Raw genomic sequence first — 57671 nt, forward strand, 5'->3', positions numbered from 1 at the left:
TCCAGAATACTTAATCGTACAGGACTAGCCAAAGCTTCATATAGCGGAAGCCAGGCATGGTCTGTATCGGCTTTGATTAGCATGTTTCACATCCTGCTATTGAAGTTTGATACGAATAACGTTCCAGGAAGCTTTACCAAGCGCTGTCTCAATCGTGCCATTTTGTTCAAGCTTCGCAGTGCCATTCGTATGTGGCTTCACATTGTCTGGATTAGCAGCTGTGTTAACAGCCTGCAAATCATCATTCTCGAGGACAATATGCTCGATCACCCGGAAAGCGCCAAAGCTGCGAAGATCAATCTCGAAGTTATGGGCATTCTCAAGGTCACGGTTTACCGCAAATACAGTTACCTCTCCATGCTCCTCATTATGGACTGCTACCGCTTCCACGTAAGGAACATCTGTATAATCCTTCGAATCATATTTATCCGACTTCAGTAGAGGCACAAGCACGGTACCGCGGCCAAATACACTTGCATGCATGTATGGATAGTAGATCGTCTGCTTCCATGCTGCTCCGCCGTTCTCAGTCATAATTGGTGCAATAACGTTTACGAGCTGAGCAATACATGCCATTTTCACACGGTCAGCACGCTTCAGAAGGCTAATCAGCATACAGCCAACAACAAGCGCATCTTCATGTGTATAAATATCTTCAAGCTGCGGCGGCGCAATGGACCATGGTTCGATTTTGCGATCGCTCTCATTGGAGTGGAACCAGACATTCCATTCATCGAAGCTCAGGTTAATGTTCTTCTTGCTCCGTTTCTTCGCTTTTACAAAATCAGCCGTAGAGATCACTGTCTGAATGAAAGAGTCCATGCCCAACGACTGGGCGAGGAAGTTCGCAGTATCTTTGTCTCTATTGCCATAATACTGATGAAGGGAGATGTAATCAACATTATCGTAAGTCAAATCCAGCACCGTAGCTTCCCAATCTGGGAAGGTTGGCATGCCAAGTCCCGAGCTTCCGCAGGCTACCAGTTCAATCGTTGGGTCTACCCAGCGCATCACTTTCGCAGTTTCATTGGCAATGCGGCCATATTCCACAGCTGTCTTCGCACCAATCTGCCAAGGACCGTCCATTTCGTTGCCAAGGCACCAGGTTTTCACGTTATGAGGATCTTTATAGCCATGTTTAATACGCAGATCCGACCAATAAGAGCCGGAGTCATGATTGGAATATTCAATTAGATTGCGGGCGTCTTCAACGCCACGTGTTCCGAGGTTGACGGCCATCATCGCATCTGTATTTGCTTTTTTACACCAGTCTACGAATTCATTAAAGCCTACCAGATTCGGCTCAATCGTACGCCATGCCAGTTCCAGGCGTCTTGGGCGATCCGCTATCGGACCAACTCCATCCTCCCAGTTGTAACCGGATACAAAGTTGCCTCCAGGGTAACGAACGATCGGAACATTTAATCCTTTAACAAGCTCAAGTACATCGGAACGGAAACCTTGCTCGTCTGCTGATGGATGCTCTGGTTCATAAATACCACCGTAAACAGCACGGCCCAAATGCTCAATAAAAGAGCCATAAATTCGTTTATCTACTTCACCAACAATAAAATCTTTGTCCACGATCATTTTTGCTTTATTCGCCATAAAAAATCACCTCATAAAGGATTGGATGTAAGAAACAATATCCTTATTAAACACCAGCTCTTGCAATAATTCAATAGCGAATTCATATATAGTTGAATTAATATATTTATTAATTATGGAACGAAAACGTTCCTTTTCATTCCTTAAATACCCATTATTAAGAAGTTCTTTGTTGAGTCCCTCGCGTATTTCGACTAAACTGGAATCAGAAGGTAATTTTTCGAATGCTTCACCATTTATTGCAGGAGATGAAATACGTATGCCCAGCAAAATTCGATCATTGGATGATGCAGCCGGACATGTCATACAGCTATTGGCCCGATTTCTTCCGATCGATACTCTCTTCATCGCGATCCAAGAAGGCTCAGCACATCGGATTGTACAAGCCTATAACCGCAGAGATTCACTCGTACAGACCGGAATGACCTTCCGATCAGATGTCAGCACGATCATTGGACAACGTTCCTATCTTGCCATCCCCATCTCTACAAGCGAGTGTGTCGTTCATGGCGGTATTTACTTGGTTGACAGGGATACCTTGTCCTTAAGTGACGACGAACTTTCGATTTTGAATTCAATGACTGCGCTTCTTAGTTATACCATTGATCTGGAATATGCGACGGTTACCGATAGTCTGACAGGTTTATATAACCGAAGATTTCTAGATGAATTATTCGAGCGTAATAACGATGCTCCACTTGGCGTCATGTTCATCGATCTTAATGATTTTAAGCGGATAAATGATAATTACGGTCATGAATTTGGAGATTTGCTGCTCATCGAAATTGCCAAACGGCTCAAACAGCAAATCCGTCAGAGCGATCGAATTGTCCGCTATGGCGGCGATGAATTTATTATCTGCTTCCAGAACTTAAGCGAGGACAACGGCGTTCGAGCCGTGCAGGAGAAGATTAATGCTTCTTTCCTAGATCCTTTTGTTATTAACGGGCAACATGTCCATATATCTGCCAGCATTGGAGTCAGCTCTAATCAAGGAAGATACGCCAGCCTTAAGCAGCTTATTATGGATGCCGATCAAGCGATGTACCACATGAAAAACACAAGAAAAAACCTTGAAGCCAACAATGCCTCAATTTAGGCGCTGTAACTTCAAGGTTTTTTTGTTTATCCGATAATACCGTTAATAGCCGTCCAGATCCCTGTAACCAATATGAGCCATAACGCAATCGTTTTGAACAGCCGCTCATTGAGCCTTCCAACTGCTTTGATCCCAATCAGGACACCAATAATCAGTGCTGGAACAGCCCATCCGATCGTTTGCATAGACGTCTCATTAAGCAGTCCTTCGTACACGTAAGTCCCCACCGTGATGATATTCAGAATGAGGGCATATGCCGTAATATTGGCCCGGAATGTCATCTTATCAGCACCCTGGTTGGTCAAAAAGAGAGCCACCGGTGGTCCACTCATTGAGATACTTCCATTCAGAAAACCACTTACTGCACCAATAGGCGCATACGCCATACGGCCAAGCGGAAAAGTTTTGCCACTCAGCATGAGCATGGATACGACTGCAACCAGCAGGCCCGCTCCAAGCTTTAACGTACTAGCGGGAACATATAGCAGAGCATAAGTTCCAAACGGTGCCGCAATTAGACTTGCGATCAGAAGCGGCCAAATCTGCTTCATTCGGACATGCTGCCGGCAGCTATAGAGCACAGCAATGTTTGTCATCAGACTTAATACAACGACAACTGGAACAGCCTCCTGCATTGGGATCAGCTTCACGAGCAGCGGCACTGAGATTAGCGCGAAACCGAAGCTCGTGAGCCCTTGTACAAAACCTGCAAGAAGGACAATCATAAATACAAATACAATTTGATCAACATCCATAATACCGGTAAAACTCCTTTGCCTATTTCAGCAAGCGATACACCACTTCTGCTGCTTCTGCACGAGTCATCGATGCAGCCGGTGCAAACCGATCACCACTGCGGCCCTTCAGCAGCCCTTGCTCGTATGCCCATTGTACAGAAGGCAATGCCCATGTTGCAATGAACGTTTTATCAGAGAAAGGAAGCTCTCCACCAACTGCAGTTCCAGTACCGTTATGGGCAATCGCATAGGCTTTTGCCAGAATTACAGCCATCTCTTGACGAGTAATTGGTGCATACGGCGCGAACATCTCCGAAGTGCGGCCTTGTATAAGTCCCTCTTCATGTGCAGCAGACACAGCCTCTGCATACCACGCCGAAGCCGGTACATCGCTGAAGTGAAGCGAATGATCAGCGCTGCTTGTAAGCTTCAATGCACGAACAAGGATAGCGGTAAATTCCGCACGGGTGATTTCTCGTTCCGGTTCAAAGTTAGTATCCGAAATACCATTTACAATCTGCTTGGCAGAAAGAGAAGTGATAGATGCAGCTGCCCAGTGGTTCTCCGGCACATCCCTATAAGACTTGCTTACTTCGAGCAGTCCATAGCTGCTGAAATGGTCGACAGAAGCTTCCCAGACACCATTGACCAATTGTCCTCCAACGTAATGAATGGTGCCGTCTTCAGCAATATAATAAATGCCTGTCAGATCAGCATTGCTGGTTTGTGCTTGCTTCAGCTCAAGTGTTAACGGGGTTGAGAAAGCAGAAAGCTTCTCCACACTGCCAGTTGCATCAGTAACAAACAGCTCAAAGTTATAAATAGTGCCAAGTGCACGAACAGCTCCGTCAACGCTGTTCATTAATTTATCCGCAGCCTCCCCCGATACCGGGACAAAGCTTACCGTAAGCTTGCTGCCTGCTTCTGTCTTTAATTTACCTAGCAGCTCGGCTATTACTTCGGAAGGAATCGTGAGAGACAAATCACCTGCAGCAAGTGTGATTGGAGCCTTCTTCAAAGAATCAAAAGCATCAGAAGAAAGAACCACTGTTGTTGTGCCTGTCGGCAAGGTAACGGTGTATCCACCCTTCCCATCCGATGTCAATTGCGTTCGGCTAATAGCAGCTATACCGTTATTGCTTGCAGCCCCGTTGTTGCCATTGCTGCTATTACCGTTACCATTGCCATTGCCATTGCCATTTCCATCACCATCGAAAGGCAGATCGCCTACTCTTACAAGGGAGACATCATCCATGTAGCCCCATGCTCCAGCAGGAGCATCTACATCAAATCCGATGGTCACTTTGCCATCTCTTACTTCAATATTGCCGACCGTATACGAATGCCAATCATTCCAGCCTGTATTCACCATATCAGTGCTAATCGTCTTCTCACCGGACTTCGCGAACAGTGCGATCTTCTGCGTATCATATACACCACCGGAAGCCGATGCACTCAGCTCATAAATACCATTTTCGAGATCTTCGATCGTTTGTGCAATCGTATAAGTAAATGCTGTGCCAAACCAATAATTAAGTGCATAATCACCAGATTTGGCATTCGCGGCGTTATTCTCAGCCTTTGCCGCTCCCTTCTCTCCTGAAACCTCCCAAGGCGTAAGAGCACCGCTCTCAAAGCCCGGGTTTTGCACGACATTAACTGCCGCTGCCTCCACCTTCACCAGCTCAATTTTGTCGAAATACCCCCACGCATTAGCTGGTCCATTCACATTAATACCTACCTTGACCTGACCATCAGTAACTTGAATATCTCCAACCGTATACTGCTTCCAAACATTATAGCCAGCATTCGTAATAGGGGTACTGTATGTCTGACCACCATATTCTGCGGATAGTGTAATGACCTGCTCATCATATACACCACCGGAAGCATACGCCCTCAGCTCATATTTTCCGTTCTCAAGGCCTGTAACCGTCTGCGATACTTGATAAGCAAAAGCCGAGCCCGACCAATAATTTAAGGAATATTCGCCAGCCTTAGCATTGCCTGCATTTTGGTCAATCTTCACAGCTCCAACATCACCTGTTACTGACCAATTGTCCAAAGTACCACTCTCAAAGCTGCCGTCATGGATCAGATTTGGATTACCTGTAACCGTGATTTCAATTGAGGTACGAAGATCTGTGCCTGCAACATCACCTTGAACAGTAAACGTCCCCGGCGTATTTAGCAGCTCAGCGTTATAGGAATCCCATTCAACTGTTTTTGCTAAAATTGTACCTTCGTTATAGAGCACCTTCGTATCTGCCGGCAGTACCAATGAGTCTCCTGCTGCTAGTGTCACCGGTGTTGCCGAATAGACGAGAATTGGATCTACGCTAATGATGCTGCCAGGCTCATATTGGAAAGCATCCAGCGATGCCAGAGCATTGCCATCATAATCAAACATCGTCTGATTCTCCCAAGCGTTGCCTTCACCTTGTTTCCAGCCTACGCCAGGCAGCCAAGCTGGTTCCCAGTAAAATACACCAAGACCAAGGCCACCCTGCACATGAGCAACCGTGTTAAGCACTGTCTCGGTTACAAGCTTTTGATTCTCGACCGACGCGTCGAAACCGACCAGCTTGGTCTCATTCTCTCCAACCGTATTCGGGTGATCGTCACCGTTCTCAAGTGTATTCGGATAAGAAGTTTCCGCGACGACAATTTGCTTGCCGTATCTTGCTGCTACATCATCCATATTGGATTTAAGCTGCTGGAAAGAGCCATGCCAGAATGGATAATACGACATGCCGATCACATCATAATCTACTCCACGTGTTGTCATCGCATCAAAGAAACTGCGGAACTTACTGTTATTGCCGCCTTCCGCCAAGTGAAGCATAATTTGAGTCGTTTGGCCGTCCGGTGTTGTATCCCGTACCGCTTTGGCGCCCTCTTTAATCAGCTCAGCCAGATTATCCATATTAGAGGTTGAACCATCTGGCAGCAGCATGCCGCTGTTAATCTCGTTGCCGATCTGCACCATATCCGGATAAGCATCCGCAGCAGCCAGATCGCTCATAACATCTTCCGTATAGTCATACACTGCTGTCTTCAAATCTGCAAAGCTGAGATCCTTCCATGCTGCAGGCTTCACCTGCTGACCAGGGTCTGCCCAGAAGTCGGAATAATGGAAGTCAAGAAGCAGCTTCATGCCCGCATCCTTCACCCGTTCAGCCATCGCCAGCACATGTGCCTTATCGTTGTAGCCATCGGCTTGCTCCGGATCATTCCAAAGACGCAGCCGAACATAGTTGACGCCATGATTTTTCATAATCATCAGCAGATCCTGTTCGATCCCTTTATCGTAAAACTTCACATGCTGATCTTCGAGCGCCTGCAGCGTCGAAATATCCACACCCTTAATAAAGGTATCCGGATCAGATAAAGTCTCCGTAGCCGCCGCTGCTTGCTTGACTGATCCAATCGCCAACAAAGATGTAAGCGCTAACGTAAATGTGAAAAAGAGTATAAATCCTTTTCTCGCAATGCGTTTCATAATATTTCCTCCCTTTTTGGTTTTAAAAAGGAGGAGACTTTTGTCTCCTCCTTAGCTGTGAAAATTGTTAATGATTAGAGAATGATTTTACGTAAGAAGAAGGGGTATCCACTGAGGAGCGTGAGCGTCCGCCTTTGTCTGCGGGAAAAACATCTAAATGTTATTCAAATTTCCTGCAGACAACAGCGGCCGAAGGGGATACCCCGTTCCGTCGTAAAACTCATTTCTCTTAATGAATCATTTTCTTGCAAGGAGAGACAATCGTCTCCCCTTATTGTGCAGCCAAAAACGCATCGATTTGGCTCTGCAACTCCGTCTGCACTTTCTCAATACCTGCAGCTTTCAGCTGTGCAATCAGATCTGCTTGGCCTTTGTCGATATCTTTGATCAGGCCGTATTCGAGCGGAATCGCATAACGGAGCATAACATTGCCTACGTTAGCTACTTCGTTTTTCACGTTTGCATCGTTAAATACGAACGTCTCAAGCTTGAAGTGGAATACCTTTTGCTCCCAAGCTGTTGCAATAGCATCTGCTTCAGCTGGATACGATGCATCCATACGGTTCAGCGGGGAGTTCGAGCCCCAGTTAGAAAAACCAGTGTAGTTAGGTGTACCTGGCAGAGCGTTAAATTTGTCATCGCCTACTGGCTCATAATTTGTACCAGCAATACCATACATGAACAGGTCATGAATTTCTTTATCATTTTGCAGCAGATCAAGCACCATCAGCGAACGCTCTGCTTTCTTCGAAGTAGCATGGATCGCGAAACCGTTTTGTGTTGAGATTGCCGCGATTTTCTTGCTGTTAGGCGTCAGATCCGCAATCGCCAGCTCAACTTCCGGCTGTTCACGTTTCAGTTCTGCAAGGTTCATCGCTACTGTACCCAAGTTTTGAGCGTAAGAAGCAGTTTTGCCAGCTTTCATGTCCTGCCATACGTCATTTTTGTTACTTACAATGTTCTTGGACCAAGCACCATTGTCAGCCAAATCTTTGTAGTAAGTAAGAAGGGATTTGAATTCAGGTGTATCATAAATGTTGAATACTTTACCTGTAGCATCATCCAGCTTGTAAGCAAGCGGCATGCTGTAATCAACTAAGTTGAAGTCATTCGCCTGCTCAAGCAGGATTTGGTCAAGCTCATGCCATTTCCAGCCGTCAGCGCCTTTTGCATTAAAAGCGTTGACGCCTTTTTCGTTAGCAGCAATTGCCTTCAGATAGGCCGCATAAGTTTCTGGGCTGTTAACCGGCTCCAGGTTATATTTTTTGCGAAGATCTTCACGGATCAGAACCGCTTTGTCTGTTACTTCAGGGTTATTGTTTGGTACCAGGTATTGCTTGCCGCCAACCTTGGACTGTTCCCAAGCTACTGCTGGCATTGCTTTCATCGAAAGCGGCATAAACTTATTCAGCATGTCGTCGGTCAGCTCCATGAAGCCGCCTTTGAGTGCCTGGTCATTATAGAACGCCCAGTTAGCTGTGTATGCAATATCGAAATCTTCATTCGCTGCGAATTTCAAAGGATATTTCTGAGTCCAATCCGCCCAGTCAAGGAATTCAGCCTCAACGGTAGCGTTTACTTTTTCTTTCAGCTTTTTGTTTAATTCACCGAATACAGCGTCATAATCAACCGGTTTGCCGCCAACCATCAGCATTTTAATTTTTAGTTCTTCTGATGTATCAACTGCACCTGCATCAGCAGAGGCCGATGGAGCTGCGGATTCAGCAGCAGGTGATTGTGAAGCGTCTGCCGAGTTCGTATTGTTATTACCATTGTTGTTGCTGCCGCATGCGCCTAGAACTGTAGCAGATAAAGCAAAAGTTGCTGCTAGCATCATGACCGATTTTTTGTTTGGCATGTTTATCCCCCTAATAATGGTAGTAATGTATGATAACCAGGTTACCCTGAGGTCATCCTTTCACTGCGCCAAGCGTAAGACCTTGCACGAAATAACGTTGAATGAATGGATAAGCGAGCAGGATTGGCCCTGTTGCAACAATCGTCATCGCCATCTTGAGGCTTTCTGTAGGGATGTTCGTTGTTACGACAGCTCCGGATGCGATCATTGCTTTACGCATGCCATCCATATTGCCAAGCATTTTGTACAAATAATATTGCAGCGGCATCAGCTTCTCATCACTGACAAACAGAAGCGCATTGTACCAGTCATTCCAATAAGCCAAAGCGATAAAAAGGCCGATGGTGGCAAGTACAGGTTTGGACAGCGGCAGAATCAGCTGGACGAAAATGCGGAAGTCGCCTGCTCCGTCGATTTTGGCCGATTCGGTAATCGCTTCGGGAATGCTGCTCATAAATGTCTTCATCACGATAATATAGAACACATTCAGCAGCATCGGGAGAATAAGAACGATTAATTTGTCTTTCAAATCCAAATACGTAACGATCAGCATATACCAGGGTACCAGGCCTCCACTGAACAGTGTCGTAAAGAAGAAGAAGAAAGCAAATTGGTTACGCCATCTGAAATCTTTCCGCTGCAGGACATAAGCTGTCATGGCGGTTATAAACAAACCAACCAGTGTACCGATTGCTGTCACGGCAAGCGTGACCCCATACGCCCGAAGCATCTGCTCCGGATATTTAAACAGCATGCTATAAGCCTCGGTAGACCAAGCCGCTGGTATGAGCTGATAACCTTTCTCCACAATGGAGCTTTCCTGCGATAATGAGGATGATACCACGAGCAGGAAAGGAATAAAGCAAATAATGGCGAGCAGGCCAATAAACACATACCCGATAATCTTCAGCAGGATGATATCCAACTGTGGTTTGATAACATTTTTTGCCGTAGGGGCAATTGCACTCATCGTAAACCCTCCTAAAAAGAATTGTCACACAAATAGCTTTCTATCAGCTATTTGTGATAATTCTTACTTCGTAAGCATGTTCTTTTAGAACAAAGCATGATCTTTGTCGTATTTGCGTACCGCATAGTTTGCCAGCAAGATCGTTGCAAAGCCAAGCACGGACTGATAGAAGCCTGCAGCAGCCGATAAGCCGATTTCGTTCGAGGTCGTGAGCGACCGGAATACGAAGGTATCAATGACATCGGTCGAGGAGAACAACAACCCGTTGTTGCCGACCATATTGTAGAACATCCCGAAATCGCCTCTGAATATATTGCCCACTGCAAGCAGCACCAGAATAATTACGGTAGGGAACAGATTAGGCAAAGTAATATGCAAGATGCGTTGGAACACGTTTGCTCCGTCAATCTCAGCGGCTTCGTACATTTCGTTGTCAATTCCCGTTATTGCCGCCAGATACATAACTGAGCCGTAACCAAGCGTTTTCCAAGCGGATACAAGCACCAGAATAACCGGCCAGTACGAAGGCGTGTTGTAAATATCAACTGGTTCAAGTCCAAGTCCCTTCAGCATCACGTTCAGCGTACCAACATCGTAGTTGAACAGGTTATATGCAATCGCTCCTACGACAACCCATGAAATAAAGTAGGGCAGGAACAGCATCGTTTGTGTAAACTTGCGGAACCATTTGCCCACTGCTTCGAACAGCAGAATCGCAGCCGCAATCTGAAGTAAGTTATTCACGATAATAAACGCGATATTATACAGCGCTGTATTTCTCGTTACCATCCAGGCATTGCCTGACTCGAAGAAAAAGCGGAAGTTACTGATCCCGTTCCACGGACTTCCGAAGATGCCTCCCGTGTTGTTGTATTGTTTGAATGCGAGCACAATGCCGGCCATTGGGATGTAAGCGAACAGTATAAAAAAGATTACTGCTGGCGCGAGCATGAGCAGCAGCGTTCTGTTCTGGAGGGCGTAGCCCCAAAATCCGCGTTGCTTCATTCGAATTCTCCTCCTGTGTGATCTCTCTCTCGTATAAGTTAATTATATAAATCACACAGGCACTCCAAAATTAAGCCAAACTACAAAAAGTAATACTTAATCTACGATTCGTTTAAGAAAGTTTAGTTTATTGAAGACAAAAAGAAAAACCTGCAGGCTCGAAAAAAAAGAGACCGCAGGCTTTTGATTTAAGATCAAACGGACTAAATTTTATGCTTCTTCCGGTATTCTCCTGGTGTCATTCCTGTAAATTGCTTAAACTGCCGATTGAAATAAATGATGTTCTTGTAGCCAACACGCTCTGCAATCTCATACACCTTCAGGCAAGGATCAGCGAGCAGCTCCCGGACTCGGTCCATCCGCCGCTCATTCAGCCAATCGCTGAACAAGATGCCAATCTCCTCTTTGAACAGGGTGCTTAAGTAATTGGGTGTAAAATCAAAATGAGCTGCCACTTCCTTAAGTGTAATCTTCTGCTCTAACCGTTCATCAACAAAGGTCATAATATTATCGAATAACTTGCGCTTTTGTTTCTGCCGTTTGACATATAAGAGCTCCGACAGCTCGAAAAATCTTCTTCTCAGCCATGATAAAATATCATCAATCGTCTCGAACTGGAAAAGAACCTGCGCATCCCATTTGAGCAGCTCATACAAATTCTCATTCTGCTGCAACAAATCTGCATGCAGCTTTGAGGTAATACGAATGATCAGATTGTAGGCATATTGTTTTTGGTTTACAATCTCATTCTTATCAAACAGCTGGAGAAGCCTGTCATCAATGGCAACAAGATCATATTCTAAAATAGCCGTAAGCATCTGCTCAACATTAGCTTCAATATTGGGCTCCAGCTTATCCTCTCTTGCTGTTCCTGACACATCCTTAATCAATCGGTTCTTGCCTACCAGCCATTTCGCACTAAGTGCGGCCTGCGCCTGGCGATATGATTCACGAAGCTCCTCGATATCCCGGGCAGAGCTGCCTGCTCCAACAGTTATCGTAACCGGGAAGTTCTGCCGAACATCCTCTACAAGCTCCTCCAGCATCGCGGTAAACCGTTCATCGGAGATCGGAGACAGGATAACAATCCGTTGATCGTGACTTGCAAGCACCGTCCCGCCATTATTATCGAGAGCAAAATGTTCAACAAAGGAGGAGATGCTGCGGATCTGGCTGCGCCGCTCCTGCTCAGGAATTTTCCATTCCACATCATCGATTTCAATAACAGCCGCGGCTGCTCCATATTGCAGCAAAGTGGTCAAGAAAGGTGCAATATGCTCGCGTTCATGTTCCTCCGAGGCATCCGCGAGCCAGCGAAGCAGAAGCTCCCGGTTCACTAGTGATAAAGCTTCCGATACAATGGTATGCCGCTTGCGTTCCTTTTCAACCTGCGAACACACGGTTTCCAGCATGTCCTGCAGCTCTTGATCTTTAACAGGCTTGAGCAAATAGCCAGAAGCATTCATCTGAATCGCTTCCTTTGCGTAACCGAAATCCTCATGACCACTAATAAAGACAATCTGAACGTGTGGGTTCAGCTCTTTCGCCTTCCGCGCAAACTCCATTCCCGACATAATCGGCATCCGAATATCCGATAAAATAACATCAATACGTTCATCTTCCATCAGCTTTAAGGCGTTAAAACCACTGCTAGCCGTCCCCACGACCTGCAAAGGCAGCGGACTGCCAACCACTCTGCGCCGCAGCCATTCCAAATCAACTGCTTCATCATCCACTAATAATACCGTTATCATGCCAGATGCCTCCTCTGCTCTTCCTCATATGCTGTACCTTGCTTATCGATTGGGAGCAGGATCCGGACCGTTGTTCCTCCGCCAAATACACTTCCGATCTCAATTCCATATTCATCACCGTATCTCAGCTTAATACGATCATCCACGTTACGAATACCATACCCTCCCGTTTGGCCAGGCTGGGCAAGCACAGCCTTTAACACATCCGGTTTCATGCCGATACCGGTATCGATTACCTTCAGCTCTACTTTATTACCAACCACTCTGCCGCTAATACGAATAGCGATATGCTCACCAAACCAAGCATGCTTAAATATATTTTCCACAAAAGGCTGCAGGATCAGCTTAATGACCTTACAGTCTTCAAGCTCCCGCTCCATATCAACATGCACATCAAATTTCCCTGCATATTTAATACGCTGGATGTCCAGATACGACTCTACCTGCTCGAGTTCCTTAGACAGCGGGATAAAGACATGTCCATCATTAAGTGTCAGCCGATAAAACTTCGCCAGTCCTTCAACCATCCCCGTGACCTTCTCCGTCTCGGACAGATTCGCAAGACTGCCAATGGTCGATAAGGTATTGTATAAGAAATGGGGATTAATCTGCGCCTGAAGCGCCTCAAGCTCCGCTTGTTTTTTCTGAATGCCTTCGACATACACCTTCTTGATCAAATCTTGAATGTTCTCTGCCATATCATTAAAAGCTCCGGCAATATGAACAAATTCGTCATTCCCGCTAAAACGGAGACGTTTCTGGAAGCTTCCTTGCTGGAAGGAACGGAGGAACGTAACGATCCGACGCATTTTCCGGCCTGATAACCTAGCTACCAGGAATCCGATGAGTGACATGACAAGAAAGCTGATGAAGCATACCGAGAAGATAACGCCACGCAGCTTGACCGCATCCTTGCTCAGATAAGTACGTGGCACCAGCGTCTCGATGACGAGACTGGTGTTAGGAATCTTATTTTCCAGAACGAGATAAGTCGCATCATCCTCTGTCAATCTGGAACCCTCTGCTGCATCTTTCTCCTGCCCATTGTCGCCTCGCTGGAACATAACCGTGTTCGAGCTTGTATCCATCAGCCGCAGGATGAGGCCTTCTTCGGTTGGAAACGCTTTAAAATCACCTAATAAATCATCCAGCCTTGTCGTGATACGGACATAGCCAATAATCGTCTTATAGTCGTTGTAAGATACGAGCTTCCGGAAATGCGAAATATTGTTGAGGCTTTGATCCGTATCGACCTGCAGCCATATATTATCTCGGTCCGAATCCTCGATAGCGTTAAACCATGACTTATTCGTAATTTCGCTGTATGGCAAAATATAATAGTCACTGTCCTTAATCTCCTCGTACATGCTGTCCCCGTCAACCTCGTTCAGATATCCGTTTGTCGTGTAGACAAGGAGCCGAATATGATTGCCGTACAAATGCAGCGGTGCCTGAATCTGCGGAACAATCTCATCGAGCATCGTCAGATAAGTTTGGAACGGATCGCCTTTCTTCTGCAAAGCTCGTTGAAAAGAGAGACTTCCAAACAACGTATCCGACATCCGCTGAATCTCATCCAGCTGGTAGCTGAGGTTATTTTCCGTCTGCTGCATCGCCGTCTTTATATTCGTCTCTGCCATTTCCGTACGGGACTGCACAAGCATCGTATACGAGAAATAGCCAATCACGGCATCTGTAATTAAGACAAGCAGCAGGTAGGAAATCATCATTTTGTACGTAAAAGGCATAAACGTTCTCATCCGCTTGTCCATGGTGCGACGGCCCTCCTGGTCTTATCGTCAATTATTAGGCAAATCATAAACGAATTCTTTGAATAAATAAATAGGAGATTACTTGAACCGGGAGGGCATATCCACTAGTGGCATAGGCATACAAATGGTATGAACGGTATTTATTAAGTACGGGGGGATAGCGGAATGAATCAGGATGAGATCCGTGCACTAGAACGAGCTATTGATGAAATCACAGAAATCGCGCAAGGTTTTGGGCTCGATTTTTACCCTATGCGTTATGAGATTTGTCCGGCGGACATCATTTACACGTTTGGCGCTTACGGTATGCCGACACGCTTCAGTCACTGGAGCTTTGGGAAAACGTTCAATAAAATGAAAATGCAATACGACTTCGGTCTAAGCAAAATATACGAGCTGGTTATTAACTCGAACCCTTGTTACGCCTTCCTTCTCCAGGGTAACTCGCTTATTCAGAACAAGCTGATCGTCGCTCACGTTCTTGCCCACTGTGATTTTTTCAAGAATAATGCCCGTTTCAGCGCAACAAACCGCAATATGGTCGAAAGTATGTCTGCTACAGCCGATCGCATCTCCCAATACGAGATGGATTACGGTACGGAGGCCGTCGAGAAATTCATTGATGCCGTTCTTGCTATTCAAGAGCATGTTGATCCTACCATTATTAAGCCATACCAACTCGATAAGTCCCGCTATATTGAATTGCTGACCAAGGAGAAATCACGTTCTTCTAAGCTGTCCGCCAAATCGGATTACGAAGATCTCTGGTCCCTTGAAGCGGCCGAGGATTCCGACGGCGCATCAGGTCCCGCTCTCACCCAATTCCCGCCAGAGCCTGAGAAGGATCTGATCTGGTTCATTGAGGAATTCTCGCCAAAGCTTGAGCCTTGGCAGCGCGATATCATGTCCATGCTGCGCGACGAGATGCTATACTTCTGGCCGCAGATTGAGACGAAGATTATGAACGAAGGCTGGGCTTCGTATTGGCATCAGCGTATTATCCGCGAATTGCCGCTTACGAGCGATGAGACCATTGAGTTCGCCAAGCTGAACTCCTCAGTTGTAGTCCCTTCAAAACATAGCCTTAATCCCTATTATCTAGGTCTGAAGATCTTTGAGGACATCGAGAAACGTTGGGATAATCCTACTAAAGAGGAACAAGCACGCTTCGGTCGTGTACCAGGCAAAGGCCGTGAGAAAATATTCGAAGTTCGTGAATTTGATTCGGATATCTCCTTCCTCCGCAACTACTTGACGAAGAACCTGGTGGATGAGCTTGATCTTTATATTTTCGAAAAGAAAGGTCCTGAGTGGAAAATCACCGATAAATCCTGGGAAAACATCCGTGAGCAGCTCGTTTATTCTAAGGTAAACGGCGGCTTTCCAAGCCTCGTTGTAACGGACGGCGACTTCAACCGGGTTGGCGAGCTTTATATGAAGCATAACTATGAGGGAACGGAGCTTGACCTCAAGTATGTTGAGCGCACCCTCCCTTATGTGGTTCAGCTCTGGGGCAAGAATGTCCATCTGGAAACGGTTGTCGAGGACAAAAAGATTGTGTTCAGCTGCGACGGGAAAAAGACGAGTCGGAAGTTTGTGTAAAGGGCAATTGTAGGCATGCAAAAGACCGGAAAGAGCAGCTTGGCTGCTTCTTCCCGGTCTTTTTTACAACAAGATATGGTTATGACAGATTGTCCAATTACAATCAGAATCAGAATCAGAATCAGAATCAGATTTCCAAGTTAAACAGCTTGCCAAGTGATATCTGAAAATCCTTGAACACATTCGACCGCACGCTATCCTGTTCCGTATATAAATCCCGCACCTGATATACACCATCCTGCAGCGCATATACATGAACCGTGCGATTACCGGGGTCAACGATCCAATATTCCTGAACGCCATATTTCTGATAAAGATTAAACTTCTCATTGAAATCCTTAAGCGCCGTTGATGGCGACAACACTTCGATAATCATCGTCGGGGCGCCATGACAGCCGTTCTTGGAAATCTGATTCTTGGAGCAGACCACCGATAGGTCCGGCTGCGTCACATGATCAGGTCTATCATATTGTTCGCTCTCGCTGAAGAACACATCGAACGGAGCGACAAACACATAGCAGCTCTGATTCTGCAGGTGTGTTCGTAGCGCGAAATGCAGCTCTCCTACAATAAACTGGTGAAGGGCTGTAGGCGCCGGCGACATGTTATATGCCTTGCCGTTAATTAATTCCCATACTCCGTCCCATGACAACCAGTCTTGATACGTGTGCAGCTTCTTCTCATCCGGATTCGACACTTGGATCTACCTCCTTCGGATTTATTACCTGTTACCACTTATCTATAACTCACTTTTATTTAATCTGTTTGATGATTTCGTCTGTTGTTACACACCACAACATCTTTCAATGTATTGTGAAAATCTGGTCGCGTGTACTTAAATTATAACACATATTGCTACGAAATCTGAGTACGCAGTTCTTACATTCACTAACGAATGGGGGAATTCATTATGTGTAAGGGATAGTGTAGGCATGCAAAAGACCGGAAAGAGCAGCTTTGGCTGCTTCTTCCCGGTCTTTTGCGCGTCGAGCTAATTACGTATCCTTCCTACCGTAACTCTTCGCGAACTCTTTCATCTTCTTAAAGGCCTTTGGATCAAGCCATTTTATCGGATAAAACTGCGGATGATTCGAGTTCACTTCGATGACCCATAACTTTTGATTACGATCGTAAGCAAAATCGATTCCCATCTCATGCATCCCCTCGCGTTTGCCGCTGAGATGCTCGGCGATCTTAAGGGACATCGATTTCAAATCGTACAGCCGCTTTGAGGTCGTTGCCGCTGATTTCCCTTGTTGTTTCCCTAGCTTCTCCATTGTGTACAATTTGCCGCCCTGATAATAGTTGGTCACTATCTTCTTTAGTGCACCTACTTTAACGGAGTAACAATTCACCGTCCATGGTCCGTCCGGCTTACGCTGCACCATCACCCGGATATCATAAGCTCTGCCATTCACCCTGTCCAACTTGATGCCTTTTTGGATAATAAGCTTTTTTTCCGACTTCTTGTTTATATAATCGTAGACCGCTGATGCCGTATCCAAATGATGGCTTAATTGCTTCTTCTTCACGATATGCTTGACCGTATAGCCGGAGCTTTCCGACTTCTTCACTTTAAAAATCCCCATCCCTTGCGAGCCGGAATCCGGCTTTACATAGATGGAAGAGTGGCCTGCTAGCATCGATTCCATATGTTCGCGGCTGAACGAAACGGTATGAGGAACGAGCTTTTCTAACATTTTATGCGCATTCAAATACCGGCACACCTTAAGCTTCCCATATATACTGCGACTGTTATATTTTTTATCGTACATTGCATTCACCCTCCAATGCAGTGTATGAGACGCCGCCTTTTACTACTTGTGCTGATGTGGATAGGCCTGCACACATCTGCATCAAAAAAAGGTTCACTCACTGGAGAAACGACTCGTATTAGTAAATTAATGTAGTAATTCTTAATAAAAATAGCGTTGCAGGGAGCTATCCCTGCAACGCTATTTTGAGTTTGTCTTTTGAGGAACTCACCCCTTCATGAACATTATCCTCGTTGTCCAAGCAGCCCTTCCCAAAGCACCAGGTTACACGTGGTCATGTCATTCAGTAGTGAGTCCCATTCTGTTCCAACTCTACTCCGTTATTGTCTTCGTATAAGTACTGCTAGTTGTGATGTAAGCGGTTTGTCCGTTTACTTTCACTTGGTACCAGTAGCTGTTTGCCTTCTTGACCAGCTCAGCTTTTTGGCCAAGCTCGAGGCGGCCAACGGTCGACGAGCTGGAGCTCGCAGACGATTTCAGGCTTACCCAGCCTTTTACCGTTACCACATATGTAGTGTTTGAATCCGACGGTGTTGACGGATTTGTAGGTTTCGGATCTGGGGTTACCGTACCCGAATTACCGTTTGAAGTATTAGGACCTGTCCATGCCGGTACCTTCTTCTGCGGCGGCAGTACATACGAGCTTGGAATAGTAGGCGCCTGAATTGTTTTCCCTGCCATACCACTAAATCCAGCTGTTGGAACTACGCGGCGGGCTTCCTTGAAATTCTCGCCCCACCAATATTCCCAGCCGTCCACCGTACCAAGTGCTGTTGGATTTCCATCTGAACGTGTGCCGATAACTACCGGCTGTCCATCACGATTCGTTCCCATATAAATAGCTACGTGCATAATATGATCTGTTTCCTGCCAAGTCAGAATATCACCAATCCGCAGATTTTCGATACCTGTCAGCTTCCATTTGCCGTTAACCTTTTGCTTGCTTACACCGGCAACTTTCGTACCAACTGTGTTATAGTTTGCAGATGTGCCTGTTATATTGAATCCAAAATCACCAAACACAAAACGTACAAAGCCCGAGCAATCCTCGTAGCCATATTTACCGTAAGCATCAGAACCGCTGCCGTATACCATATACCCATTTTCCATATACCAGATCGCCCGATCGACAATTTGGTAAGCAAGAGTGTTCGACTGACTGCCATACTTTGAGTGGAAATCAGCCACATTATAGAGCTCGTCCTTCACATAGCTATCGGCGTTTATGTATTGATTGTACTTGTTTACTGCGCTTGACGTAGTCCATGTCGTGCTGGCATTTGCGATACCGGCTGTACCAAGTAAAGATCCAATAATAGCGAGGCTAAGTATTTGCTTTTTCATGTTTTCACATCCCTCCCACTCCTATTAAATGATAATTCCAACACTCTCCGCAATGACCAAAAACTACCACTATTGATAGACTAAGCCAAAATAATAACCTTCTCATATAGCTATTTTTACCATCAGTTTACAGCTGGGACCCACTACAGAAGTACCACCAAACACAGTCTCAGACTGCTTTAGCCCCTCTTTTTAACGATGTATTTATCGAAAAATGGAAGGATATTTCTTCCTCCATAGCTTCCAGACCTTGCTGGGAATTATGAGAAAAAATTTAGGAAAAAGTGCCCAAGAAAGCATGATAACGGCTTATAGCAATTCCTCTCTATCTTCACTATAATTTTTATAGTACTTACAATCGAGGAATAAGACATCCGAGGTGATACCGTTGTCCAAAGATAAGTTCGTAGGTTATAGGGTGATGTTTAATGTGGGGTCTAGGTTTATGGTTCATGTCTATATGAAAGAGGATTATTATGAGCAGTGGCGATATACAAGAGATCAGCAGATAACGGATGTTGTTATTGAAGAGGTTGAAGTAGAGCTGCGGTATTTCCTCGGTTAACGTATAAAAGGCTGCTTGCAACGGTTCATCCCTAAAGGAACCTTTGCAAGCAGCCTTTTATTTTCGCTTTACGCTTCAACTTTACGGACATCAACGGTTACCTTCAGCTTCTGTTCGCCGCTGCCGCGGTAAACACCTTTCACCGGTACAATATCCTTGTAATCACGGCCATGGCCCAGCTTCACGTAACGCTCGCCGACTGGCTCTACATTCGTAGGATCAAAGCTGCACCAGCCAAGTTGAGGTACATAGGCTTCCACCCAAGCATGAGAAGCTTGCTCGAAGTCAGCAGTGCCGCCTTGCAGATCACCTACAAAGTGATAGCCGCTTACGTAACGGGCCGGTATATTATACACCCGGCAGCATGCGGTCATGAGATGGGCAAAATCCTGACAAACCCCTCGCTTGCGTTCGATCATATCACTTGCTTTTGTTGTGACAGTCGTCGCTTCAGGGTCATAGATGAATTCTGAGCGTATCTTGCTGGACAACGCAATTAACCAGCCTAACACGCTTATATCATCGTTATCCACGACGTTACTCGCAAATTGCCGAACTTCATCCGTTATGTTGGTGTAGCTAGTAGGCATCAGAAACTCTATAAAGCGGTTAGCCGCTTCTTCCGTCTCCAGCCAAGCCCATGCCTCCCTTGCCAGCTTTCCATTTAAGAGTGCGGCCTGCTCCTCAGGACTTGGCGCATGTCTGGTTACTACGGTCATCTGTGTTCGGATCGTCAGCCGCTTATGAGGCGGATTCACAGAGAAGGAATGCACTCGGTTGCCAAAAAAGTCTTCATAGCTGAAAAGGGATGCGTTCGGCTCGATAAAGATAGCCTGCTGATAGCAGGATTGGCGTTCATTCGTGCTTGGCGTCAGCCGAATTTCATTGACACTGTCCATCGCTGACCCCTCGTAATCGTATTGCGTCACGTGAGAGATATTTAGCTTCATGCGCTTGCCTCCCCCATACGAAAAAAGGTTTTTGCAAAAGAGTGCCCAAGCATCTGGCACGAATCCAGTAAATGTCCAACAATCGAACCATTACGATCAATAATCATATCGTCATGCTCCAGGCAAGCAAGATCCGCTTTCACCTTCGCCACTTGGCGAATGACACGGTCATGAGCGGTCCGGAGTTGTTTATCTGTAAGCTCGATTTGCTTCATATGCTCGTCGAGAGCATGGAAGGAGAATTGAACCGATCGCGGAAACGATGGATTCAGAATGACAAACTCCATGATGGACTCAACCGACATGCCATCGGCGTATGAGCGGCGGAACGATTGATAACCACTGAGTGATTTCAAGACAGCCTGTAAATAAGGGTAAGCCCCTGTATTGTTCCAGCCGTCTCCGGCAGCCGCATTGCCTACTGCTTTAACAATCCGAAGGGTATTCTCCGACCGCTCCAGGAAGCGTCCGCATTCGATGAAATGCCATTCATTCTCACGAGGCATTACCGATTGGCAGAGCCCTTGGAACAAAGCAGCCCACTCCTTGATCCGTCCATAGAACAGGTGAGGAGATTCTTTCAGGAAATCCTCCGGCTGTTTCTCACGCAGCCATAAATAAAAGGAATTGATTGTATCCCACAGCTCGCTTGGAACCTTCTCACGCAGCGTACGAAGGTTTCCCCGCGCATGACTGACACAAGAAACGAGCGAATTGGCATTATCCCGATCGAGCGTGATGTAATGTAGAACGTCCTGCTCCGTGTAACTCCCATATTGCTGCTCATAAGAGCCTCTGCTGCCTAGAGCATCAACAATACGAGTCCACTTGCAAGGCACCTCATTATCTTCGCCGTCTCGACCGCAAGCTTCAACGCCTAATTCATCTTCTGCCTGCAGGTGATAGTGGACATCAATTAATCTCGCATGGTTCTCCGCCCGTTCCATATAGCGGCCAATCCAAAACAACGCTTCAGCGTTTCGGTTAAGCACAGCGATACCTCCATTCTTTATCTTGACTATTTTTAACGATTTAACACCCATGTATCTTTAACTCCTCCGCCTTGCGATGAGTTGACCACAAGTGAGCCCTCTCTTAACGCAACACGAGTTAAACCGCCTGGAATAACATGCGTTGACTCTTCACCCATCAGAGCAAATGCCCGCAAATCAATATGGCGCGGCGCCATTACGCCATCCACCATAACCGGCGCACGTGACAGCTTCATAGTCGTCTGTGCAATATAGCGGCTAGGGTCTTTTTTGATTTCCTCGGCAAACTCTTTAATTTCCTTTGGTGTAGCAGCAGGACCAATCAGCATACCGTATCCGCCGGAGAGAGAGGTCTCTTTCACCACAAGCTGATCCAGGTGATCCAGAACGTAGTCACGCTCATCCTTCCGGGATAACAGATACGTAGGCACGTTATGCAGAATTGGCTCTTCTCCAAGATAATAACGAATCATATCCGGAACGTAAGCATACACTGCCTTATCGTCAGCAACACCGGTACCCGGCGCATTCGCGATCGCGATATTGCCTGCCCGGTAAGCATTCATCAGACCTGGAACGCCTAACAGCGTATCTGGCTGGAAAGCAAGCGGGTCAAGAAAATCGTCGTCAATCCGGCGATAAATGACGTCAACTTGGCGTAGTCCCCTCATATCGCGCAAATAAATTTTGTGATCCTTATAGACGAGATCACGGCCTTCCACCAAATGAATGCCGAGCTGCTGCGCGAGGAAGGTATGCTCATAATAAGCCGAGTTGTATGCGCCGGGAGTAAGCAGTGCAATTAACGGGTCCTTCTTGCCGTTTGGTGCAAGTGATCGAAGTGAGCTCAGGAAATAGTTCAAGCTGCGTTCAATACTTTGGACGGAAGAGGACAAGTATAGATCATGAAACAGCTCACTCATCATAGTACGGCCTTTGAATAAGTAAGAGAAACCAGAAGGCGAGCGGAGATTATCCTCGAGGACAAAATAACGGCCTTTCTCGTCTCTAATTAAATCTATGCCGGAGGACGTAATATAAACGCCTCCTGGAACGTCTAACCCCATCATTTCTGGACGAAAATATATGTTGGATACAATCATTCGTCTTGGGATGACTCCGTCGGATACAATGCGCTGGTTATGATAAATATCGTGGATGAACATATTGAGCGCTTTGGTCCGTTGACGGACGCCGCGGTCAACGGCTTCCCATTCATGCTTGGGGATAACGCGAGGAATATAATCAAATGGTATTGTTCTTTCTAGGGGCTCGCTTTGGTTTGGACTATAAAGCGTGAAGGTGATACCTTCTTCCATCATGCGTTGATTAAGGGCATGTTGTCTCATCGTGAGCTCCGACGGCTTCATTCTCGTGAACAGCCGGTGGATATTCTCATAGTGGGGACGAACCGAAAAGTCTTTCTCGAACATTTCATCGTAAAATGATTGCGAATCGTAATAATGCGATTGCGACTGTTTGGCCGTCGACATGCCAACCGCCTCCTCCATGATGGTGCAGCACCTTCTTGATGCCTGCGATGATGACTACCAAAGTTGGCTTGCCACCTAATTGTTAAGTTTTATTACATCAAAATACTTAATATCCTTAAATAAAGTCATTTTTTGTTAGATTTATCATACAAGATTTGGATTTTCATGTCAACTTATATAGCACGAAAGCAGGGCTTCTGCGCTGGCGAAGAAACCCTGCTTTATATCATATGCCTATTCTCTTGTTATGTATTCAATTGCCGTAAATCTTTTGTAACAGAATCGACGGTTTGTACAAATACCGCCAGCTCCTGTGACCTTGCAGCCTGATTACGTGCTTCCACTGATGTCTTCTCGGATTCCAATTGAACCAAATGAACCTTCTTCTGAATCTCGTCCAAGTTCGTTTGAATCGTCTCTAGGGCAGAACGTGAGGAAGCTGCCAGCTTTCTAACCTCGTTCGCAACAACCTCGAATCCTCGGCCCATCTCCCCTGCACGTGCCGCTTCAATCGCAGCATTAAGCCCAAGAAGATGTGTCTGGTCTGCGATCCCACGGATTAAGAGACCCATCTCTGTTATGCCGGCAAGCTCTTCTTCGAGATCACCAAGCAGCTCATGCGACCGATCCTGCGATTGAGAAGTGGATACAGCCGCTTCAGCAATCGATTGTGCACCTTGATCAAGCTCGGTCATTAAACTTGCCAACTGCTGAACCGATTCCGTGATTGTCGTCAGCATAACTGATTTTTGATCAGCCAAATCTTGGATAAGAGCCTGCTCTGCACGGTTATAAGCTTCAAGCACAAGCTGCGAATCAAGGTTAAACATCTTGGACAGGGAATGTACAATGACCGTCCATTTGTCCGGAATCGTGCGCTGCAGAACTACTGTAGCAATGTCGAGATATGTCATATAAGTTCCCAAATACCAATCGGTCGTAAGTCCAATTCGAGAATGGACAAGACCTACCGTAATGCGGTTCTCAATGTAAGCTTGGTCAATGACACCTGACGCCAGCGACAGCCAATAGCCGCGTTGGGTCTGTTTAAGCCGCTCAATATTGCTTACGTTTGAAATAATTTGCATGAGATGCGGCTGCTCACCGATACTATCATAGAAACGCTCAACGACTTCTTCAACCACCTGCTCGAAGATTGGACGGCAATCCGCGAGCCGCTTCAAATCCTCTTCCGTAATACGGGTATACGCAAGCTGTTTTAGACGTTCTTCTGAGACTTGAATCATGGGCCTTAACTCCTTTCATCTTATATAGATTATATCGGAAAATATGGAATCCACCTGAATGCAATCTTGTATTCTTCATGACAAGAAAAGCCTGTGGACTTAAGGTCCACAGGCTTTCAATCCGGGCTTGTTATTTTAACGATTCAAAAGACTTCCGACATACCGCAGCAGCTCATTGGCACATACCGGGCAATAACCATGCTCATCAATCAATCGTTTCGTCACTTCATTAATACGCTTCAATTGGCTTTCATCAGGTGTTTTGGTCGATGTCGTAATCTTCACAATATCCTTCAGGTCGGTGAACAGTTTCTTTTCAACCGCCTCACGCAGCCTTTCGTGACTTGTGAAATCGAACTTTTTGCCTTTCCGCGAATAGGAAGAGATACGGATTAATATTTCCTCGCGGAATGCCTTTTTCGCATTTTCAGATACACCGATCTGCTCCTCGATGGATCTCATCAGACGCTCATCTGGATCCATCTCTTCACCAGTGAGAGGATCTTTAATTTTGGACCAGTTGCAATAGGACTCGATATTGTCGAGATAATTCTCGAACAACGTACGGGCAGATTCCTCGAAGGAATAAACGAAAGCCTTCTGAATTTCCTTCTTCGCCAGTCCATCGTATTCTTTACGCGCTACCGAGATAAAGTTCAGATACCTCTCCCGCTCCTCCTTCGTAATAGAAGGATGCTGGTCAAGTCCGTCCTTCAGAGCGCGCAGCACGTCGAGTGCATTGATACAAGACATATCCTGCTTAATGAGTGCGCTGGAGATCCGGTTAATAACATAACGCGGGTCAATGCCAGACATGCCTTCCTCAATGTACTCATTTTGCATTTCCTTCAGATCGGCCTCTTTAAATCCTTCAACCTCTTCTCCATCATACATGCGCATTTTCTTCACAAGATCCATGCCTTGCTTCTTCGTTTCTTTCAAACGGGTAAGTATGGAGAAGATTGCTGCTGACTTCAGGGAATGCGGTGAAATATGAATATGCTTCATATCACTTTGGCCGATTAATTTCGTATAAATCTTCTCTTCCTCAGATACTTTGAGGTTGTATGGAATTGGCATAACAATCATACGGGATTGCAGCGCCTCGTTCTTCTTGTTGCTGATAAACGATTTGTACTCGGATTCATTCGTATGGGCAATGATGAGCTCATCGGCCGATATTAATGCGAACCGCCCTGCTTTGAAGTTCCCCTCTTGCGTCAGCGATAACAGGTTCCATAGGAACTTCTCATCGCATTTCAGCATTTCCTGGAACTCCATTAAGCCCCGGTTTGCTTTATTAAGCTCGCCGTCGAACCGGTAAGCCCGAGGATCGGATTCCGATCCAAATTCGGTAATCGTCGAGAAATCGATGCTGCCGGTAAGGTCAGCTATATCCTGTGATTTCGGATCGGATGGGCTGAATGTACCGATACCTACCCGATTCTCCTCCGATATAAGCACCCTTTCAACAAGCACATTCTCAATATCGCTATCGTATTCCACGCGAAGCCTCATCTGACAGGACGGGCATAAATTACCTTCAATCCTTACACCAAGCTCCTTCTCAATCTCAGGACGAAGCTCATGCGGGATCAAATGAAGTGGATCTTCATGCATCGGGCAGCCCTTAATCGCATAAGTAGCTCCCCTCTCCGTTCTGGAGAAACGCTCCAGCCCTTTCTTGAGCATCGTAACAATTGTTGATTTACCACCACTGACGGGGCCCATCAAAAGTAGAATCCGTTTACGAACGTCGAGCCTTCTGGCTGCAGAATGGAAATACTCCTCCACTAGCTTCTCCACTGCACGATCAAGACCAAAGATCTCCTGTTCGAAAAATTTGTAGCGTTTACCTCCACTATTTTCCTCCACACCAAATGATTCAATCATTTCATAGACGCGCGCATGCGCAGTCATGGCCGGGGAAGGGTCCTCTCTTAACAACTCAATGTATTCTCTAAAAGATCCAGTCCAAGCAAGCTTTTCACTCTCTGTCTGATATTCCGATATCCGCTTGAAAATGTCCATGCCGTGCCTCCTCCCATCGCTTCCGCAATCCGCAATTTTCATTCCGCCCGGGATTATCTCTACATCATTGATCGAGTGGACCAACTTTTTTAGTGAAGTATTACATTCCTATGCTTAGTTATGTAGGAAATTGACCACTATTTTAGTCGGCAATCCAGCATTTTGCGACAAGCATGAACAATCCTTTGTTATAATAATGGGAGAAAGAGGGGATTAACATGGCTGTTAATAAGGAAGAGGAGCTGTACAGCCCCATCAAGAGGCACTACGAAAAGCTTGGTTTTACGGTAAAGAGCGAGGTTCTTCACTGCGATCTTGTCGCGATAAAGCCAGATGGCAGCGAGGCGGTTGTTGTCGAAATGAAAAAAACGTTCAATCTTGCACTTTTGCTGCAAGGGATTGAACGTTTACGTATAAATGATCATGTTGTACTGGCTATTGAGCGCAATAGGAAGAAGAGCGGTGCGCATAATCAGCGCTTCAGTGATATTACCGAGCTATGCCGGATGCTTGGTCTCGGCCTCATGACCGTTACCTTCTTCAAGACGAAAGCACCGGTCATTGAGATGCTCTGCGAGCCAGGTGAGATGCCCAAGCGGGGCATTCGAAGAACTCGTCAGGCGCGCCTGCTTAAGGAATTCCGCGAACGCAGCGGCGATTACAATGTTGGCGGCAGCACGGGGCGCAAGCTGGTAACCGCTTATCGAGAGAAAGCTCTGCGCAGCGCTTACGCCCTGCAGCAAGCCGGGATCTTGTCACCAAGCCAGCTCACTGCGCTGACCAGCAATCCACAAAGTCCATCTATGCTTCGCAGCAATTATTACGGCTGGTTCGAGAAGGTCGGGCGCGGACAATATCAACTTACCCCTAGCGGCGCCGCAGCATTAACTGAATATGCCGAAGTTATTGCCGAGTGGACCGAGACGTTTGCGCTTCCGCCAGAACCTGAACCCAAAGCTGCAAAAGCTGTTAAAACGCCAAAAGAACCAAAAACAAAAAGTTCAAAACGGACCAAAACTATAAAAGTGTTATTACCAGAGAATTAGCTCCTCACCGTAAACTCGCGAATCGCATCCGCCAAACGCTCGACACCCTGCACAGTCTTTATTCCTTTATTATGTGTAAAATTGAGTCTGGCGGAGTTCCGCTTCGGATCGTAGGCATAGAAAGCACTTCCTGGTACGAAGGCAACGCCCTTCGACACCGCTACCTTCAGCAGAGCTTCCGCATCAAGCCCTTCCGGGAGCTCTACCCAAAGGAACATGCCGCCTTTTGGTTCAATCCACTTAAGGCCAGCAATCTTTTGCGCTCTCAGCAGGTTCTGCATTTCACGCATTCGCTCTCCATACGATTCCGAGATGACCCGAATATGATCATCAAGCGGGAAATGAGCCAGCAGCTGACTCAAAATTTGCTGGTCCATCGTACTCGACTGCAAGTCAGCCGCCTGCTTCGCTTTTGCCAGCATTTTAATGACACTAGTATCACCAATCGCCCAACCTGTACGAAGCGCAGGAGCTACCGTCTTCGAGAAGGTGCTAGTATATATAACCGCACCACTGCCCAGCTCCTGATCCAAAGCAAAGAGCGTCGGATAGGCCGCATCCTTATCATATTTCAGTTCACCATATGGATCATCCTCAATAATAGGAACTTGATGACTTACACAAATTTGAAGCAGCTTTTGTCTTCTTTCGAGGCTCCATACATTACCTGTTGGATTACCGAAAGTGGGTACAGCGTACATAAATTTCGGCTTATGTAGACGAACTAGCCGCTCAACATCCTCCGGAATCATGCCGTGCTCATCGCTTTCTGCAGCAACAACCTTCAGTCCATGCAGTTCAAATACTTGCAGGCAGGCCAAATAAGTTGGTCGCTCAACAAGCACCGTATCACCCGGCTCTGTCAGTATTTGTACGAGGAGGCTGATGGCTTGCTGAGATCCAGTTGTAATGATCATCTCCTCAGGCTGCACATTCATCCCCTTCTGAGCCATACGAACGCAGAGCTGCTCCCTTAGAGGCAAGTAGCCTTCCGTCAGACCATATTGCAGCGCACTTGTACCCGCAGAGATCGCACGGTCTGCTGCTTCCCGTACCGCCTGTACTGGAAAGAGCTCCTCAGCCGGCAATCCACCGGCGAAAGAAACGATATTGGATCCTTGCGTCAGCTTCAAAATATCCCTGACAACCGATGATTTCACCTGAGTCATTCTTGATGCAAAACGAAATTCCATTTTTCCGTCCCCTCCCGTAATAAAAGCCATGATTTATCATGACTTTATTGTCGCATAATAAAAAGACTACATGCAATAAAACTAACTTTACACGTTTTCTTTTTCCTAAACCTTGGGTATAATGAAACTAGCTTATCGGAGGTGTCAACATAATGTCTACAACTTTCGTTATTGTCATGACAGTCTTTATTTTGTTCCTGACTGCGATCTTGACGTCTTCCTACAACGACGACAAGACCAACGGCCTCTAAGCAGGCAAAAAAAAGAAGCTTCTCCTAATACATATTAGGAAAAGCTTCTTTTTTTTGTTCCGAATAATGGTTATGTGCGGTTTACTAATAGCGCTATGGATAATTGCTGATTAACGGTTGTGAAGCTGTCCCATCTCACTCATGCATTGTTCGCATAGATAACGGTCCTTGAAATCTTTCACTTGTTCCATCGATCCGCAGAATACACATCTTGGACGGTAACGTTCCAAAATAATATGGTCGCCTTGCACTAAGATCTCTACAGGATCCCCCTCATTCATTTGATACCGTTTACGCAGTGATTTAGGAAGGACAATACGTCCGAGTTGGTCCACCTTTCTAACCACACCTGCTGGTTTCATCATTTTCACCTCTTTATGTCTAGTTTTGCAAGCTATCCCTGTGAAACCTTTGCACAATAGACTTTCGATGGGTGAACCTGAATTCCTTCCCATTGAGGGATAATCCTTAATATCATGCTAATTCAGTCCATTCCTGGGAACTGATTCTGACGCAAAGCCTCATACACAATAATCGCTGCCGAGTTGGACAGATTTAATGATCTGACGTCACCTGTCATCGGCATACGCATACAAGTATCAAGATTAGCCTCAATCAACTCTTGGGGCAGCCCTTTCGTTTCCTTGCCAAATACGAAGAAGTCACCATCCTGGAATTCAAACTCCGTATATACTTTATGTGCTCTAGTGCTGGCATAAAAGAATCGTCCATTCGGATTTGCATCCAGCAGCTCTTGGAATGAATCATGATACTCCACATGTACGGCATGCCAATAATCCAGTCCTGCCCGCTTCAGCGTGCGGTCATCGGTCTGGAATCCAAGAGGACGGACAAGATGAAGATGCGCGCCTGTAGCTGCGCAGGTCCGTGCAATATTACCCGTGTTTGCAGGAATTTCAGGTTCAACCAATACGATATGAAAAGTCATAACTGTGCTTACCTCACATTCTATGTCATTATACACGATTGTTTAAGTTCCCGCACGAATGCGGCAATTTTTACATACGCTTAACGTACCCTTAATCTCCTCATAAATGTCGCCGCTCATAATGGAGATATCATGTAGGAGGCAAAAGGAGAATAGATACGATGAAAAAGAAAATTTTGGTCGTCGATGACGAGCCTTCCATCTCCATGCTTATCGAATTTAATTTGAAACTCGCCGGCTATGATGTCCGGTGTGTAAGCGATGGTGAGGCAGTATTTGAGATGCTCAAGCCGTTCCGCCCTGACCTGATCGTACTTGACTTAATGCTTCCGAAGATGGATGGCATTCAAGTATGCCGTGAGCTGCGCAAGCAAAGCAACGCTGTACCTATAGTAATGTTAACAGCCTTACAGGATGTCACAGACAAAATCGCCGGACTAGATAACGGTGCCGACGATTACATGACGAAGCCGTTTAGCCCGCAAGAACTTATTTCACGTATCCAGGCAATTTTCCGCCGAATTCAAGCTCTTCCGAGTCAAGCCGAATCGACGACTTTCGACATTGGAAGATTAACGGTTCGTGCCGAACAACGCGAAGTACTCATTGATGGCAAGACGATTGAACTTACACCCAAAGAATTCGAGCTTCTTCTCTTCTTATGTAAGCATAGAGGTAAAGTATTAAGTCGACAGCAATTGCTGCATGGCGTCTGGGATTATCATTTCTTAGGCGATACTCGGATCGTTGATGTTCATATTAGTCATCTTCGAGACAAAATCGAGCAAAATGCACGAACACCGGAATATATTATGACGGTCCGGAATGTCGGTTACAAGCTGCATGCCCCTAATATGGCCGATTCTTCCCTTGCATAACCTTGTATGAAAGATGAAGACCGCCTTCCCTCTTCGGGAATGGCGGTCTTTGTATTCTTAACCGTTGCGACGCTGGAAATCAGCCATAAATTCAGCAAGCGCCTTGCAGCTTTCGTGTGGAACCGCATTGTACGTCGAAGCACGCAGGCCGCCAACATCGCGATGGCCCTTCAAGCCAACAAAGCCATTTTGTTCCGATTCTTTTACGAATTGCTTCTCGAGCTCTTCGCTTTGGATACGGAAGGTGATGTTCATCAGCGAGCGGCTGTCCGAATGCGCACATCCGATATAGAAGCCATTGCTTTGATCGATTGCATCGTAGATCAGCTTCGTTTTGTCACGATTGAGCTGCTCCATTGCAGCAACTCCGCCGTTCGATTTGATCCATTTCAGAACCAGATTAACCATATATACCGAGAAGGATGGTGGTGTATTATAGAGCGAGCTGTTCTTCGCATGTGTATCGTAACGGAAGATAGCTGGAATGTCTTTCGGGCTGTCTTGAACCAGATCATCGCGAACGATAACTACGGTTACACCCGATGGACCCAGGTTTTTTTGTGCGCCGGCATAAATAAGACCAAACTTGTTAATATCAATTGGACGGCTCAAAATGTCACTCGACATATCGGCTACAAGCGGCACATTGCCAAGGTTCGTTGGGAACTCTTGGAACTGAACGCCTCCGATTGTTTCATTGGAAGTCATATGAAGATAAGCGGCATTGTCAGGAACGATAAAATCATTCACGCTTGGCATCCGCATATATTTGTCGTTTTCTGACGAAGCTGCAATAACAGTCTCGCCAATGAATTTCGCTTCCTTCAGTGCTTTATCAGCCCAAGCGCCAGTCTTGACATAAGCACCAGCTTGACCCGGACGAAGCAGGTTTATAGGAATCATTGCAAACTGTTGGCTTGCTCCGCCTTGAAGGAATAATACATGATAGTTATCCGGAATCCCGAACAATTCGCGCATGAGTGCTTGTGATTCATTATTCACTTGCTCATACAGTGCGCTGCGGTGCGACATTTCCATAATGGACATACCTGCGCCCTGATATTCGACAAATTGCTCCTGTGCCTGCTGCAGCACTTCAAGCGGTAAAGCGGCCGGTCCTGCATTGAAATTATAGGCTCGATTCATTTTCCGTTACCCACCTTTAGTTTTTATGATCTCACATGATACTGATTATGATAGCAAGTTTAGGAGCTGTCTTCAAGTACATTTACAACATGTTAGTGACAAAAAGTCGAACGGAGATTATTCATATGGCAGATAATATTCGGATTTTCACCGCAATATCCATCCCAGCAAACATTACCGGGCAAATCGTTAGCCATTTACCTGAGTGGAAGACTGAGCTGAAATTTCAGCGATGGGTAGATCCCCGCGATCTGCACATTACGCTTCATTTTATTGGTGACACTTCTATTTCTACAATTCCCGACATTAAGCAAGCAATGACTGAGGCCGTTTCTCGGTCCTCTGTATCCCCTCTTGAATTGTCGAATTTAGACATATTTGGCCGCAAGGATCAGCCGTCAGTCCTATGGCTTGGTCTAAAAGAAATACCCGAATCACTACTGCAGCTGCATGATACGCTTGGACAATCGCTTCATTCCGCCATCGGCTTCACTTCTGAAACCCGTCCCTATCGTCCTCATGTCACGTTAGCGAGGAAATATGCAGCCAATGAGACTTTTACACCTGAGATGCTCCAAAGCCTCTCCAGCCCCTTTCTACAGCATCAGACAACTTTCGACGTCAATCGCATTATTCTCTATCGTACCCGGTTGGGCGAAAGACCTATGTATGAGCCGCTTGTTGAGCTCGAATTAAATAAATAAAAAGCGGACTCCCGATTGGGAGCCCGCTTGGATAAGTGCATTTCGAATTAACAGCCGAAGTAAAGGCTGTACTCGTGTGGATGGATACGGATTGCTACCGCTTTAGCTTCGTTACGTTTAACGGCAACATAGTTAGCGATGAACTCTTCCGTGAATACGCCTGTTTCAGTCAAGAATTCGGAATCCGCTTCAAGAGCGTCAAGCGCTTCGTCGAGTGTACCAGGTACGCTGCGGATTTCTTTTTTCTCTTCTTCTGGCAGTTCGTAAATGTTTTTGTCGAAAGGACCATAGCCCAGAGCGACAGGATCCAGTTTACGTTTGATGCCGTCCAGACCAGCAAGCAGCATAGCTGCAAAGCACAGGTAAGGGTTAGCTGTGGAGTCCGGAGTACGGAACTCGATACGGCAGCCTTTTGGTGTTACCGATGCAATTGGAATACGTACTGCAGCGGAACGGTTACCTTTCGAGAATACAAGGTTAACCGGTGCTTCGTAACCAGGAACCAGACGTTTGAACGAGTTTGTCGAAGGGTTCGTCAAAGCGATCAATGCTGGAGCATGGTACAATACGCCGCCGATGTAGTTCATAGCGAGTGGGCTCAGGTTGCCGTAAGCGCCTTTTTCGAAGAACATTGGAGCGTCGCCATCGAAGATGGACATATGCACGTGCATACCGGAACCGTTGTCGCCGAACAGTGGTTTAGGCATGAAAGTAGCCACTTTACCGTATTGGCGAGCTGTGTTATGAACGATATATTTGTACAGCATGAGGTTGTCAGCTGTTTTCGTCAGTGTATCAAAGCGGAAGTTGATTTCTGCTTGACCAGCAGTTGCAACTTCGTGGTGATGACGCTCAACGCGAAGGCCAACTTCTTGCATAAGACGAACCATTTCGCTGCGGATGTCTTGTTGTTGGTCAACAGGAGCTACCGGAACGTAACCGCCTTTTACAGGAACTTTAAAGCCAAGGTTGCCGCCTTCTTCTTTGCGGTTTGTATTCCAGCCTGCTTCTTCGGAATCTACGTAGAAGGAAGAAGAGTTCATCGAGCTTTCATAGCGAACTTCGTCGAATATGAAGAACTCGGATTCAGGAGCGAAGAATGCTGTAGTACCGATGCCTGTAGTTTGCAGGTACTCTTCCGCTTTTTGAGCGATGCTGCGCGGGTCGCGCTCATAACGTTCGCCATCAGGCGTATGAATGTTACACATAATGTTCAGTGTAGGATGATCTGTGAAAGGATCAACGAATACTGCTTCAGTATCCGGCATCATTACCATGTCAGATTCTTCGATACCACGGAAACCTGGGATCGAGGAGCCGTCAAAAGCTACACCATTTACGAAAGTATCGGCGTCAACTTCTGTCGAAGGAAGTGTAATGTGGTGCGCGCGACCAGCGAGGTCGACGAAACGGAAATCTACAAACTGAATGCTGTTTTCTTTAATATTGTCCAAAACTTTTTGAACTGACATCAGATATTTCCTCCATTTCCGAACATTTGCTTAGTGTTGAACAGTTATTGTTCAATTTTCGTTCCAAACTATGAGGTAATTATAAAACTACGGTTTGGCATCGTCAATACTTATGTAAGGTATTTTTTAAACGTATGTGAGGTATACTTACAAGTTTAAACATTTGTTCACATTTAAGGCTTTACATTCGATCACAAAAGCCGAGATACCTTGTGTATCAAGGCTTCTCGGCTTTTTCGATTTACATATTGATTATATTTTCCACTCTGCGAAGGCCGCTGCAGGCTCCTTCGAAGTATTAAATTGCTTGCCTACTAGCGGTGCTAGTTTCTCTAAATCCTTTAACAAATTAGCGAATTGATCCGGGAATAAGGACTGTACGCCATCACCTGTCATCGAATTATCCGGATCGGTGTGCATTTCTACGATTAATCCGTTAGCTCCGGCTGCAACAGATGCTTTCGACATCGGTTCTACCAATTCGCGGCGGCCTGTACCGTGGCTAGGATCCGAGATTACAGGCAGATGGCTAAGCCCTTGCAGGACTGGGATCGCCGATAAGTCGAGTGTGTTTCTTGTGTAAGTCTCGAACGTTCGGATTCCGCGCTCACATAACATAACATTCGGATTTCCACCAGCAAGGATGTATTCTGCTGCATTAAGGAATTCGTCATAAGTTGAGCTAAAACCACGTTTGAGCAATACCGGTGTCTTAATCGTCCCAAGCTTGCGAAGCAGATCGAAGTTTTGCATATTGCGAGTACCCACTTGAAGAATATCCGCATATTCCGCACATATATCAACGTACTCTGGCGTCATAACCTCAGTGATTGTCAGCAGGCCATGTCTTTTGCCCGCTTCCGCCATCATAATCAAGCCTTCAACACCTACACCTTGGAAGCTGTATGGACCCGTACGAGGCTTAAACGCACCACCGCGCAGCACCTGTCCGCCTGCCGCTTTCACAAGACGAGCAATTTCATCAATTTGTTCCGGTGATTCAACCGCGCAAGGACCGCCCATAATGACCAGGTTATCTCCGCCGATCTTAACGCCTTTAATATCAATGATTGTATCGTCCGGGTGGAAGTCACGGCTCGCAAGTTTGTAGGACTTCGAAATTTTGATAACGTTCTCTACGCCTTTCATCTGACGCAAGTGCTCAGCAAGTGTTGGTTCTGCTTTACCGATAATACCGATTACTGTACGATCTGTACCTCTTGACACATGGGCTTGCACGCCGGATCTTTCAATATAATTGACAATCTCCTGAATACGTTCTTCGGATATGTTTTGATTAGTAATTGCGATCATGTTCATCTCTCCTCTTTTTCACTTCAACGCTTATACGCTTCTTAGCTTTTATGCTTTGTGGCTTTTATGCTTTTACTCGTTAAAGTAAATATACACGAGGAGTACCCTTTTCGTCAACAAGAAATTTGCTTCGAAAGCATGCAACTACGTAAGTGAATATTCTTACGATCGCTGTGCTGGTCGGATTCCTTGAACAAGTATCCCGAAGGTTGGAATCCGACCACCAAGGCGAACGCTCCGCTTCTCCAGAACATTCACTTACTCCGTTGCACTCTGTGCAATTAGCCTTTGAAACTTCAAAGGGCACTTAAAAACAAACAAAAGGGCACAACCATAGGACATCTCCCATTAGTTGTACCCTAACTGTTTATTAAGCCTCTGCTGGGCTTGCGACCGTTTTAGTACGAATCGTAGGAAGCAGTTTGTTTTTGTTAACCGTACGTTTGATCTCCCACGTGTCTGGGTTCGCATTGTCATACTGCTCCAGGTAGGCGATTACTTCTTTTGTAATCGGTGTAGGAGTAGATGCACCTGACGTTACAGCAACGCGCTCGATACCAACAAGCCACTCCTGCTTGATCTCCGAGACGTCGGCTACACGATAAGCAGTTACGCCGGCAATCTCCTCGGATACTTGTGCGAGACGGTTAGAGTTATTACTGCGCGGGTCGCCTACAACAATACACAGCTGTGCTGCGCCTGCTTGTTCTGCGACAGCTTCTTGTCGTACTTGAGTTGCTAGGCAGATCTCATTATGGATCTCAGCCTTTGGATACGTCTCAATAAGCTTGCTAATGATCAGGCGGATATCCCATTGCGACATCGTCGTCTGGTTCGTAATAATAATGCGGCCCTCGGGCACATTAAGCTTCGCAATATCCTCAACGCGTTCAATCAGGTGAACACGGTCCGGTGCTACGCCAATTGCTCCTTCCGGCTCGGGATGACCCTTCTTGCCGATATAAATAATATGATAGTCCTCGGCCACTTTCTCCCGAATCAAATCATGCGTCTTTGTCACGTCCGGACAAGTCGCATCTACGACCGTAAGACCCTTCTCACGGGCACGGTTCCGTACTTCCGGAGATACACCATGGGCGGTAAAAATAACAGTCCCTTGCTCAATCTGCTCCAAAATTTCAAGACGATTTTCGCCGTCAAGCGTAATAACGCCTTCCTGCTCGAATGCATCGGTAACATGCGCATTATGAACAATCATGCCGAGAATATAAATGGGACGCGGGAGGTCCAAGTTTTTTGCTGTTTGCAAAGCAAGCACCATTGCATCTACGACGCCATAGCAATAACCTCGCGGCGATATTTTAACAATTTCCATCTATTGCACCTGCTTTCTCTATAACGAACGTTAGGCTTCGTTTTGATCCGTTCCTTCCATTATAATCGAAGCAGGCTGGGGGGAAAAGTCTATTGGCAGCCAAATAATAAACGTGGACCCTTCTTCCTCCCTCGTTGTGACCTCAATAGAGCCTCGATGCTCGTCAATAATCCATTTAGCTATGGACAAACCAAGCCCTGTTCCTACGGTCTTTCCGCGTGATTCATCCGCTCGATAGAAGCGGTCGAAGATATGTGGAACTTCCTCTGGATTCATGCCAATACCTGTATCCCGAATAATGATACCAAGCTGGTTTTCTTTGGTGATTGCCGTCATCTCAATCCAGCCATGTGGTGTATATTTGAAGGCATTCTCAATAAAGATGAACAACAGCTGCTGTAAATAGTCCGCATTACCGTGTACCTGATAACCGTCCAATGCCGACAGATCACCAATCCGCCATTCTGCACTACGGGGAAGTAAGCCCGCTCTACGTCCAACCTCTTCTACGAGAGGCATCATCTGTACGTTCGTCTTCTCCATTTCATAACCCGCATCCGCTCTTGCTAAAGCAAGCAGATCATTAACAAGGGTGGACATGCGTCTGGCCTCTGATGAAATGTCCTGCATGGCCTCGTTAGAAAGCTCCCATCTCTGAGAATCAAGCGCAAGGACAATATCTCCCGCTTCACCATCCTCAAGCTTCTTCGACCACATACGCTGCAGCAGTTCAATGTTCCCTCTAATGGTTGTGAGTGGAGTTCGAAGCTCATGAGAAGCATCCGAGACGAAACGCCGCTGGGCTTTGTACGATTCATCAAGACCGTTATAAGCGATTTCAATACGAGACAACATAATGTTCAAGGTATACACAAGTCGGCCTATCTCATCCTTAGGTCCTTCTATTGGAATTCGAACGCTAAGATCAGAGCCAACTTGAATTTGCTCAGTCGTGCGGATAACACGTTCAATCGGCTGCAAGGCCTTTCTTGCCAGGAATAACCCTATTGTGAAGGCCAAAATCAAACAAATGAGCGAAGACATAATAAGAATGAATCGGAGTCCTGTCAGATACTTCTCTTCGCTGACGATAACGGTGCCAATCTGAAGCAGACCAATCAGTTCTTGGTCTTTTGTATTATTATATATCGGCCTCTGATAAATCAGGAAAGGAACTTCCCCTTCATTGGTTTTGAGATAAGTTTTTACATAGCCATAACCAGGATTGGTCTTTGCTTCTGGAATTGGATATTTAATACCGCTGCTTTGTAATGCTCCAGAGGCTTTAATGACACCTTCCTTATAATTTACTAACTGCAAATAAAAATCTTTATCTACAAATATTGATTTTTTTTCAATATTAAGATCCATCTGATTCAAGCCGTACTCATACTTTAAAACATTATAATCGAGCGCCTGTTCACGCAGCTGATCCTTCATATCGTTGTACGTATTCATATTAATAAAAAAATAAATAGCGACACATAACACGATCAATGCTGCCGCAAGGATGCCGGAAAACCATAAAGTTAGACGAAGCCGGATCGTCATGCGTTAATCAACCCTCTCCCCGCAATACATAGCCGGTACCACGAACGGTCTGAATAATACGTTTGGCTCCGCCTTCCTCCAGCTTCTGACGGAGCATAGCAATGTACACTTCAAGCACGTTTGACTCACCGCTAAAGTCGTAACCCCAAATTTTCTCCATAATGGCATCTCTCGTCAGTACACGGCGTGGATTTTGCATAAACAACAGCAGCAGGTCGTACTCCTTCGCTGTTAGTTCAATTCTTCTGCCGGAACGGATAGCTTCACGGGAATCCAGATCCAGTGCCAAGTCATCAAATACAATCTTGTTGCTGTTTGCTTCATCAATTTTATCCGGTTTACGGCGCAGCAAAGCACGGACCCGGGCAAGCAGTTCCTCCAGAGCGAATGGTTTGATCAAATAATCATCTGCGCCAGCATCCAGTCCTTTTACCCGGTCTGAGATATCGTCCTTCGCCGTCAGCATAAGGATAGGCACCGTGCTGCCGCCTTCCCTTACACGCCGGCATACTTCCCAGCCGTCAACTTGAGGCATCATCACATCAAGAATAAGCATGTCCGGGTCCGCAGTTAAGAGCATCTTCAATCCTTCCATGCCATTGCTTGCAGTCGTAACTTCATAACCTTCAAACGCCAAACTTCTTCTTAATAAAGAAGTAATCTTATCATCGTCATCTACAACCATTATGTGATGTCTCATTTTCAATTCTCCCTTTGTATAACTTATCTGCTAAAAAAGAAGCGCAGAGTCTATCTTACTCTGCGCTTACTTTATTACTTACTCCGCGTTAAATTCGTTGCGGTTGCCAATCTCGACTGTCAGATCCATCTTTTCACCTTTACGAACAATGTTCAATACAGCTTTGTCTCCAACCTTACGCTTTTGGATCTCAGCAATTAGTGCCTGTGTATTGCTATATGTCTTACCATCGATGCCCAAGATAACGTCAAATTGTTTCAGGTCCGCAAGATAAGCCGGAGAATTGTAGTATACGTTGCTTACGATCGAGCCTTGAGCTTTATCCATGCCAAGCTGCTTCGCAATCGCATCTGTTACATCACCAAGCTCTGCTCCAATGAACGGAACCGGCTCTTTTGGCACTTCTTTATTGTTCTTCAGCGTATCAAGAACTTCTTGAATCGTACTTGTCGGAATCGCAAAGCCGATACCTTGTGCCTGCGAGCTAACCGCTGTATTAATACCAACAACTTCACCCTTAGTGTTCAGGAGAGGACCGCCGGAATTACCTGGATTAATGGAAGCATCTGTCTGCAGCAAATGTTTATACTCGCGAGTGCCATCTGTGTCTTGAATATCGATTGGACGTTCCTTTGAACTCAATACGCCAACTGTTACTGTATGGTCAAAGCCGTACGGGTTACCAATTGCAACAACCCAATCACCGATGTTGATATCATCCGAGCTTCCTAATGGAAGGGTAGGAAAGGCTTTATCGCCTGTAACTTTCAGTACTGCAAGATCAAGGTCAAAGCTAGAACCAAGCAGCTCTGCTGTAAACGGCTTATCATAACCTTGAACGGTTACTTCGATTTTATCGGAATCAGCAACTACGTGCTGGTTCGTCAAAATATAACCATCTGATTCAAAGAAGAAGCCAGTACCGATACCTGCAGCTTGCAGGTTGCTGTCATCGCCTTTGTTGTCTTCCGGTTGAGTCGCTTCCGGTGCATCTTCACCGAAGAATTGACGGAAGAATGGGTCATCCAAGATGCCGCCGCTGCCGCTGCTGTTGCGGGAAGCAGGCTTCACATAGGTTTCGATCTTAACGACCGCCGGACTTGCTGTCTCGAACAGCTTGCCGAAGTTATCTGGTCTTGCTGCTGCTACAGAAGCGCCGCCATTACTTGTTGTTCCGGCTGTTGTTCCCGATCCGGCATTCGAACCATTACTTGCATTCTCGGAGGAGAACACCGAATTGCTAGTAAACCAGTTATTCGTATCAGATGCATACATTAATCCGCCCATCAAACCGCCAACTACTACAACTCCAGCGAGGAAAGCCACGAATAACCCTTTAATTGGGCTTTTCTTACGTGGTTCACGTGCCTGCCATCCACTCTTCCCGGATTGCTGGCTATAAGTAAAAGGCCTCATTGGTACAGGTGGCGTTACTTCTACATTCGGCTGCTGGTCAAACTCAGGCTCATCACCTGGTTGTGCCGAATAAGGAGCTTCGTATGTCCGCTCTTCTTGTGGAGAGTTAGAAGATCTGGAAGGAACCGAAGCTCCATTATCTTCTTGAGCCGAAGATTTGAAAGGCCCATATGAATAATAGTAGGAAGTTTTACTTGGCGTTTCCGATCCTTCTGCCGATACATTATCATCTTCTTCGCGTGGATCGTTCTCTTCACCATTTGCCCGATTTTGAAAGAAATCGTCGTATTTTTTGTTCTGATCGTCCATATCCGTTCTCCTCCTTGATCTATTCCATAAAGCAGCCGAATCTTTCATTCATCGGCGCTCTCTAAATCCTGTATCCCTATCATGCACATTCTACCTTAAAACAAACTTAAAATGAATTAAAACGAACATAAAAAAAACGTCTTTCGACGTTATTTCTATGCACTTTTCGTGTTACTCTACCAAACTCCCCTTCTTCAATAGAGAGCTTGGCGTGCCATATTTTATTGGGGGAAAAGCTTCTCAACCTCTGCCAATACCTGCTGTGCCTTATCAATCCATCGCGGATCAATATGTGCATCAGGATTGGAAGGAGCTTGAAATTGATCAAATAGAGCACCTACCACCCGGGCGCTCGCTTCAGGATCATTGCCCTCCTGGTACTCATGCCTCAGGACATACGGCGTTCCTAGTGTAATAATCGCATTTGTATCCGCGGTCACATCAACCACGTTGCCATTCGTCACTTGAAAAGGCAGGCGAAGCCATACTTTATTCTCGTTGTCCAATGCCCGGTCGAAGGATCCGTTGGTATAGTCCCAGTTACCGCCGAGCGAGAATTGATGCTGCTCAAGCCAATCTCTGGAATCGGTGAATGCTTGCTGACGGGCTTCCAATGTTGATGAAAGTGGAATCATGACAGTTCAGCTCTCCTTTGGCATAACTTGCTTTGAATAACTGCTAAAGGATAATATGTCCCGTCATCCTGCCGTTTATGTGTTCTTTACCCAGCCTTTACGATGAGCAAGAACCGCAAGCTGCGTCCGGTCATCCAGTTCGCATTTCATTAGAAGATTGCTGACATGGGTTTTGACGGTTTTGATACTAATATGAAGCTCCTCACCAATTTCCTTATTCGAGCGGCCTTCGGCAATCAAGAGCAGTACTTCCTTCTCCCGCTCTGTTAAATCCTCATCACCGGATTGGGCGGTGCGCTGGCGAAGTCCTCTCGTGAGTGCCTGAGAGACGTCCGCTGTCATGACAGGCATACCTTTAACCGCACCGTGCAGCGCATAAATCAGTTCCTCTGCTGACACTGTCTTTAAGACGTAACTGACCGCTCCGGCTTCAATCGCCCCATATACTTTATCATCCTCGAGGAAGCTGGTTAGCATAACGATCTTCAAATCAGGATACTTTGCAATGATTTGGCGTGTCGTCTCTATACCATCCATTCCCGGCATCATCAAATCCATGAGGATAAGATCCGGAATACCTGCAGGAATACCCGCTTCCAGCATAGAAATAGCAGCCTGGCCGCTCCCAGCTTCAGCAACGACTTCAAATTTCGGCTCCAGCATCAAATACGTGCGAAGACCAATTCTCACCATATCATGGTCATCCACAATCATTACTTTTAACGTATTAGTCCCGTTCATCGTTACCATTCCCCCGCCATATTTTTGGTATCGTTACCTTCACTCGCGTGCCGCTTCCCGGCTTGCTTAGAATCTCAGCTAACCCGCCTAACTGCTGGGCCCGTTCCTGCATCGTTGATAGACCATAAGAGCCGCGTCTTACTTGATCAGCCCGGAAACCTGCCCCGTCATCCTGCAGACTTAGTACAACTTGGCGTTCATTCTCCGTCAAAGTCAATGAGCAGCTTTGTGCTCCAGAATGCTTCACAACGTTCGCCATCGCTTCCTGGACAATAAGGAATAACTGATGCTCCTTCGCTTCAGTTAACGCATCTGTCAGACGCCAATCAAAGACACCCTGAAACCCATTCTGCCGGCAATAATCAGGAAACCACTTATCCAGTGCTTCATGCAGCGTACGTCCTTCGAGTTCCATCGGTCTAAGCTGTGCAATAAAGATTCGCATTTGCTTTTGCGCAAGCGTTGACATCTGGATCAACTGATCGAGCACCGAAGCCGCACGTTCCTGATCAATTTCTTGAAGCTTCGGCAGCGAAGAAGCACACATATGCATCGCGAATAGCTGCTGACTGACGGTATCATGCAAATCTCTTGCGAGACGTTTCCGTTCCTCCTGCACAGCAGCTTCATTCGAAGCAGTCTGGGTCATGACTTGCTCTTCCCCTGTCATCTGGAGCCGCTTCATCCGCTCTTCCATCAAACTCGCAAGCTCATTAAACTCACGATACAGCTCTGAAAAAGAAAAGTCTCCTGATTCCGTAATCCGAACCTCAAAGTTTCCGTTCACCGTCTGCTTAAGAGCTAGCTGAAGCGTGTCAATTCGTCGTTGTATAACTCTGCCGGTCCAATAACCGAAGGCTGCACTGACAAGCAGAAAGACGGAGGCAGCGCCGTAGCGCACTTCCGTCTGTACTTCGCCACCGTTAGATAATCCTGTCCATACGACAATCGCACACAGCAGCGCCGTTACCGAAGAGGCAACAAACATGGTGAGCAGCTGCCATTTGCCGCCGCGGAACAATCGAACCATCATAATAATTAACCCACCTTCGTAACGCGAACATCGCCGATAAATGTGCTTACGACGAGTTTGATTTTTTTATCGGTTTCCGAGTAATGAGGAGAATGGATGTTAATGCTCTTGAACATTCCGCCTTCCTTCTGACCCAGAATCTTTACATCCCCTGCAAACGCACTTGATATGACTTGTATGCCTACCTCATAATCGTTCGGGACATAAACCTTCACATCGCCTATAAAAGAAGAGATACAAATCTTCGTCTCGCCAAACGGAATTTGGGCTTTCGTCAGATCAACAATGGTATCGCCGATAAAATGCGATATATTAAGCGGCTTCAGCTCCCAATAATCCTGGCCGATATGAATATCCCCGATAAATCCAGACCTCGACTGTGCATTAGGATCATTATTCCAATATTCAAAGGATCCGTGCTTGGAATGATGCTGCTTGCGCCATTGATCCTTCATCTGCTGCTTATGAGCTCTAATATGGTGCTTCTGTGCATTCAATTGCTGACGCAGCTCATGCTTGAAGTTGTGGCTCCGCCTTACATGATGATAAGGTCCTCTTCTGAGATCAGGCTCGGGCGTATCACTCTCATTAGGATCCGTAAAGGCCTTTCTCGGGTTATCCGAGTTATTCGGAGTTTCTTCTTCATCTACCTTCGTTGGATCCGGATGAAGAGGCGGCGCGGAAGGAATATCACCTTTATAATCCGTATAAGAATTGTAAGATTTCCATTCGTCATCATATTGAGGTGGTTCTTGATGACGATGACGCGGTCGGCGTAAAAAGTTGAGTCCAATCAAAATGATAATAATTGGCCACGCGTAGGAAACGATGTCACCAAACGACCAGGAAAACCATTCCAGGTTATGACCAAGAAAAACAAATCCGATAAGAATCATCATCCCTGACCACCAGCCTGAGCCGGAACCGTGACGTCCTGCAACAAGTCCATGCAGACCAATCCAGAGCAGAACGACAGGCCAATAATTAGAGATAATCTCGCCAATACTAATATCGAATTGAATTACGTCCAATTGTCTTAATAGGAAGATCACGCCTATTGAGATAATGACGAGACCCGACAATAACCGGTTTAAAAAGCTCCCATTCAATTTATTCAACTCCCTGCCAGTGCTTCAGAATGTCTTATTGTTACTAAGTATATCTAATGAAAGATAGCTTATAAAGGGACGGCCGATTGAACTTTGCATCGGTCTCGAGACTGAGAACAAGGGTTTTACAAAAAAATAGCTGACATACGTCATAAAACATCACGCAAACACGTTGACATTACTCACTTCGCCTATTTATAATGGTGAGCGGATTCATAGAGACAGAGAAACCTTACATCATTTCATACTATGAACAACAGGAGTTGAATCAATGGATGTAGCAGAACTGTCGAGAGGGCTGGACACCGTCTGGGTTGTCTTGACAGCAGCAATGATTTTGCTGATGGAAGGCGGATTTGCCTTGCTCGAAGCCGGATTTGTCCGGCAGAAGAATGCTGTCAGCATTATTATGAAAGTCTTCGTCGACATTGTTTTTGGCGCACTTGTTTTTTACTTCTTCGGCTTTGCTATCATGCACGGCAAGGACATTGGTGGTTTGTTTGGTTCAACGGGATTCATGCTTAATGGTGATTTATCTCACATCAATCTCAATATTTCCCATGAAACCTACTGGTTTTTCCAATGCGCCTTCGTTATCGCGGTAATCTCTATCGTCTCCGGTGCCGTTGCTGAAAGAATTCATTTCCGGGCTTATATTCTGTTGACCATTGCAATGACGGGCATTATATATCCACTTGCCGGCCATTGGGTATGGGCAATCGACGGCTGGTTAAGCAAGCTAGGGATGATTGATTTTGCCGGTTCAGCAGTTATCCATGCTCTTGGCGGTTTTGCTGCACTTGCAGCTACCTTATTCATCGGTCCTCGGATCGGTAAATTTTCGCCAGACGGTAAAGTGAACATTGTATCACCTTCCAATCTTCCTCTTGCCTCAGTTGGAGCATTTATTCTATGGTTCGGCTGGTTTGGCTTTAATGCAGGCAGTACGTTAAGTGCGACAAATGCTGCAATCGGCCACATCGCGATTACAACTATGCTGTCCGCTTCTGCGGGCGGCGCAACTTGTATCTTGTTCACCATGTTCCGTTATCGGAAAGCCGACCCGCCAATGGTCATTAACGGTTCGTTAGCTGGTCTTGTCGGGATTACTGCTGGCTGTGCTTATGTATCAGAAGGAGCAGCGATTTGGATTGGAGCCATTTGCGGCATTGCGATGGTGCTCGTCACTGAATTCATGGAGCGCAAACAAATCGACGATCCGGTTGGAGCTTTTGCCGTACACGGAATCAGCGGTAGTATAGGTACACTGGCAGTTGGTCTTTGTGCGATTCCAGCGCTTACAAAAGACTCAGGCCAAGGCTACTATGGCCTTCTATACGGAGGCGGCTGGAAGCTCCTTGGCGCTCAGGCGCTTGGTCTTGTTGTTATTGCCATTTGGGGATTCGTCTTAACCTGGGGAGTACTCTGGCTGATCCGCCGTATTATGCCAGTACGCGTATCCAAGGATGAAGAGCTTATCGGCCTTGATGTAGGGATACATGGTGTACCAGCCTACAGTCAGGAAAGCGACTTTATCGATGTTGATCACATTACAAGAAGCTAAACCAATCATAAAAGGCGTTCTCCACGTGGAGAACGCCTTTTATGTATAAGTAGAATTATTTTAATTATTTATATAGTTCATTAACCAAATCCACGGAAACAGACACAATGTCAGTTGGTGACGATACCTGGATCGAACGGGCATGCTCGATTTCTTGGCGGAGCGCACGTACTTGCTCCATTGGTTTTTTCACAAAATGAATGTACTCAACAGCCAAATGATGATCCGGCTTACGGCCGGACAAAATCCGCCGCAATGTCGACATGGACTGATAAGCCCGCTCTTCCTTCAGACGCCGCTTCTCATATCGTTCAACCATTTGCTCGATTTCCGCGATTTCCTGCTCTTTCTTCGTCACATAAGCATCGATGAAGGGCAGTACCTCCGCAGCTTTGCGATGATGGGACGCAGAATGATTCATATGAATAATTGGATCAGTCATGATAGCTCACCTGTCTTCATTGCGTTATTATTTCTCACATAACTAATAATACAATAAAGATCCGCTCTTGAAAACTCAAAATTATGTGACATCAGCAAATTTAACAAAAAGGAGGAACCATAAGGCTCCTCCTGTTGATTGGTTAAGTTGTTACTTCTGAGCTTTTTGAGTAGCTTGGTTCGACGCTTTGCCAGTTGCAGCATTTTGATTGAACTCTTCAGCGAATTCTGCGTTATGTTGGTTGTTTTGTGCTTTGTTGTTTTTGTTCTTAGCCATTGTAGTTATTCACCTCCCCGTCCATCCCTTAGTATGGCATAGCAAAGGCTTATTATTCAGATCTGAATTACGATTCCAGATAGGTTTGTGGGATCGGTTTTCCCGCTTCTACCGCACGATTAATCTGGTTAAGCCATGCCTGGGACAGCTTGCCGTTGCCTTTGCGAAGCACCTGAACGGCTACGGTACGCTTCCCCCACTGCTTATATACATCCTTTATCGTCTCAAAATATAAGTCGAGCCGGCGACCTTTAATGGCTGACCCGGTATCCGCTACTACACCGTACCCGTAACCAGGAATGTAGAGCAGCGTACCGATCGGGAACAGCTTCGTATCGGCGGCTATCGTCGATACTTGCCCCCGTCTGACTTTTACCCCTGAATAAGTAATCCCGTACTGCGGATGTCCCGGACGTTTGCCGGTTGACTCATAGCCTGCCGTATAACCGGTTGCCACGACCTGTACAGTCGACAGAGTCTGCTCGGCGATGGCTTCCACCGCTACGGGGTCTTTTTTGTCTGCTGGCGCAGCTGCGAGGCTTGGTGCCACACTTGACAGCATTGCCGCTATCGCTAGGCTTGAAATTATTTTTTTGCAAGTAAAAAAGCTTGTGACCATTTGGGCAGCTTCCTCCTCAGAAGAATATTTCCCAAACGGTCCAAGCTTTATTCATAACAATTAGATTGCTTTAGTTGCGATCTCTTGAGTAAGCAGCTCAATCAGCTCAGCTACCGGCTTCGCACCGATATCGCCTTCGCCGCGCTTACGCACCGACACAGCACCTGCCTGTGCTTCGTTCTCGCCTACAACCAGCATGTAAGGAGCCTTCTCAAGCTGTGCTTCACGAATCTTGTAGCCAAGCTTCTCGTTACGCAGATCGCTCTCAACTCGAATGCCTGCTTCTCTCAGCTTCTCTTCCACTTCACGTGCATACGCTTCGTACGCAGTTGATACAGGAATAACCTTAGCCTGTACAGGGGACAGCCACAGCGGCAATGCACCTGCGAAGTTCTCGATCAGGAAGGCAGTCATCCGTTCCATTGTACTGATGATACCACGGTGGATAACGACCGGACGATGCTTCTTACCGTCTTCGCCGATATATTCCAACTCAAAGCGGTCAGGCAGCAGGAAGTCGAGCTGTGCAGTCGACAGTGTCTCTTCCTTACCAAGCGCTGTCTTGATCTGAACGTCAAGCTTCGGACCGTAGAATGCCGCTTCGCCTTCTGCTTCAAAGAACGGCAGGCCAAGCTCTTCTACTACTTCACGAAGCATACGCTGGGACATTTCCCACATTTCGTCATTTTGGAAGTACTTCTCTGTATCTTGCGGATCCCGGTAAGACAAGCGGAAGCGGTACTCTTTAATGCCGAAGTCCTCATAGACCTTGCGGATCAGGTTCACAACGCGAGCGAACTCTTCCTTTATTTGGTCTGGACGGCAGAAAATATGAGCATCGTTTAATGTCATCGCACGAACGCGGTGCAGACCAGTTAATGCACCAGACATTTCATAACGGTGCATCGTACCCATCTCTGCAATACGAACCGGCAGATCACGGTAGCTTCTCATATCGCTCTTATATACCATCATATGATGCGGGCAGTTCATTGGACGAAGAACAAGTTCCTCGTTATCAAGCGCCATAGGCGGGAACATGTCCTCGCTGTAGTGCTCCCAGTGACCGGAGATTTTGTACAGCTCAACGTTAGCCAGAACCGGTGTGTAAACATGCTCGTAACCAAGACGCTCTTCAAGGTCAACGATGTAACGCTCAAGCGTACGGCGTACCTTAGCGCCGTTTGGCAGCCATAGCGGTAAGCCTTGGCCAACTTCGCGGGAGAACGTGAACATCTTCAGCTCTTTGCCGAGCTTACGGTGGTCGCGTTTCTTCGCTTCTTCCAAGAAGTGCAGATGCTCATCCAGCTCCGCTTTCTTCGCAAAGGCAGTTCCGTAAATACGCTGAAGCATCTTGTTCTTCGAATCGCCGCGCCAGTAAGCGCCTGCTACGCTAAGAAGCTTGAAGGCTTTAATACGGCCAGTGGATGGCAAATGTGGTCCACGGCAAAGATCGAAGAACTCGCCTTGGTCATACATAGTAATAACCGAATCCTCAGGCAGATCACGAATCAGCTCAAGTTTCAGGTTATCATCCAGCTCTGTAAAGATAGCAAGCGCTTCTTCACGGCTAACTTCACGGCGGCGAATGTTGAGGTTCTCGTTAATGATGCGCTGCATTTCTTTCTCGATCTTAGTCAGATCTTCCGGAGTAAGCGATTGATCCATATCGATATCGTAATAGAAGCCGTCCTCGATAACCGGACCGATGCCCAGCTTCACATTAGCGTTGCCATATAAACGTTTGATAGCTTGCGCCATCAAATGGGCTGTACTGTGACGATAGACCTCAAGGCCGTCTGCAGACTCGATCATAACGATCTCAATTGCGGAATCAGACTCGATTGGTGCGTACACGTCAACCACTTTACCATTGATTTTACCAGCGATAGCATTCTTGCGAAGTCCCGGGCTAATCGAGCCTGCTACTTCTTCAATTGTTGTTCCAGCTTCGTACTCCCGAATGGCGCCGTCTGGAAAAGTAACTTTAATAGACATTGAATTTCCCTCCTGAATGTTGGCATAGCATGCGGAATGAACGCAAAAAAGCACCCATCCCGCAAAGGGACGAGTGCTTGTATACTCGTGGTTCCACCCTACTTCGATTGCTGCCTCGATGTAATCTACAACGTTAAGCAATCCTTGTATTGATCTGATAACGGAGACATCCGGTGCAGCTTAGTAATGGTACACAATAATCGACCATGTTCAACTGCACAGCTACAAAGGGGTATATTCGCTAATGTTATGAAGGAAATTACAGCCGAGTTTCCTCTCTCTGGACCAACATTTGAAGCTAATACATGTCTTTGTCATTGCTGTTCGCATAGTTATGAGCATTATTATAGCCGCTCGACCCCCTAATCGTCAATAGATGCGGCTGTCAGGCTGGACGGATCCATTGCCTTCAAAGACAGGACTACAGGCTGGACATTGTGTACAGACGGATACCCGGTTATCAAATATCGTCTCGATTGTCCTTATTACCTGCATATCATCTTGTCTGGTATGAATCATAATATGCTTCGGAGATACGGCAATGAGCGAGCTGATCACCATATCTTCAATATTCATTTCGGTCTCCAGCATTTCAGCAACTAACTTGTCCGAGTGGGGCTTCGGTTCAAAAGGCTGAAACTTTTCATTGAACAGGACAAAATCATGGCTGCCTTTGTGTACAAGGTGAACGATAGGCACCTTCGATTCCTGCAAGCCTACAAAATATTTGAGCAGCGAAATAAACTCCTGGTATTGTTTATCAAGCACGTATTCATCCAAGGCATAATCAACAATCTCAGCTAATTCCGTCCGATAAGGCTGCAGTCTAAATGAAGTTAATCCGGTCAAGTTCAAAGCCGAATTCTCCTGCAGGTATCGGTCAATCTCATCGGCTACCTTCGTTTTGCGGCGCTGCCTGTCAGCATCAAGAAATCTCGTTCCAAGGCCATCCCATTCTGTACCGTGAAGCAGCTCGTGGCAGTATTTTTCGATAACAGGTGCGTCAATGGCGTGGTTATTCCTGTATTTTCTCCGAATGATGGCTGCCAGGATATGCGGCTCCATATCGGTTACGATGAATTCGGCTAGTGCCTTAGAAGCAGCTTGGTATACCGAATGGCTATGGTCAGCCAGATGAAAATAAGGCAGGATCGCTTGGCAGCTAATCTCCTTTTCTGATAGCAGCGTGTATTGTATGGCTTCTCCTTCGATGTGTGCGATATGTAGATCAGTTGTTGTGTACTCCGCCATCAACGCCGCTAATTGGGCAGCCGATTGCTCCATGTTCGAAGGCAGCGTTACGGTAAACAGCTCCATGAGCTCACCCCTTTCATTCCCCTTATCAGTATATGGCTGGGGGGTTGGGTATATACGAAAGGAGTGGTGGGAGTGATTGGAGATGGCTTGCATTTGTTTGCTGGTGGAGACCGCTGCGCAAGAATAACGTCCTTCCGATCGCCGTTGTTCCCGGATTTCTTCGATTCAAGCCGCTCAGCGGTTGAAATCCGGAGAACAAATGCGAACGCTCCGCTTCTCCAGTACGTTTTTCTCGCTCCGCCCCTCACCAGCTTGATGCGCCAAAACATCACTCCCCACTCTGGTTGGGGGGGAACAATGTTATTGCTATCCGTTTTCTTTCGGGCAGTTTCTTTCGGGCAGTAATAACTTTTTACTCTTGTCTTTCACCATGATGACTACGCTTAGTTCAATTGTTAGTCCAGTTGCTTCAACTCCCCGGCCCCACCCTGCAATACGAGAGGAGGTTATTCCGTTGGTTGATGGAGATAACTGTTTTTGTGGGTCAAGAGTTTGGGGCTTACGTCGTAGCAAAGCTTGATCTCAGGATGATCTAGGATGGAAAGATTTTTGACTGCAATCATATTGAAGCCGTGAGGCGGGCCTTCTAAGAAGACCCTGTCTGGTGGGATAATCTCGACAGGTTTGCCGGACATATCGACATTGGAGTTGTAGTCGCGCAAGGCGAAGATGTGGTAACCAAAGGACTGCAAATATTGGACGATGTCGCTCTGATCAAGACCGTTGCTCCAATCGACATAGCTGCGGTGAACCTCGAAGATAATGTTAGGAGCTTCTTCAGCCGGCAAATCGAGCTGGCTGCTGGCGCCTTGAAGAACGGTATACTCCAAACCTTCAATATCGAGCAGGATGAGATCGAGATGGCTGATTCCCTGCTCTTTTACATAAGTATCTATCGAAATCGTTCCGAAAACAGTGTTATCCTCCTGCCCCTTCATATCCGTCACCAGCTCTGCATGGGCAAAAGAATCGTCTCCGATCAGCTTTAGTTTTCCTTTTTCATTTTCCCACAAGCCTAGGCGCCATGCCTTAACGTTATCGATTTCATTTACTGCAGCGTTATGTCTCAGCATTTGATATTGATCTTTGTTTGGTTCAAAAGCATGAACCGTTCCGCCTCGCCCAGCAATCTCGCTCGCCACAATTAAGGCTTGATCACCAAAATAAGCTCCGCCAATTAAAACTTCCTTAGCTTGTTTTGAGAAAATAGACAGCAATTTGGTCGTCTGCGGTTCCCATACATGGTCGGGACAGACCGGTATTGAAAGCAAAAAATCACGAGCAATTTTAGTTCGATAATAGAAATCAAACTTTAATCCGTTCGCTATCTCTTTTCTCAAAATTGTATTCTCATTGTATATCGCATCAAGTATTGGAGCCGTTATTTCTTCCCTCACATTGATAGCCTGTTGGTGAAGCCGCTCTTCCATATGCTTAATTGCTGCAATTAATTTCTGCTGATTCATCCTTTCACAGCCTCCTTTATGTATGCTTGATCAAAAAAGAATATGTGAGGAACTGCCTGTTTAGTAGCTTCACAGACCAGCTGGCATAAAAAAAAGCATCCGAGCCCTGTTAACCAGGGGTCGAATGCCTTGTTTATAAATGAATTAGTTCTGCATGATGAAGTCTTTCGCAGCATGCTCATGATCATCGTACATTTTGATCGTATTGTATTTCGTGTCACGCTGTGCCGGGATTTTGCCCGATTCGCGAATAAGCTGAAGAATAGATTCAATGTTCACTTTATGAGTCGTGCCTGCAGCCGATACAACATTCTCTTCAATCATCGTACTGCCGAAGTCATTACAGCCATACGAGAGTGATTGCTTACCGATGTCAGGACCCATCGTCACCCAAGACGATTGGAAGTTATCGATATTGTCGAGCATAATGCGGCTGACTGCAACCATCTTCAAGTACTCTTCCGGTTTCGACTTCTCAACACGTTTCATGTTCGTGTTATCCGGCTGGAACGGCCAGCAGATGAAAGCGAGGAAGCCTTTCGAATCATAGCCGTTAGCGATACATTCATCCTGCGCATCACGGATGCGGAGCAAATGGAGTGCACGCTCCTCAGCTGTTTCACCAAAGCCGTATACCATAGTAGCCGTTGTGTTCATGCCATGACGATGTGCGGATTTCATAACATCCATCCAGTCTGTCCAAGAGCCCTTCAGACGGCTGATTTTACGGCGGGTACGGTCATCCAAAATTTCTGCACCGCCGCCAGGCAGCGAGTCTAGACCAGCTTCATGCAGCTGGCGGATAACCTCATCCAGCGATAAACCTTCGGAAACATCTTTCATTTTCTGAATCTCGGCTGGCGAGAAGGAATGCATGGTAATGTCCGGGAAATGCTGCTTAATCTCACGAAGCAGATCCGTATAGTACGAGAATGGCAGATTCGGGTTAGTTCCACCCTGCATCAGAATCTCAGTACCGCCTACATCAACAGTTTCTTGGATTTTATTAAGTATCGTTTCATTCGAAAGGACATAGCCCTCGTTCGAACCCGGCGCGCGGTAGAACGCACAGAACCGGCAGTACACATCACAAATATTTGTATAGTTGACGTTCCGGCCTACGACAAAGGTCGTGATCGGTTCAGGATGGCGTTTCAGCATAAGCTGATTCGCAACCTCGCCCATTTTTTCAATCTCATCGGATTCAAGCAGCGTTACACATTCGTCAAACGAAATACGTTCTCCAAGACGTGCTTTATCCAAAATCTGGTCCAACGTAGACATATCGTAAGACCTCCTTATCTTTTTCCGTTCTTAATAGCTATCAATTCATCCTATCATATCTCGTTCTTGTCCGTCATCTTTCGTATGTTACGGAAAAGCGAAAAAATACGGCCTGTCATGTACGACAGCCGCAATTTTCGCTTAATTTGAATCATTATCCTTTTAAAGCGGAATCCAGATCTGCAATCAGATCGTCGATATCTTCTAGACCTACCGAGTAACGGACCAGACCGTCCGTAATACCACGCTGGTAACGCACTTCTTTCGGCATTGCCGCATGCGACATCTTCGCAGGGTAGGATAAAATACTTTCTACCGCTCCAAGACTTACCGCTACAAGCGGCAGTTGTACTCGGCTCAGCAAGCTTGCAGCACGCTCGCCGCTGCCTACATCGAAGGATACAACAGCACCATAGCCCTTCGATTGCTTCTCGTGAATTTCACGTCCCGGATGGTCTTCAAGCCCTGGGTAATACACTTGCGTAACCTCCGGATGATTCGACAGCCATTCTGCCAGCTTACGAGCACTGCGCTCACTATGCTCCATACGAGCTTGCAGGGTCTTCATACCGCGCATTAAAAGCCAGCTCTCATGAGCACTTAGAACAGCGCCAAGGCCATTCTGCAGCTGATACAAGCGGCGTCCGAGTGCTTCGTCATTCGTTACAGCGAGGCCAGCCAGCACGTCGCTATGGCCGCTCAGGAACTTCGTAGCGCTATGCAGTACAATATCGACACCAAGCTCGAATGGACGCTGATGGTAAGGGGTCATGAAGGTGTTATCAAGCATCGTCAGAAGACCCTTTTCTTTCGCCCAGCCAGCTACTAACGAGATATCGGTAATTTTGAGCGTAGGATTGGAAGGCGTCTCCATGAAGACTGCTTTCGTGTTAGGCTTCAGCGCCTCTTGTACTTGCTCGAAATCCGTCATATCTACAAAGGTTGTCTCAATATTGAACCGCGTTAATACCGCCGTCAACAAACGATAAGTACCACCGTACACATCTTCCGTTACGATAACATGATCACCAGCAGACAGCAGCATAAAGGTTGTCGAGATTGCTGCCATGCCCGATGCAAAAGCAAAACCACGTGTACCACCCTCAAGCAGAGCGATATAATTCTCCAGCGCTTCACGAGTCGGGTTGCCGGAACGGCTGTAATCGTGATGCGGCGGATCCATAATATCAGCTTGATGGAAAGTGGATGCTTGGAAAATCGGAGTACTTGAAGCACCCGTTTGTTCATCAATTTCAGCGCCGAAATGAAGCAGCTTTGTCGCAAAGCTGCGGCCGGCGATTTTTTCAAGATTATGTCGGTCTGTCATATTCGATTACGCCTCCTGGATTTCACTTTTTGCCGCAGCGAGTGCCTGCTCGAGGTCTGCGATCAAATCATCTGCATGTTCAATCCCCACGGAGAAGCGCAGAAGCCGGTCATCTACACCAATTTGTTGACGGATTTCTAACGGAATGTCCGCATGTGTCTGTACAGCAGGATAAGTCATAAGCGATTCAACACCGCCAAGGCTTTCTGCAAAGGCAATCAGCTTAATGTGGCGGAGAATCGGCTCTACATAACGGGCATCCTTCAAGCGGAAGGAGAAAATACCCGTGTTGCCTGATGACTGTTTATTTTGAATCTCATGGCCAGGATGATGCGGGAGTGCAGGATAATAAACATCCTCAATCGCTTCATGCTCCATTAAGTAATTCGCAATCGCTGTTGCATTATATTGATGGCGTTCCATACGAAGCGCCAGTGTCTTCATACCGCGCATTAACAGCCAGGAATCCTGTGGTCCAAGAACGGCACCAAGTGAATTATGCAGGAAGCCCATTTGCTGGGACAACTCGGCTCCCTTAGTTACAATTAAACCTGCAAGCACGTCGTTATGGCCGCCTAAATATTTGGTTGCGCTGTGTACGACGATATCTGCTCCAAGCTCAATTGGACGTTGGAAGAACGGTGTAAGTAAAGTATTATCAACGATGGTAAGGAGACCTTTGGACTTCGCCCAAGCGGATACCCGCTCCAGGTCAGTGATCATCATCAACGGATTCGTTGGCGTCTCGATCACGATCGCCTTCGTGTTCGGCTGAAGCAGCTCAGATATGCCGTCTAGATCATTCGTATCGACATAAGAAGCCGTAACGCCGTATCTCGACATGATTTTTTCAAGCAAACGGTATGTGCCGCCGTACAAATCCAGCGATACGATCAGATGATCGCCTTGACCAAACAAAGCGAAGATCGTTGTCAAAGCGGCCATACCGGAACTACAGGCAAACCCTGCATCACCGGATTCGAGCTGAGCTGCAGCTTCTTCAAGAACAGAACGTGTCGGGCTTTTCGTACGGGCATAATCAAACCCCGTACTTTGGCCAAGCTGAGGATGACGGAATGCCGTCGACTGATAGACCGGGAAGCTGATCGCACCCGTAACTGGCTCCTTTTGAGAACCGATTTGCGCAAGATGACTTTCAATTTTCATAAAATTCGTCCGTCTCCTTTATCGTCGTTTGTCTAAGTTATATATTTAGATACCTCCGCCCAAATCATAGGGCGTTTGTTGGTATACGTAATAGTTCAACCAGTTCGAGAACAGCAAGTTAGCATGGGAGCGCCATGTCGAATAAGGGAGTTTTTCCGGATTATCTCCCGGGAAATAGTTCACTGGAAGGTCAACTTCCATTCCTTTTGCTTTATCACGGTCATATTCATACTTCAGCGTAAGTGGATCGTATTCGGAATGCCCGCTGACAAAGATTTGTCTGCCGTCTTTCGAAGCTACAATATATACGCCAGAATCCTCAGACTCCGACAAAATCTCCAAGTCGCCGATGTTCTCAATATCCTCGCGGCGAACCTCTGTATGACGGGATTGTGGAACGAAGAACATTTCATCAAAACCACGCAGCAGATTGACGTTTTGCTTCTCTGTCGTGTGCGGAAATACACCAAAAATCTTCTTATCCAAATCATACTTCGGTACACCGTAATGATGGTACAAGCCTGCCTGCGAGGCCCAACAAATATGGAAGGTCGACGTTACTTGACGTCTGCTCCAATCCATAATGTCCTTCAGCTCTTCCCAATAATTCACGTCTTCGAATGACAGATGTTCCACCGGAGCGCCAGTAATAACAAGGCCGTCATAGTACTGGTCCTTAATATCATCAAACGTTTTGTAGAAGGATTCAAGATGCTCATGCGAAGTATTTTTCGATGTATGCGTCTTTGGATGCAGCAGCACAATTTCCAACTGCAGCGGGGTATTCCCGATCAGACGGAGAAGCTGTGTTTCCGTTGTTTCCTTCGTCGGCATCAAGTTCAGTATGGCAATCCGCAGTGGACGGATATCTTGATGGAAAGCTGTACTTTCATCCATAACGAAAATATTCTCATTGTTCAAAATCTCTTTAGCTGGTAAAAAATCAGGTACTTTAATCGGCATTGCGATCACTCCTTTGCTTCGATATCGGCCTTCTAGACGCAAAAAAGACCCTTTCTGCCGTGAGAAAAGGTCGTGCGCTCATCAAAAAGAGCCTTCGCCTCCCTCATCTCTCAGAAACTAAAGTTTCCGCAAGAATTAGCACCGTGCTTACGCCGGTTGCCGGGCTTCATCGGGCTAGTCCCTCCGCCTGCTCTTGATAAGAAAGTAGATCTATTCGGTTGTCGAATTCCAATTCTATTCTTAACTTTAATGGATTCTGTCATTCGCGTCAAGGTCGATGTTGACATATACTACAGGAGGCTGATGGGTATCCCGCTGCCGCCTATTTTTCCGCTTGTATGTAAAGGATATGCGGGAGTATACTAGACAAGGATTAAAAGCCATTTTTTCATGAAGAATAAAGGGATAAAGGAGTGCTAAAGGACATGGAAGGCGACCGACCTAAGCCTGACAACAATCGAATACGGCTGCTGCCGGATAAACAGTTGCTCAAGCGGGCGTTAGCTTTTTAACTCCGTTCTCTTGCACTTGTGTTCATCCGGCAGTCTCCGTTACATGAGAGGAGAAGCTCGGATGAAAATTCGTCATGTAAACAACGGGTTATTTACCCTTATTGAAGACATTAATGAAACCCTTGTTCCTGCCAGGGAAGGATTCTATTGGATTGATGCCGATATTGAGGATCTTGCCATTTTGCAGCCATTATTCGGCATGCATGATCTTGCTGTGGAGGACTGCTTAAGCGAAGAGGAACAACGACCTAAGCTCGAAATTTATGAAGGCCAATATTTTATTGTAATTAACAGTATTCGTTTTGATGATGAGGAAATTTTCCTGCGTGCACTTAACATTTTTCTAGGCCGTCATTATATTATTACAATTACTAAGCAAAAGCTGAACGAACTTCGCAGTTTGAAGCCCATCTTGTGGGAGCAGGAAGTTAATCGGCCAGACTATTTCCTATACCATCTCGTCGACATTGTTGTCGATAATTACTTCCAAGTTGGCGACCGAATTGATAATCGGATCGAAATGCTGGAAGAAGATATATTAATGAATACAAAAAAATCGCATCTGAACGAAATCATCGGTTTACGCGGCGAGATCTTGTGGCTCAAGAAAGTGCTGGGTCCGCAAAAAGACCTCATCGCTACGCTCAAC

General features: G+C 46.3%; 48 protein-coding genes, 1 pseudogene, 1 riboswitch and 1 other annotated feature (2 of these 51 cut by a window edge). Of the genes and pseudogenes, 7 read left to right on the plus strand and 42 right to left on the minus strand.

Features of this window, described 5'->3' with window-relative positions:
* A protein-coding gene (locus tag AC0YNT_RS01680) for an ArsR/SmtB family transcription factor (protein ID WP_475803057.1) crosses the window boundary here: on the minus strand, positions 1–83 show its 5' portion. The gene continues 832 nt to the left of window position 1, outside the view; only the first 83 of its 915 coding nucleotides appear in the window; the start codon lies at positions 81–83; the stop codon falls past the left edge of the window.
* A gap of 13 nt (positions 84–96) precedes the next feature.
* Positions 97–1608 (minus strand): arabinosylfuranosidase ArfA, encoded by a 1512-nt coding sequence (gene arfA / locus AC0YNT_RS01685; RefSeq protein WP_475803058.1) that lies wholly within the window; start codon positions 1606–1608, stop codon positions 97–99.
* A 259-nt stretch (positions 1609–1867) separates the two neighbouring features.
* Between arfA and AC0YNT_RS01690 the strand changes: the two genes are divergently transcribed.
* Positions 1868–2707, plus strand: a complete 840-nt coding sequence (locus AC0YNT_RS01690) for a GGDEF domain-containing protein (protein ID WP_475803059.1) — start codon at positions 1868–1870, stop codon at positions 2705–2707.
* A 26-nt stretch (positions 2708–2733) separates the two neighbouring features.
* On the opposite strand, the gene AC0YNT_RS01695 is transcribed toward AC0YNT_RS01690, so the two are convergent.
* The 7 genes from AC0YNT_RS01695 to AC0YNT_RS01725 form a co-directional block, all read right to left on the minus strand.
* Entirely contained in the window at positions 2734–3462 is a 729-nt protein-coding gene (locus tag AC0YNT_RS01695; RefSeq protein ID WP_475803060.1) for a sulfite exporter TauE/SafE family protein, read from the minus strand.
* A gap of 22 nt (positions 3463–3484) precedes the next feature.
* Positions 3485–6946: a glycosyl hydrolase 53 family protein gene (locus AC0YNT_RS01700; RefSeq protein WP_475803061.1), complete on the minus strand. Its 3462-nt coding sequence runs from the start codon at positions 6944–6946 to the stop codon at positions 3485–3487.
* 271 nt (positions 6947–7217) lie between these two features.
* The gene (locus AC0YNT_RS01705) at positions 7218–8804 is read right to left on the minus strand and encodes an ABC transporter substrate-binding protein (protein ID WP_475803062.1); all 1587 of its coding nucleotides are present in this window, start codon (positions 8802–8804) and stop codon (positions 7218–7220) included.
* A 52-nt stretch (positions 8805–8856) separates the two neighbouring features.
* A complete protein-coding gene (locus AC0YNT_RS01710; RefSeq protein WP_475803063.1) occupies positions 8857–9774 on the minus strand; it encodes a carbohydrate ABC transporter permease in 918 nt (305 codons plus the stop codon).
* 84 nt (positions 9775–9858) lie between these two features.
* Positions 9859–10779 carry an ABC transporter permease gene (locus tag AC0YNT_RS01715; protein ID WP_167280411.1) on the minus strand — a complete coding sequence of 307 codons (921 nt, stop codon included), beginning with the start codon at positions 10777–10779 and terminating at the stop codon, positions 9859–9861.
* A gap of 203 nt (positions 10780–10982) precedes the next feature.
* A complete protein-coding gene (locus AC0YNT_RS01720; RefSeq protein WP_475803064.1) occupies positions 10983–12533 on the minus strand; it encodes a response regulator in 1551 nt (516 codons plus the stop codon).
* Entirely contained in the window at positions 12530–14305 is a 1776-nt protein-coding gene (locus AC0YNT_RS01725; protein ID WP_475803065.1) for a sensor histidine kinase, read from the minus strand. Before AC0YNT_RS01725 ends, AC0YNT_RS01720 begins: the two co-directional genes overlap by 4 nt.
* A gap of 165 nt (positions 14306–14470) precedes the next feature.
* Here AC0YNT_RS01725 and AC0YNT_RS01730 point away from each other — a divergent pair, with 165 nt between their 5' ends.
* Positions 14471–15907 (plus strand): SpoVR family protein, encoded by a 1437-nt coding sequence (locus AC0YNT_RS01730; RefSeq protein WP_167280414.1) that lies wholly within the window; start codon positions 14471–14473, stop codon positions 15905–15907.
* Positions 15908–16034: 127 nt separating this feature from the next.
* Here the strand turns inward: AC0YNT_RS01730 and AC0YNT_RS01735 are convergent, their stop codons facing one another.
* From AC0YNT_RS01735 to AC0YNT_RS01775, 9 genes and pseudogenes are all read right to left on the minus strand, one after another.
* Positions 16035–16604 carry a Uma2 family endonuclease gene (locus AC0YNT_RS01735; RefSeq protein ID WP_475803066.1) on the minus strand — a complete coding sequence of 190 codons (570 nt, stop codon included), beginning with the start codon at positions 16602–16604 and terminating at the stop codon, positions 16035–16037.
* 298 nt (positions 16605–16902) lie between these two features.
* The gene (locus tag AC0YNT_RS01740; protein ID WP_475803067.1) at positions 16903–17682 is read right to left on the minus strand and encodes a YheC/YheD family protein; all 780 of its coding nucleotides are present in this window, start codon (positions 17680–17682) and stop codon (positions 16903–16905) included.
* 312 nt (positions 17683–17994) lie between these two features.
* On the minus strand, positions 17995–19026 hold the full coding sequence (locus AC0YNT_RS01745; RefSeq protein WP_475803068.1) for an NlpC/P60 family protein: 1032 nt from the start codon (positions 19024–19026) through the stop codon (positions 17995–17997).
* A 633-nt stretch (positions 19027–19659) separates the two neighbouring features.
* Positions 19660–20541 carry a transglutaminase family protein gene (locus AC0YNT_RS01750; RefSeq protein WP_475803069.1) on the minus strand — a complete coding sequence of 294 codons (882 nt, stop codon included), beginning with the start codon at positions 20539–20541 and terminating at the stop codon, positions 19660–19662.
* Positions 20538–21533, minus strand: coding sequence for an alpha-E domain-containing protein (locus AC0YNT_RS01755; protein ID WP_441891021.1), 996 nt, complete (start codon positions 21531–21533; stop codon positions 20538–20540). Before AC0YNT_RS01755 ends, AC0YNT_RS01750 begins: the two co-directional genes overlap by 4 nt.
* Before the next feature lie 32 nt (positions 21534–21565).
* Positions 21566–23026, minus strand: a complete 1461-nt coding sequence (locus tag AC0YNT_RS01760; protein WP_167280420.1) for a circularly permuted type 2 ATP-grasp protein — start codon at positions 23024–23026, stop codon at positions 21566–21568.
* Between the two features lie 245 nt (positions 23027–23271).
* Positions 23272–23766: a methyl-accepting chemotaxis protein gene (locus tag AC0YNT_RS01765; RefSeq protein WP_424992015.1), complete on the minus strand. Its 495-nt coding sequence runs from the start codon at positions 23764–23766 to the stop codon at positions 23272–23274.
* 48 nt (positions 23767–23814) lie between these two features.
* Positions 23815–24273: pseudogene (locus tag AC0YNT_RS01770) on the minus strand (protoglobin domain-containing protein); the annotation flags it as partial.
* 135 nt (positions 24274–24408) lie between these two features.
* Positions 24409–26304: a PrkA family serine protein kinase gene (locus tag AC0YNT_RS01775; protein WP_167280422.1), complete on the minus strand. Its 1896-nt coding sequence runs from the start codon at positions 26302–26304 to the stop codon at positions 24409–24411.
* A gap of 218 nt (positions 26305–26522) precedes the next feature.
* On the opposite strand from AC0YNT_RS01775, the gene AC0YNT_RS01780 reads away from it, so the two are divergent.
* A complete protein-coding gene (locus AC0YNT_RS01780; RefSeq protein WP_475803070.1) occupies positions 26523–27350 on the plus strand; it encodes a DUF2161 domain-containing phosphodiesterase in 828 nt (275 codons plus the stop codon).
* Here AC0YNT_RS01780 and AC0YNT_RS01785 read toward each other — a convergent pair.
* The 3 genes from AC0YNT_RS01785 to trmL form a co-directional block, all read right to left on the minus strand.
* Complete coding sequence (locus AC0YNT_RS01785; RefSeq protein WP_475803071.1) at positions 27347–28543, minus strand: aminotransferase-like domain-containing protein; 1197 nt, start codon at positions 28541–28543, stop codon at positions 27347–27349. The two genes, AC0YNT_RS01780 and AC0YNT_RS01785, sit on opposite strands and share 4 nt — an antisense overlap.
* Before the next feature lie 361 nt (positions 28544–28904).
* Positions 28905–29156 (minus strand): AbrB/MazE/SpoVT family DNA-binding domain-containing protein, encoded by a 252-nt coding sequence (locus tag AC0YNT_RS01790; RefSeq protein WP_167280573.1) that lies wholly within the window; start codon positions 29154–29156, stop codon positions 28905–28907.
* A gap of 122 nt (positions 29157–29278) precedes the next feature.
* Positions 29279–29743 carry a tRNA (uridine(34)/cytosine(34)/5-carboxymethylaminomethyluridine(34)-2'-O)-methyltransferase TrmL gene (gene trmL, locus AC0YNT_RS01795; protein ID WP_475803072.1) on the minus strand — a complete coding sequence of 155 codons (465 nt, stop codon included), beginning with the start codon at positions 29741–29743 and terminating at the stop codon, positions 29279–29281.
* Positions 29744–29904: 161 nt separating this feature from the next.
* On the opposite strand from trmL, the gene AC0YNT_RS01800 reads away from it, so the two are divergent.
* The gene (locus AC0YNT_RS01800; protein WP_475803073.1) at positions 29905–30621 is read left to right on the plus strand and encodes a response regulator; all 717 of its coding nucleotides are present in this window, start codon (positions 29905–29907) and stop codon (positions 30619–30621) included.
* Between the two features lie 57 nt (positions 30622–30678).
* Here the strand turns inward: AC0YNT_RS01800 and serC are convergent, their stop codons facing one another.
* Positions 30679–31767 carry a 3-phosphoserine/phosphohydroxythreonine transaminase gene (serC, locus tag AC0YNT_RS01805; protein WP_475803074.1) on the minus strand — a complete coding sequence of 363 codons (1089 nt, stop codon included), beginning with the start codon at positions 31765–31767 and terminating at the stop codon, positions 30679–30681.
* 125 nt (positions 31768–31892) lie between these two features.
* Between serC and thpR the strand changes: the two genes are divergently transcribed.
* Positions 31893–32471: an RNA 2',3'-cyclic phosphodiesterase gene (gene thpR, locus AC0YNT_RS01810; protein ID WP_475803075.1), complete on the plus strand. Its 579-nt coding sequence runs from the start codon at positions 31893–31895 to the stop codon at positions 32469–32471.
* 47 nt (positions 32472–32518) lie between these two features.
* Here thpR and glnA read toward each other — a convergent pair whose 3' ends face one another.
* The 10 genes from glnA to liaF all read right to left on the minus strand — a co-directional run bounded on the left by glnA (position 32519) and on the right by liaF (position 44087).
* Positions 32519–33943: a type I glutamate--ammonia ligase gene (glnA, locus tag AC0YNT_RS01815; protein WP_167280429.1), complete on the minus strand. Its 1425-nt coding sequence runs from the start codon at positions 33941–33943 to the stop codon at positions 32519–32521.
* Positions 33944–34195: 252 nt separating this feature from the next.
* Entirely contained in the window at positions 34196–35257 is a 1062-nt protein-coding gene (aroF, locus tag AC0YNT_RS01820; RefSeq protein ID WP_475803076.1) for a 3-deoxy-7-phosphoheptulonate synthase, read from the minus strand.
* A gap of 370 nt (positions 35258–35627) precedes the next feature.
* Positions 35628–36593 carry a 4-hydroxy-3-methylbut-2-enyl diphosphate reductase gene (locus AC0YNT_RS01825; RefSeq protein WP_475803077.1) on the minus strand — a complete coding sequence of 322 codons (966 nt, stop codon included), beginning with the start codon at positions 36591–36593 and terminating at the stop codon, positions 35628–35630.
* Positions 36594–36623: 30 nt separating this feature from the next.
* Positions 36624–38144, minus strand: coding sequence for a sensor histidine kinase (locus AC0YNT_RS01830; protein ID WP_475803078.1), 1521 nt, complete (start codon positions 38142–38144; stop codon positions 36624–36626).
* Between the two features lie 7 nt (positions 38145–38151).
* A complete protein-coding gene (locus AC0YNT_RS01835) occupies positions 38152–38844 on the minus strand; it encodes a response regulator transcription factor (protein ID WP_167280433.1) in 693 nt (230 codons plus the stop codon).
* Positions 38845–38922: 78 nt separating this feature from the next.
* On the minus strand, positions 38923–40569 hold the full coding sequence (locus tag AC0YNT_RS01840) for a S1C family serine protease (RefSeq protein WP_475803079.1): 1647 nt from the start codon (positions 40567–40569) through the stop codon (positions 38923–38925).
* 221 nt (positions 40570–40790) lie between these two features.
* Positions 40791–41204 carry a YugN-like family protein gene (locus tag AC0YNT_RS01845; RefSeq protein WP_475803080.1) on the minus strand — a complete coding sequence of 138 codons (414 nt, stop codon included), beginning with the start codon at positions 41202–41204 and terminating at the stop codon, positions 40791–40793.
* Positions 41205–41279: 75 nt separating this feature from the next.
* The gene (locus tag AC0YNT_RS01850) at positions 41280–41945 is read right to left on the minus strand and encodes a response regulator (protein ID WP_167280436.1); all 666 of its coding nucleotides are present in this window, start codon (positions 41943–41945) and stop codon (positions 41280–41282) included.
* Complete coding sequence (locus AC0YNT_RS01855) at positions 41932–42978, minus strand: sensor histidine kinase (RefSeq protein ID WP_475803081.1); 1047 nt, start codon at positions 42976–42978, stop codon at positions 41932–41934. Before AC0YNT_RS01855 ends, AC0YNT_RS01850 begins: the two co-directional genes overlap by 14 nt.
* Positions 42979–42983: 5 nt before the next feature.
* Positions 42984–44087 (minus strand): cell wall-active antibiotics response protein LiaF, encoded by a 1104-nt coding sequence (gene liaF, locus AC0YNT_RS01860; protein WP_475803082.1) that lies wholly within the window; start codon positions 44085–44087, stop codon positions 42984–42986.
* Positions 44088–44358: 271 nt separating this feature from the next.
* On the opposite strand from liaF, the gene AC0YNT_RS01865 reads away from it, so the two are divergent.
* A complete protein-coding gene (locus AC0YNT_RS01865) occupies positions 44359–45651 on the plus strand; it encodes an ammonium transporter (RefSeq protein ID WP_475803083.1) in 1293 nt (430 codons plus the stop codon).
* Positions 45652–45715: 64 nt separating this feature from the next.
* On the opposite strand, the gene AC0YNT_RS01870 is transcribed toward AC0YNT_RS01865, so the two are convergent.
* The 10 genes from AC0YNT_RS01870 to metA form a co-directional block, all read right to left on the minus strand.
* A complete protein-coding gene (locus AC0YNT_RS01870) occupies positions 45716–46093 on the minus strand; it encodes a hypothetical protein (protein WP_167280439.1) in 378 nt (125 codons plus the stop codon).
* Positions 46094–46243: 150 nt separating this feature from the next.
* Positions 46244–46369 carry a hypothetical protein gene (locus tag AC0YNT_RS01875; protein WP_475803084.1) on the minus strand — a complete coding sequence of 42 codons (126 nt, stop codon included), beginning with the start codon at positions 46367–46369 and terminating at the stop codon, positions 46244–46246.
* Positions 46370–46436: 67 nt separating this feature from the next.
* The gene (locus AC0YNT_RS01880; protein WP_167280440.1) at positions 46437–46988 is read right to left on the minus strand and encodes a 3D domain-containing protein; all 552 of its coding nucleotides are present in this window, start codon (positions 46986–46988) and stop codon (positions 46437–46439) included.
* A 60-nt stretch (positions 46989–47048) separates the two neighbouring features.
* Positions 47049–48986 (minus strand): threonine--tRNA ligase, encoded by a 1938-nt coding sequence (gene thrS / locus AC0YNT_RS01885; RefSeq protein WP_475803085.1) that lies wholly within the window; start codon positions 48984–48986, stop codon positions 47049–47051.
* A 62-nt stretch (positions 48987–49048) separates the two neighbouring features.
* Positions 49049–49313 (minus strand) — a binding site (T-box leader).
* 42 nt (positions 49314–49355) lie between these two features.
* Positions 49356–50303 carry a putative sporulation protein YtxC gene (locus AC0YNT_RS01890; protein ID WP_167280442.1) on the minus strand — a complete coding sequence of 316 codons (948 nt, stop codon included), beginning with the start codon at positions 50301–50303 and terminating at the stop codon, positions 49356–49358.
* A gap of 446 nt (positions 50304–50749) precedes the next feature.
* Complete coding sequence (locus AC0YNT_RS01895) at positions 50750–51769, minus strand: FkbM family methyltransferase (protein ID WP_475803086.1); 1020 nt, start codon at positions 51767–51769, stop codon at positions 50750–50752.
* Positions 51770–51913: 144 nt separating this feature from the next.
* Positions 51914–53053: a cyclic dehypoxanthinyl futalosine synthase gene (mqnC, locus tag AC0YNT_RS01900; RefSeq protein ID WP_167280444.1), complete on the minus strand. Its 1140-nt coding sequence runs from the start codon at positions 53051–53053 to the stop codon at positions 51914–51916.
* Between the two features lie 154 nt (positions 53054–53207).
* Positions 53208–54380 (minus strand): aminotransferase class I/II-fold pyridoxal phosphate-dependent enzyme, encoded by a 1173-nt coding sequence (locus AC0YNT_RS01905; protein ID WP_441890968.1) that lies wholly within the window; start codon positions 54378–54380, stop codon positions 53208–53210.
* Positions 54381–54386: 6 nt separating this feature from the next.
* The gene (locus AC0YNT_RS01910) at positions 54387–55547 is read right to left on the minus strand and encodes an aminotransferase class I/II-fold pyridoxal phosphate-dependent enzyme (RefSeq protein WP_475803087.1); all 1161 of its coding nucleotides are present in this window, start codon (positions 55545–55547) and stop codon (positions 54387–54389) included.
* Between the two features lie 45 nt (positions 55548–55592).
* Entirely contained in the window at positions 55593–56510 is a 918-nt protein-coding gene (metA, locus tag AC0YNT_RS01915; protein ID WP_475803088.1) for a homoserine O-acetyltransferase MetA, read from the minus strand.
* Between the two features lie 100 nt (positions 56511–56610).
* Positions 56611–56713: riboswitch (SAM riboswitch) on the minus strand.
* Between the two features lie 370 nt (positions 56714–57083).
* Here metA and corA point away from each other — a divergent pair.
* Positions 57084–57671, plus strand: partial view of a magnesium/cobalt transporter CorA gene (corA, locus tag AC0YNT_RS01920; RefSeq protein WP_167280448.1) — the 5' portion only. The gene runs 348 nt beyond the window's last position; 588 of the gene's 936 nt are visible here — the first part of the coding sequence; the start codon lies at positions 57084–57086; its stop codon lies off the right edge, out of view.

The organism is Paenibacillus sp. J22R56, from assembly GCF_056269375.1.

What these genes read in the sequence shown, in the direction of transcription:
- arfA (WP_475803058.1), bottom strand. Translation starts at nt 1,608, where the DNA reads ATGGCGAATAAAGCAAAAATGATCGTGGACAAAGATTTTATTGTTGGT.
- AC0YNT_RS01690 (WP_475803059.1), top strand. Translation starts at nt 1,868, where the DNA reads ATGCCCAGCAAAATTCGATCATTGGATGATGCAGCCGGACATGTCATA.
- AC0YNT_RS01695 (WP_475803060.1), bottom strand. Translation starts at nt 3,462, where the DNA reads ATGGATGTTGATCAAATTGTATTTGTATTTATGATTGTCCTTCTTGCA.
- AC0YNT_RS01700 (WP_475803061.1), bottom strand. Translation starts at nt 6,946, where the DNA reads ATGAAACGCATTGCGAGAAAAGGATTTATACTCTTTTTCACATTTACG.
- AC0YNT_RS01705 (WP_475803062.1), bottom strand. Translation starts at nt 8,804, where the DNA reads ATGCCAAACAAAAAATCGGTCATGATGCTAGCAGCAACTTTTGCTTTA.
- AC0YNT_RS01710 (WP_475803063.1), bottom strand. Translation starts at nt 9,774, where the DNA reads ATGAGTGCAATTGCCCCTACGGCAAAAAATGTTATCAAACCACAGTTG.
- AC0YNT_RS01715 (WP_167280411.1), bottom strand. Translation starts at nt 10,779, where the DNA reads ATGAAGCAACGCGGATTTTGGGGCTACGCCCTCCAGAACAGAACGCTG.
- AC0YNT_RS01720 (WP_475803064.1), bottom strand. Translation starts at nt 12,533, where the DNA reads ATGATAACGGTATTATTAGTGGATGATGAAGCAGTTGATTTGGAATGG.
- AC0YNT_RS01725 (WP_475803065.1), bottom strand. Translation starts at nt 14,305, where the DNA reads ATGGACAAGCGGATGAGAACGTTTATGCCTTTTACGTACAAAATGATG.
- AC0YNT_RS01730 (WP_167280414.1), top strand. Translation starts at nt 14,471, where the DNA reads ATGAATCAGGATGAGATCCGTGCACTAGAACGAGCTATTGATGAAATC.
- AC0YNT_RS01740 (WP_475803067.1), bottom strand. Translation starts at nt 17,682, where the DNA reads ATGTACGATAAAAAATATAACAGTCGCAGTATATATGGGAAGCTTAAG.
- AC0YNT_RS01745 (WP_475803068.1), bottom strand. Translation starts at nt 19,026, where the DNA reads ATGAAAAAGCAAATACTTAGCCTCGCTATTATTGGATCTTTACTTGGT.
- AC0YNT_RS01750 (WP_475803069.1), bottom strand. Translation starts at nt 20,541, where the DNA reads ATGAAGCTAAATATCTCTCACGTGACGCAATACGATTACGAGGGGTCA.
- AC0YNT_RS01760 (WP_167280420.1), bottom strand. Translation starts at nt 23,026, where the DNA reads ATGTCGACGGCCAAACAGTCGCAATCGCATTATTACGATTCGCAATCA.
- AC0YNT_RS01765 (WP_424992015.1), bottom strand. Translation starts at nt 23,766, where the DNA reads ATGCTGACGACAATCACGGAATCGGTTCAGCAGTTGGCAAGTTTAATG.
- AC0YNT_RS01775 (WP_167280422.1), bottom strand. Translation starts at nt 26,304, where the DNA reads ATGGACATTTTCAAGCGGATATCGGAATATCAGACAGAGAGTGAAAAG.
- AC0YNT_RS01780 (WP_475803070.1), top strand. Translation starts at nt 26,523, where the DNA reads ATGGCTGTTAATAAGGAAGAGGAGCTGTACAGCCCCATCAAGAGGCAC.
- AC0YNT_RS01785 (WP_475803071.1), bottom strand. Translation starts at nt 28,543, where the DNA reads ATGGAATTTCGTTTTGCATCAAGAATGACTCAGGTGAAATCATCGGTT.
- AC0YNT_RS01790 (WP_167280573.1), bottom strand. Translation starts at nt 29,156, where the DNA reads ATGAAACCAGCAGGTGTGGTTAGAAAGGTGGACCAACTCGGACGTATT.
- trmL (WP_475803072.1), bottom strand. Translation starts at nt 29,743, where the DNA reads ATGACTTTTCATATCGTATTGGTTGAACCTGAAATTCCTGCAAACACG.
- AC0YNT_RS01800 (WP_475803073.1), top strand. Translation starts at nt 29,905, where the DNA reads ATGAAAAAGAAAATTTTGGTCGTCGATGACGAGCCTTCCATCTCCATG.
- serC (WP_475803074.1), bottom strand. Translation starts at nt 31,767, where the DNA reads ATGAATCGAGCCTATAATTTCAATGCAGGACCGGCCGCTTTACCGCTT.
- thpR (WP_475803075.1), top strand. Translation starts at nt 31,893, where the DNA reads ATGGCAGATAATATTCGGATTTTCACCGCAATATCCATCCCAGCAAAC.
- glnA (WP_167280429.1), bottom strand. Translation starts at nt 33,943, where the DNA reads ATGTCAGTTCAAAAAGTTTTGGACAATATTAAAGAAAACAGCATTCAG.
- aroF (WP_475803076.1), bottom strand. Translation starts at nt 35,257, where the DNA reads ATGATCGCAATTACTAATCAAAACATATCCGAAGAACGTATTCAGGAG.
- AC0YNT_RS01825 (WP_475803077.1), bottom strand. Translation starts at nt 36,593, where the DNA reads ATGGAAATTGTTAAAATATCGCCGCGAGGTTATTGCTATGGCGTCGTA.
- AC0YNT_RS01830 (WP_475803078.1), bottom strand. Translation starts at nt 38,144, where the DNA reads ATGACGATCCGGCTTCGTCTAACTTTATGGTTTTCCGGCATCCTTGCG.
- AC0YNT_RS01835 (WP_167280433.1), bottom strand. Translation starts at nt 38,844, where the DNA reads ATGAGACATCACATAATGGTTGTAGATGACGATGATAAGATTACTTCT.
- AC0YNT_RS01840 (WP_475803079.1), bottom strand. Translation starts at nt 40,569, where the DNA reads ATGGACGATCAGAACAAAAAATACGACGATTTCTTTCAAAATCGGGCA.
- AC0YNT_RS01845 (WP_475803080.1), bottom strand. Translation starts at nt 41,204, where the DNA reads ATGATTCCACTTTCATCAACATTGGAAGCCCGTCAGCAAGCATTCACC.
- AC0YNT_RS01850 (WP_167280436.1), bottom strand. Translation starts at nt 41,945, where the DNA reads ATGAACGGGACTAATACGTTAAAAGTAATGATTGTGGATGACCATGAT.
- AC0YNT_RS01855 (WP_475803081.1), bottom strand. Translation starts at nt 42,978, where the DNA reads ATGATGGTTCGATTGTTCCGCGGCGGCAAATGGCAGCTGCTCACCATG.
- AC0YNT_RS01865 (WP_475803083.1), top strand. Translation starts at nt 44,359, where the DNA reads ATGGATGTAGCAGAACTGTCGAGAGGGCTGGACACCGTCTGGGTTGTC.
- AC0YNT_RS01870 (WP_167280439.1), bottom strand. Translation starts at nt 46,093, where the DNA reads ATGACTGATCCAATTATTCATATGAATCATTCTGCGTCCCATCATCGC.
- AC0YNT_RS01875 (WP_475803084.1), bottom strand. Translation starts at nt 46,369, where the DNA reads ATGGCTAAGAACAAAAACAACAAAGCACAAAACAACCAACATAACGCA.
- AC0YNT_RS01880 (WP_167280440.1), bottom strand. Translation starts at nt 46,988, where the DNA reads ATGGTCACAAGCTTTTTTACTTGCAAAAAAATAATTTCAAGCCTAGCG.
- thrS (WP_475803085.1), bottom strand. Translation starts at nt 48,986, where the DNA reads ATGTCTATTAAAGTTACTTTTCCAGACGGCGCCATTCGGGAGTACGAA.
- AC0YNT_RS01890 (WP_167280442.1), bottom strand. Translation starts at nt 50,303, where the DNA reads ATGGAGCTGTTTACCGTAACGCTGCCTTCGAACATGGAGCAATCGGCT.
- AC0YNT_RS01895 (WP_475803086.1), bottom strand. Translation starts at nt 51,769, where the DNA reads ATGAATCAGCAGAAATTAATTGCAGCAATTAAGCATATGGAAGAGCGG.
- mqnC (WP_167280444.1), bottom strand. Translation starts at nt 53,053, where the DNA reads ATGTCTACGTTGGACCAGATTTTGGATAAAGCACGTCTTGGAGAACGT.
- AC0YNT_RS01905 (WP_441890968.1), bottom strand. Translation starts at nt 54,380, where the DNA reads ATGACAGACCGACATAATCTTGAAAAAATCGCCGGCCGCAGCTTTGCG.
- AC0YNT_RS01910 (WP_475803087.1), bottom strand. Translation starts at nt 55,547, where the DNA reads ATGAAAATTGAAAGTCATCTTGCGCAAATCGGTTCTCAAAAGGAGCCA.
- metA (WP_475803088.1), bottom strand. Translation starts at nt 56,510, where the DNA reads ATGCCGATTAAAGTACCTGATTTTTTACCAGCTAAAGAGATTTTGAAC.